This is a genomic window from Acidovorax sp. Root219 (genome assembly GCF_001428665.1).
Classification (GTDB): Bacteria; Pseudomonadota; Gammaproteobacteria; order Burkholderiales; family Burkholderiaceae_C; genus Acidovorax.
In genome coordinates this window covers 54,997-109,291 of record NZ_LMIJ01000002.1, presented here as the reverse complement: position 1 = coordinate 109,291, position 54,295 = coordinate 54,997, and the positions used below count along the sequence as shown (strand labels likewise).

Here is a 54,295-nt window from a genome sequence, read left to right as displayed (position 1 = left end):
CAGGCGTCACCGTGTAGTTGCCACCCACCGTGGTGAGAAAGCGCGTAACCCCCCCGCCCTGGTCCGATACCGTCAGCTTCGTGCCATTGGAGACGGTGTAGGCACCGATGCCCTCAAAGTCCGTGAACTGGCGGCCTGTGGCAGCCCCGCCGGAGGCATCCAGGTCATAGGTGTTGACCACCACGTTGCGCAGGGTCACCTCGGTGCCGGTGGGGTTGGTCGTAGCGTTGTACGAGCCGCCCAGGATAAAGGTCACCTTGAAAGTGGCATAGCCACCGACGGCCGCGATGTTCAGGTTGGGCTGGAACGAACCGGCGCCATTCACCGTCGTGGCGTTGCCCGTGGTGCCGCCGTAGGGGTTGGCGGTGGAGTCGAACAGCGTAACCGTGGCATTGGTCATGCCGGTCAGCTCGATGATCGCGTCGATCTGCTGGCCGCTGACCGTCACCACGTTGCTGTACAGGTACTTGGTGCCCGTGGTGTTGCCCGCCGCACTGTCGGCACCGCCGGTCAGGCGCGTCGCCGTGTTGAACGTCAGCAGGAACTCCGAGCCGTCCACCGTGGAAAACGAGCTGGTGGCCGCTTCCGCATCGAAGATGCCGTCGCCGATCTTCAGCTTCAGGTGGTCGTTGTCGGAGCCGTAGTCCTCGCCCACTTTGACCCCGTACACGCGGCCCATGAAACGCTGACCCTCGTCACCCGGTGTGTCGGCGGCGCCATGGAGGTGCGCGTCCATGGAGTGGCCGATTTCCTCCACCAGCACGCTGGCCACCGCAGCCGAGCTGGGCTGGGTGGCCAGCCATTGGGCATTGAGCAGTATGACGGGCTTGCCCCCTGGCCCTTCGGCGACGAAGGCGGCGAACCGACCCTCAAGGCCGGGGTTGTCGCTGACCTGTACCTGTACCCCAAAGCGGCCAGAGAGGATGTCCTGGCGCAGGGCTTCGGCTGCGAGCAGCCCTTCGGCGCCGGGGTTGGCCTTGCCGCCATTGAACAAGGCCAGCAGATCGGCCGCCGACGTGTTGGCCACGTAGCTGCGCACGCTGTCGAGCGCCTGGGCCACGGCCTCAGGCGGCACGCCAGGGGTGCTGGGCTGGGCCGGGGCTGCTGCTTCCGGCCGGGGCATCTCTTGCGCCCTTGGCGCGTCGCTGTCGGCGGCTACCGCTGCCTTGGGGGTGGTCGGTGTCTTGTGGAAGTCATCCGAAACGTGGTCGGCTACCGCCAGGGCGCCTGCGCCGTCGAACAGCAGACGTGGTTCCAGCGCAAGGGCTCGGCTGCGGGGACGAAATGGAGATGCGGATTGGGTCATGTCATTAGGCGTAGCTATTGCCCCAGCGAAGGGCGATAGCCTAATCCTAACCATACTTACCAATTTTTACCGCAGAGCTGCAATAAAAAGCTTGCAGTTTTACAATCGTTGAAGATTGACTTGACAGCGTTCAAGCTACGTGGAAACGCCCCCAGGGAAGCACAGCGCCAGGGCTTTGAGAGAGGCGCCCCCCCCGCTCCGCCTTGTCGGGGCGTGGAGCCAGTTTGAACAGGCCCTGGGGCGTATCAGCGCTTGAGGCCGAAGGCCCCCAGCATCTGCTCTGTCTGCTTTTGCATCTGCTCCTGCATCTGCGTGAGCATGGACTGGGACTGCTCGACGTAGTTGCCCATCATGCCCTTGAGCATGGGCGACTGCAGGTTCATGAACTGGGCCCACATCTCGGGCGTGACGCTTTGCGACTGCTCGGCCAGCTTGGCTTGCACGTCGGTGAAGGCCTGCACGTTCTTTTCGAGGTAGGCGCCCATGAAGCCCTGCATGGCATGGCCGTAGAAGCGGATGATGTTGGCCAGCACCGCCTCGGTGAACATGGGGGCGCCGCCGGCCTCTTCTTCCAGGATGATCTGCAGCAGAATGCTGCGCGTGAGGTCCTCGCCCGTCTTGGCGTCGCGCACCACCACGGTGTGGTGGGCCATCACCAACTCGCGCACTTCGGACAGCGTGATGTAGGTGGAGGTGTCGGTGTCGTACAGGCGGCGATTGGGGTACTTCTTGATCACGCGCGGTGCAGACTTGCTGGTGGCAGATGCGGCTGCGGTGGCTCCAGCGGGGGCGCTGCTCTTCTTGTCGGGCACTACGGACTCCTCGGGCGCACAGGCCCATCATGGGTGGTATCTGTCAATCTATTGCAGTGCAACAGATTCTAGGCAGTGCCGGCCCCTGGCCCGGCAAAGGAATACCCTGATTCGCAAGAGTCGCGCAGTTGACAGCACGGTCCCGTCAAAGAATGGCGCTCCGAACCCCAAAAATGAAAAAGGGGCGCGCACTGTGTGCCGCCCCTTGCGTACCGCGCTTGGAGGCGCGGATCAGTGGTAAACGTAGGTTGCGCTGTAAGGCACGGCCAGGCCCGACACACGCAGCGTCATCTTGATGGAGCCCGTGCCCGAGATGACATCGAAAGTGCAGACATTGAGCGTCCAGTTGTTGGCCAGCGCGTTTTGCTGGCTCTGGGTGATGGGCAGGCGCAGCGACGCATCGCTGCAGAACTCCTGCTGGCTCAACGGCCGGGTCACATTGACCAGCGTGATGGGGTTCTGCGCCGTGCTCACGGCCGTCACGCGCACGTCCAGCAGGTGGCCTGTGGAGCCAGTGCCGGTGAAAGGCGGGTTCGTCACCACGCCGCCATAGCTGACCAGGCTGAACGAAGGATTGCCCAGGCTCACCTGGGTGAACAGGTCCTTGCCGATGGTCAACTGGGGCAGGTGCAGCAAATTGCCGGTGCTCAGGAACTGGATGTCTTCTCCCACCACGGCAGGGTCATTGGCCTTGAGCAGGCCCACATCCAACAGCTTGATCACCACACTGAAGTACCTGGCGTTGTCGATCTGCAGCGTGGGCAGGCTCAGCGTGCCGGTGGCGCCATCGAACACCGCCGGGTCTGCTGCCTGGGCCCCTGCCATGGCGCTCACGAGAAACGCCGCAACCGCGAGGTTTTTTGGGTTCGGTTTCACGTCTGATCTCTCCTGGGCCCTTGCCGGACCTGTAACCGTTAACGTACATCGTAACCAACTGAGTCAGGCAACAATCTGTGGTGCCCGACGGGAGGCGTAGCGCATGCACCACACCTCAATGGGTGTATTGTCCGCCGGAGTGGGGCTGCTTGCTGGTGATCAAGGACACATCCCCGTGCAGAACGCGCCTCATTTTTCAGCACCAATGGCCACCATTCACCTCACAGAGGATGACAATAGGCGCCATCCCGACGCATAAGGCGCTTCACCATTGCCAATAACACCGCAACGGGGCGCCCAGCCCGCCGCAGGTATAGGCATTGGCTGGCATACGCGGCCCGGGGACAGAAGTACGGTGGTTGCCAGACCACCACTATCCAAGGAGCTCGCCATGCCCGCACCCGCACCCCAGCCCATGCCTCCCATCGACACACCACCGCTGGAGCAGCCACCCCAGCCGGCCTGGACGCCCGCGCCGCCCCAGGGCGATCCGCCACCCGGCCCTGCCGAGTCGCCCGTGCAGGACCCGCCACCGCATTTTTGAGCGGTGGTACAGAGGCGAAGGGGCCGTTGCTGCACGCAGGTGGCAGCCGCCGAAGGCGGTTGCGCGGGCCGCTGGGCGTCTCACAGCCGGGCGCGCCTGCCCAAGGCCCGCCCCGCCCGGCGTACCGCAGGCTCGCGCTGAATCAGAGGTAGTTACCGGTTGGGCTGCGGCACCGCTGCGTAGTTGGACGCAATGGCCTGTACCACGGCACCGATCAGCACGGCATCCCCCGCTTGGGTGGGCAGCACGTCCTTGACAATCTGCACGGCGTACTGAAGCTGCTCCTTGGCCAGCGCCGCAGCCATGGCATTGCCACGTTTTTCATTGGGCGCAGCATCGCGGATTGGCAGGGACATGGGGAGCTTTCTCAAGAGAGGAAAGCACAGAGTATGGACCTCGCCCGATAGCCCTTGCCCCCGCTCGCCGGGCCATGCACAGCGCGCCTGGCGCAGGAGCAGCGCCTGCAACCGCCCCTTGGTGCTGGAATCGCGTGCGTTTTGCGCCGCAGGCTGTTGGGGCGTGTCATCATTCATTTCGCCCCCGCGCCACCGGTGCTGCCCAGACAGCCAGTGCGCGCGGCTCCACTTTTGCGACAGGGATGGATGAAAGGCAAGGCCCGGCAGGTGTTTTCCCCGCGAACCGGCGCTCCACGGTCTGCCAAAGACCGCTCATCGCTGCGGCTCGAGCCGTGGCGGGTGTTCCTGTTCGTGTTTGCATTGGCCGGGGTGGCCATCGTCCTGCAGCTGCTGAACGCGCGCCACACGATCCGCGAGGCGGAGGAGGCGCGGCTGCAGGACCTGAGCCGCTATGTGTCGGAGAACCTCACGCGCCAGCTCAAGGGCCTGAACGAGGCGCTGACCCGCATCAGCGGCGACTACCGTGCCACGGCGCTCACCGCGTCCAGCGCCGATGCATCCCGGCAGCTGCACCTGCTCACCGACGTGATCCAGGCCGTGCGTGGGCTGGCGGTGCATGACGCCAATGGCACGGCCGTCGCGTCGGACCGCGCGGCCGACGTGGGCCGGGATTTTTTCGCGGCAGAGTTCTTCCGCGGCGTGCACGGCCGGCCCGACCCGCGCGTGCTCTACCTCTCGCGCCCCTCGGCATCGGACGACGAGGGCGTGGCGCTGTACCTGTCGCGGGCCATCTTCGATGCCGAGGGCCATTTCTCGGGCGTGGTCAGCGCCACGCTGGACGATGAGTTCTTCGCCTTCATCATCCGCTCCGCGCTGTTCGCGCCGGACATGCGGGCCACGCTGGCGCATGCCGATGGCGAGGTCTTCGTCACCGTGCCCAGCATGGGCACCGAGCGCATGGCCAACCTGGCAAGGCCGGGCTCCGCGTTTGAAGCCCATGTCAAAAGCCAGCGACAGACGACCGTGTTCGAAGGCCTGGTGCCCGCCACGGGCCGCGAGCGGCTGGTGGTGCTGGCCAGCGTGAAGCCGGTGGGCCTGGGGCTGGACAACACCGTGGTGCTGGCCGTGAGCCGCGAGCGCTCGGAGGTCTACGCCCCCTGGTACGCCCAGGTGCGCATGTACGCCATGCTGTACGCCGCCCTGCTGGCAGCGGCCACCGGCCTGCGCCTGATCGAGCGCCGGCGCCTGCGCCGGCTGCTGGCGCACGAAGAAGCCTCGCAGGCCGCGCTGCAGCTGACGGCGGCCCGCCTGGAGCGCGCGCTCGACGGCGCCCAGCTGGGCCTGTGGGAGCTGCAGGTGGACTCGCGCCAGTTGCGCATCGATGCACGGGGCGCGCGCATGCTGGGCTATGGCGACGCCGAGGTGGTGCGCCCCATCGAGGAGTGGACGGCCACCTTGCACCCGGCCGACCAGGCCGCCAACGCCGCCGCCTTCTCCGAGCACCTCAGGGGCGCCAGCCCGGCCTACGAGAATGAGTTCCGCGTGCGGCTGCAAGACCGGTTCGTGTGGCTCTTCAGCCGCGGCAAGGTGACCGAGCGCGCCGAGAGCGGCGCGCCCCTGCGCATCATCGGCACGTTCATGGACATCACACCGCGCAAGACCAGCGAGGCCGCGCTGGCAGGCGCCGTGCTGCTGCAGAAGAAGTCCGGCGAAATCGCCCGCATCGGTGGCTGGACGCGGGACCTGACCACCGGCCAGTCGCAATGGACCGACGAGGTCTACCGCATCCACGACCTGGATCCGGGCGGCGCGCCGGACCTGCCGCGCACCCTCGACTTCTACACCGAGGCGTCGCGCCCCCTGATTGCCTCTGCGGTAGAAAAATGCGTGCAGGACGGCACGCCCTGGGACCTGGAGCTGCAGATCGTCTCGGCCAAGGGCCGCATGCTGTGGGTACGCACGCAGGGCGAGGCCATCTGGCAGGACGGCGCCATCGTGCGGATCACCGGCGCCTTCCAGGACATCACGGCCCGCAAGCAGGCCGCGCTGGAGCTGGAGCGGCTGAACGCCACGCTGTCCGAGCTGTCCTACCAGGACGCGCTCACCGGCCTGGGCAACCGCCGCCTGTTCGACGACACCCTGCAGGCCGAGTGGGCGCGCCACGCACGCCAGGGCGCGGCGCTGTCGCTGCTGATGGTGGACGTGGACTACTTCAAGCGCTTCAACGACCGGCACGGCCACCAGGTGGGCGACGAGTGCCTCAAGCGCGTGGCGGGCGTGCTGCGCGAGGCCCTGTGGCGATCACACGAGCGCGCCATGCGCTATGGCGGCGAGGAGTTCGCCATCCTGCTGCCCGAAACCACGCGCGAAGGCGCCCGCCTGGTGGCCCAGCGGGTGCTGGACGCGGTGGCCGCCGCGCGCATCGCGCACGGCGCCTCTCCCCTGGGGGCCTGGGTCACGCTGAGCATCGGCGTGGCGTGCATTGCGCCATCGATGGAGGCCAAGCCCGCCTCCCTCACCCGGCGGGCGGACATGGCGCTCTACCAGGCCAAGGCACAGGGGCGTGCGGGGCTGGTCGTGGAAGACATGCCCCCTTGAAGGAGCGCAGGCCCTTACCTGCCGGCGCCGCCATCGAGCAAGGCGCGCACCCTGCGCGCCATGTCATCCACCTCGAAGGGCTTGGTGAGGATCTCCCTGCCGGGCGAGGCAAAGGGCTGCGAGGCTGACACCTTCTCGGCATAGCCCGTCATGAACAGGATTTTCAGGTCCGGCCGCTCGGCGCTGGCCGCCTCGGCCACCTGGCGGCCGTTGAGCCCCGGTAGGCCGACGTCGGTGATGAGCAGGTCGATGCGGCGCTGCGGCACCCGCAGTTGGTGCAGCCCCGAGGGGCCGTCGTGCGCCTCCAGCACCTGGTAGCCCAGGTCGCGCAGCACCTCGGCCACCAGCTCGCGCACCAGGGTTTCGTCCTCCACCACCAGGATCACCTCGCCCTTGCCCGCCGCGGTGGCGCTGGGTGCGGGCAGTGCGTGCGCGGGGCCGTCCTCGGCGTTGAAGTGGGCCGGCAGGTAGATCCTGACGGTGGTGCCCTGCCCATACTCGCTGAAGATGCGGGCGTGGCCTTCGGACTGGCGGGTGAAACCATAGATCATCGACAACCCCAGGCCCGAGCCCTCGCCCACCGCCTTGGTGGTGAAGAACGGCTCGAAGGCATGGGCCAGGGTCTCTGCTGTCATGCCCGTGCCCGTGTCGGTCACGGCAATGCACACATACGGGCCGGGCTGCACGCCGTGCAGGGCTGCGGCGTAGGCCGCATCGAGCTCGGCGTTGTGCGTTTCAATGGTCAGCCGGCCGCCACCCGGCATGGCGTCGCGGGCGTTGATGGCCAGGTTGAGGATGGCGCTTTCCAACTGGTTCTCGTCGCACAGCGTGGTCCACAGGTCGGGCGCCAGCTGCAGCGACAGCTCCACCTTCTCGCCGATGGTCTGGCGCAGCAGGTCCTGCATGGACAGCACCAGCGGATTGGTGCGCACGGCCTTGGGGCTGAGCGGTTGGCGCCGCGAGAAGGCCAGCAGCCGGTGCGTAAGCCCCGCCGCGCGCGAGGTGGACGCCAAGGCCCGGGTGACGTAGGTATCGAGGTCGGCCGCCGTGCTGTGCACCCCTTGCCCCAGCCGCTTGCGCAGCACCTGCAGGTTGCCCATGATGCCCTGCAGCAGGTTGTTGAAGTCGTGCGCGATGCCGCCCGTGAGCTGGCCCACCGCCTCCATCTTCTGCGCCTGGCGCAGCGCCTCTTCGTGCAGGCGCAGCTGCTGGCTGCGCTCGGCCACCTGGGATTCGAGCGTGGCGTTCAGCGTCTGCAGCGCCACCTCGGCCTTGCGGCGCTCTTCGATCTCGCGCTGGGCGGCCTCGAACAGGCGGGCGTTGTCGATGGCAATGGCCGCCTCGGCCGCCAGCAGGGCCACCGAGCGCTCCGAGCGCTCGGTGAACACGCCCGGCTGCGCGTGGCCGAAGAACAGGCCGCCGATCACATGGCGGGCCCGGTCGATCACCGGCACCGCCAGGTAGCTGGTCACCGCCAGGTGGCCCTGGGGCATGCCGTGCCAGGGCGCGCTCTGGCCGTAGCGCGGGTCCTGGGTGATGTCGTCCGAGCGCACGATGCCCTCGCCCGCAAACGTGGGGCCGAAAAGGGCCGTGTTGCGCGGCATGGGAAAGCCCTCGAACGCGGCGCGCGGCGCGCCCGACAGGGTGTACAGCGTGTAGCTCTCGCCCGCAGCGTCCACCAGGTTGTAGAAGAACGCGCCGAACTGCGCGCCGGTCACTTCCACGCCCGCGTCGGTGACGGCCTGCACCACCAGGGCCAGGTCGTTCTCGCGCGCCAGCGTGGCGGCGGCGCGGTTGAGGATTTCCAGCGTGCGCTTTTCCTCACGCAGCGCGTCTTCGGACACCTTCCACTGCGTGCGGTCGCGCAGCACCTTCACAAAGGCCACGGGCGCTGCGGCGGGGTCGGTCACCGGGGTGAGCTCGCCCACCGCCCAGAAACGCGAGCCATCGGCGCGCATGCGCCATCCCTCGTGGCCGCCACGGCCTTTGGACTGGGCGTCGGCCATTTCCTCGGTCACGCGCGCCTGGGGGTTCGTCTCTTCGGGAAAGATGCGCAGCAGGGTCTGGCCCAGCATCTCTTGCTCGGACCAGCCCAGCAGCCGCACGGCGCCAGGGTTCCAGCTGAGCACGGCGCCCCGGCTGTCCAGCGCGATGATGGCCGTGTCGGTGGCGCTGTTGATGACGGTCGACAACGCGGCTGCGCTCAGTGGCATGGGGTGCGGTTTCTTATATTGGCATATTCGCCCGCGACCTCACGCCCAGCAAATATCGGGTGCGCTCGCGGGACAGGAATCGCCACTTTACATTCTTGGCCGGGTTTGAACCACCCGGGTGTTCATGGATGTCTACACGGAACGGGGCCGGCCTTGCGGGCGCACACGGTCAGGCTTGGGGGTCGGGCAAGCCCATGCAGTGGTCGAAGAACGCATCCAGTTCCGTAGATTTGTCGAACACGGCATCGGCCCCCTGGGCCAGGCAGCGGCGGCGCATGTCGGGCGTGGCGTAGTTGGACAGCACAAACACATGCTGGCCGGGATTGCGCTGGCGCACGGCCTGCAGCACCTCCAGGCCCGAGCCGGCGGCCAGAAACAGGTCCACCACCATCAGGTGCCATTGCCCGCGCCAGCGCTCCACCGCCTGCCGGGCACCCGAGGCAGTGGTGGCAATGGCAACAACGCGGGCATTGGCCAACTCCTCCAATGCCGGAACCAGGGTCTCACTGATGGTTTTGTTGTCTTCGACGAGAATGGTGATGAAAGGCATCGTGGAACGTGCCGGTTACACCGGTTATTGGGAAGCTGCCTACAATCTAAGCGCGTACATGGCCACAGCCTGTAGGCCGTTACCCCGCATGCACACGATTGTGTGATTTTTCCCCCATTGAGCCGAGCCCCCACCATGCCCAGCGAGTCGAAACCGTCCCAGGCATCCGAGATCGCAGATGTCCTGAACCAGAACATCGAAGCGGCCGAGCAGATCAAGGCCACGGCCAGCGAGCTCAACGTGGTGCACGCCGTGCTGTCCACGCAAATCCCCACCGAAGCGCTGGAGGGCGACCTGCAGGCCGCTGTGGAGCGCACCGACGAGCTGGAGCAGCAGCTCAGCGAGACGGCCGAAGCGCTCGAAAAATCCAACGATCTGCTGCGCGAGATCGACGCCAAGCAAAGCGCCGCGGCCACGAAAAAATAGCAGCCCGCCTGCCTCCCTCTGTCCGAAGGGGGCCGGTGCGGCGGCATCGTCCTACAGCGGCCAGGCCACTGCGTCAGCACACTGGGCTTTTTGCAGCGGAGGCCCCATGGCCACACCACCCCCATCGCCCGACGGCAAGCCCCGCAAGGACCCCGACCGCCCCACCCCGGCCTTTACCGAGACCGATGCCCAAGCCGGCAAACGCAAGCCTGCAGACACGGCGCCCGAGCGCGGGGACATCACGCCATCGGCTCCTGCACACCATCCGCCCGAGTCGGACGTGGACCCGGAGACTCCGGCAAGCATCAATTCCCCATGACGGAGATGGGTCGGCACAACTCGGTGCAGGCCAGCGCAACCTACAGTCAGAGGGGGCTCACAGCGGCGTCAACGCCTCTGGCAGGCACGACTCCTCATGCCCCACCAGGCGGATCCACATGCCGCTTTTGCGGATGATGACGTAATCGACGGTGACGACGCGGCCTTTGTAGAGAAATCGGGAACCGGGCTTGTACAGAACCATGGGAGCAAAAAGAAGGCGGGTGGCAGGCAGCAAGCGCCTGCAAGAAACAGGCCTTCGATGGTGCCTGCGCATGCGCCATGGGGTTGTGAAAACCGCGAAAGACCTGCCGCTCTACTGGGCTGCTACTTGACTGACGCGCGGGGGTACGCGCCATCCCGTCGCGCTGCCGCGCGACAACCCAGACCAGTGCCTCTCAGTGCTCGCCCACCACGGCGTGTTGGATAGACGCGTCCACGCTCGGTGCGGACTGCACGGAAACGAACTGCGTGGCAGCCGGCAACTGGCTGGCGAGAGCTGCCTTGATCTCTGGCGCGGCCATCTTGAAAGCCACCACGCACGACACCACCAGCACCGCAATGACCGCAGAGATGCCAAACACCCGCGAATCACCCGCACTGTCGGCGCCCTGCAGCATGCCGTAATTGCCCGATGTGTTGCTGATGGTTTTCATGTGGTTGCTCCTGGCTGTGTGTTGCAGTGAAGTTAACGGCCAGCGGGCGCCTGGGCTGTCGGACAAATACCATTCCTGGGTGTCGAAAACCCGCAGTCCCCGTCGTGCCCCGCGAGCCCCCTTGGCGCCATGAAAAAAGCCGCCTGGCAAGGCGGCTTCTGGGGCCCATGCAGTGCTGGCCTACATCCGGTTCCACGGCCACTCGCCGCACTTGGCCTGCGACACCGTCACATTCGCCAGGCGACGCATGGCGGTGTCGTCGTAGATGTAGCTCAAGCGCACACCGGCCTGCAGGTCGGGCGACACATGCGGGTCGCGGCACAGCGTGCCCAGCAGCTCGCGCTCCACCACGGCCTCGAAATCCGGCCGCACCCCGGCCGGGCTGACCAGGAACTTCACCGTCACATGCCGCCCCGCGTGCGTGGCCGAGGTGGTCAGGATGCGCTCGTCGCGCCGCTCGCGTGCGTCCGCGTTGTACTCCTCGGCAAGGCGCTTGGCCCGCGCCTCGGCGGTCAGGCGTGCGCCCTTTTCGGACGGCGCCTTGCCCATGAGGTAGTTTTCATCGCACACCCGCAGCGCGATGTGGATGCCCGTGGGCGTGGGCTTTTCGGTGGCGTTCTCCACGCAGCGGTCGTACTGCGCGCGCGCCTTGGGCCCCAGGTCCTCGCGCGAGCGCTGGGGGTAGTCCTGCGCCATGGCGGCAGATGCACAAAGCAGCATGGCGCCGAGCGCCGCGCCGCGTGCCAGTGGTGGCATGGTCTTCATGGTCGATTTCCCCCGGTTTCTTGTAGGTTCAAGCATGGGTGCGGTCCCTGCAGCGAGCCTGCAGTGTGCTCGCCAACCGCAACTGCGGCAAGCTGCGTTGCGCTCGGTAACCAGTGCAACGTCGGGGCCCCGCCCCCTAGCGCTGCAGAGGCTGCAGGGGCTGCAGGGGCTGCGTCAGCCTGCGGCAAACGCGACCACCGCCACCAGCAGCATCACTGCAGCGGCTGCCAGCCACATCACGCGCGGGCTGTACTGGCCAAACTCCAGTTCCGCATCGTCTGCCAGGCCGGCATCGGCAAAGGACATCTGGCGCTGGAATGGTTTGCTGGTGCTCATGGTGATCTCCCGGTGGTACATGTGTGCAAAGGTAGCTGGCAAGCCCAGCCGTCCGTGTCAGACAAGTTCCCATCCTCGCAGCAGATGGGGCCGGTGGCGTTTTTGAAAATGGCTGCGGTGTGCAAAACTGCACGGAGAGCAGGCCCAAAACCGGGGGGAACGCTGCCCGGCCCTGTGGCGGCCCGCTGGAGCGAGGAAAAGGGGTCCTTGTCCCACGTCCCCACATCGGCATGCCTTGCAGGCGCATTGCCACCACTGCGCCACCATGGTGGATGACCTACTCCACCTCTGTTGACCGGAAGCAGGCCCTGGCCACCTGGGCCATGGCCCTGGAAGCATTCCACCAGGAAATGCACCGCGTGCTGCGCGGCGGCCAGCGCGATCGCGTCCGGTCCGTGGCACTCAAGCGGGCGCTTGATGCGGCCCGCGCCGAGGTGGATGGGTTGGCCCCTTGAACGAGACGGGGCGGTAAGCACGGCGGTGCTTTCACCCGCGGACACCCTCCACTAAGAGCGGATAACAAAACTCAGCGAAGCGGTTCTGGCTAGGCGCTGCGCCGCAGGCAGTACGTTAGTACGACAAGGCGCAGCAACGACGCCAGAAGAGTTTTGTTAGCCGCTCTAAGGCCGCGTCAGCTTCCATTCGCGGTGCATTTCCTGCATCAGCAGCTGCGCCAGAAAGTCCGCGTTGTCCTGCACCTTGGCGCTTTTCGGCGCAATGCCCATGGTCAGGCAGGTGACGGTGAGGGTGCCGTCCTTCACCTGCCATGTGCCCGTGTGCCCTTCGATTTCGAGTTGCCCGCTGTCTCCGGGCGCCGCATCAGCGTTGGGGGCCATGGGGCTTTAGCGCCGCGCCTTGCACAACGACTCCCACAGCGACGCCGCCGCCGTCGGCTGCGCGCCGCACTCGAAGGCCAGCTTCAAAAATTCTTCAGCAGACACTGAAATCTCCTGCGGCAGCGCCCGCACCACCTGCATGGCGCCGGGCTTGAGCCGCTCGATCTCCCAGCTGGAGAGTCGGCCATCCGACAGGGCCGCCTGCCTGAACGCCGCAACGATGTCGGCCGGCAGGTTCGGCCCGAAGACGTAGTATTCGAGCCGGGGCAGAAAGCTGGCCTCCAGGTGCGCCCCATTGGCAGGGGCGCCATTGGCCTCGTACCAAGCCTCGCGCGAGCGCCCCTGCCCCCCAGGGTAGCGGTCCGGCACCGTGTAGTAGCGCATGCGCTCCACAGGAATGCCACCGCGCGCCAGCAGCGACTGGTACAGCGCTGCCATGGGCTCCAGCGACCGTACCGTGGCGTCGTCATGCCTGCGGCTGAAGTCGATCTGGCCCAGCCATGCGTGTTCCTGATCGGTAAGGTCAATGTCCGGGGTGCGTGTCATGTACCCCATTCTGCCCTCAGGCACGGCCCAGGCACCAAGATAAAAGTTTGGCTTGTCGGAATCCCGATACTCGAAAACCATGGCGAATCTGTTACGCCCTGCCCGGTATGCTGGCGCGCCGGGTCCCCAGCACCACCAGCGGCACGGCCATGGCGTACACCGCCACCACCAGCAGCCATATGGCGCCTGGCCAGTCCGACCGCACGGCATAGTAGAACGCCGAGAAGCCCAGCGGCGCGATGATGGACGCCAGGCTGACGGCCGAAGCCAGCATGCCCTGGAACTGCCCCTGCAGGTCGGCACCCACCTGGCGGCTGGCCAGCGCCTGCAGCGCCGGCGTGCCGATGCTGCCCAACGCAAAGACCGGCATGGCTACGAACACCATCCAGCCCTGGCGTATGAAAGCCATCGCCACCAGGGCCAAGCAGGCGCAGGCAATGCCCGCCAGTACAGCGCCCCTCTCACCCAGCCAGCGGCTGGCCGGCCCGGGAGCCAACGCCTGCACCAGGGTCTGGCACACGCCGAAGGCGCCCAGCGACAGTCCGATCCACAGGCCATTCCACTGGAACGCGTCGGCACCCCACAGCGCCCAGCAGATGCCATAGGCCTCGCCGGTCGCGCTGAGGATGAAGAAGGTCAGCACGATAGGCCGCAGGCGCTTTTCAGAAAGCACCCATGCCAGGGGCCGCAGCGGGTTCAGCGCCGCCAGGCCGATGCCCTCGCCGCTGCCCTTGCGCGATTCGGGCAACGATGTGCATGCGAGCACGAAGTTGGCCCCCGTGAGTACCGCCGCTGCGATGAAGGGCAAGCGCACGCAGTGGTCGCCGAGCACGCCGCCCAGCACCGGCCCGATGATGAAGCCCGCGCCGAACATGGCGTTGAAGAGCCCGAAGCGCCGCGCGCGCTGCGCCTCGGGCGTGACATCGGTGATGTAGGCGGTCGCCACCGACATGTTGGCGCTTGTCAGCCCCGCGATGGCGCGCCCCAGCAGCAACAGCCACAGGCTGGGCGCGCACGCCAGCAGCAGGTAGTTGACGCTGGCGCCGGCCAGGGACAGCAGCAGTACGGGCCGCCGGCCCAGCCGGTCGCTCAGTGCGCCCAGCACCGGCGCGAACACCAGTTGCATGGTTGCATACAGTGCGGCCATGATCCCGATGAACGGCGCGACATTGCCGGCGCCAGTGACTTCGCCGACCAGCGCCGGAAGGATGGGAAACACGAGGCCGATGCCCATGGCATCGAGCGCAACGCAAAGGTAGATGACGAAAAGGGATCGGTTCATGCAGGGGCGCTCCAGTCCGTGCAGGCATGGCGCGCCAGGGGCGCAGCTGCTCGCAGCAGGGTCCGACGGGTGTCGGGGGAAACGCTGGCCGGGGTCACCCCGTGCGGGGGTGGCGGCGTGTGCGCGGCCAATTGCGGTTTCGGTGTCCAGATGGACGGGCGAATGCAACAAACGGCCGTTTCTCGCGGTGTTCGAGTGCGCAGTATCGCACGCCCGCGCTGCTACCTCCACGCCCCGCCCCCCTATCTCACCGTGAGCACGATCTTTCCGCGAATGTGCCCGCGCGCCGCCCGCTCGTGTGCGCTGCGCGCATCGGCCAGCGCAAAGGTGCTGTCGATGGCCACGCGCACCGTGCCCGCGCCGAGCAAGCCCGCCAGTTGCACGAGCTGGGCGCCGCTGGACCTCACCTGCGTTGCCGACACCGTGAAGCCCCGCTGCGCGGCCTCGTCGGCGCCGGTGTAGCCCAGGGGGAACACGGGGTACAGAACGCCACCCGGCTTGAGCGCCTGCAGAAACCGGCCGGTGGTGGGGCCGCCCAGGGTGTCGAGCACCAGGTCCACCCCGCGAGCCACCGCTTCGGGCGCGCCCTGGGTGTAGTCGATGAATTCGTCGGCGCCCAGGCCCTGCAAAAAGGCCTCGTGCGCTCCCGACGCCACGGCGATCACGTGCGCGCCCTTGACCTTCGCCAGTTGCACCGCAAAGTGCCCCACCCCGCCCGCCGCGCCGTTGACCAGCACCGTCTTGCCCGCAATGGGCACCGGGCGGTGCATCTGCGGCTGCAAGGGGTTCGGGTGGTCGTGGCCCAGCTCGATGAGGAACTGCCACGCCGTGAGCAAGGCCATGGGTGCAGCAGCTGCCTGCACGTGGCTGATGCCGGCTGGCTTGTGTGCCAGGTCCGATGCGGGTGCGGTCACGTATTCGGCATAGGCCGCGCTGTCGCCATAGCTGGGAAAGCGCACCATGCCGAACACCTCGTCGCCCACGGCCAGGCCTTGCACGCCCGGCGCCACGGCCTCGACCACGCCCGAGACGTCCGATCCCGGGATGGCGGGCATCGCGATCGGCGGTTGCCACGCGGGCGGCAGCATGCGGTAGCCCTCGCGCAGGTACCAGTCGGGCGGGTTGATGCCCACTGCGTGCACGCGCACCAGCACCTCGCCGGGCTTGAGCGCAGGCACCGGCGCATCCTCGTAGCGCAGCACCTCGGGGCCGCCGAAGGCGTGCAGGCGGATGGCTTTCATCATCGTCGTCGTGGTTGTCGTAGCGGTCGTCATCGTGATCTCCTGGGATTCGTCAAAACCGCAGTGTCGATCTTCACCGTCTGTTTGATAATCCCTCCACAACTCACTTGTTTCATGCCATGACGGAATCAATCAGCCTGGAGCGCCTGACCGGCATCGTCGCGTTTGCCCGCGCGGCGTCGCACGGCAGCTTCACCGCGGCGGCGCGCTCGCTGTCGGTGTCGCCATCGGCCGTGAGCAAGACCATCCAGCGGCTGGAGCAGCAGTTGGGCCTGCGCCTGTTCACGCGCACCACCCGATCCCTGGTGCTCACGCCAGAGGGCCGCGAGCTGCACGAGCGCGCCCTGCACCTGCTGCGCGCGGCCGAGGATGTGGTGCAGTCGGCCGCCGCCGTGCGGGCCGAGCCGTCCGGCACCATCAAGGTGGCGGCGCCGCTGCCCATCGGCACGCGCCTGCTCGCGCCCGCCCTGCCCGAGTTTCGCCGCCGCTACCCCCAGGTGCAGGTGGACCTGCGGCTGGGCGACCGCTTCGTGAACCTGGTGGAGGAAGGCATCGACGTAGCCATCCGCATCGGCGATCTGCCCGACTCCAACCTGCTATCGCGCGGCCTCACCTCGGCCAAAGTCAGCGCCTTCGCCTCACCCACCTACCTGGCAGCGCGGGGCACGCCCCAACGGCCCGAGGACCTCCAACACCACGATTGCGTGAACTTTCGCTACCAGGCATCGGGCCAGCTGATGCGCTGGGTGTTCAAGGCCGGCAGCCGCACGGTGGAGTTCACGCCCGATGCAGCCATCGTGGTGGACGTGAGCGACGCGGTGGTGGAGGTCATCGCCGCCGGTGGCGGCATCGGCATGTCGGCATCGTTCATCGCCGCGCCGTATGTCGAGCGCGGCCTGCTGGTGCCGGTGCTGACCGAGTTTGCGGCCCACATGCCGACCATCACCGCCGTCTGGCCCGAAAGCCGGCGCGCGAGTCCGAGCGTCAAGGCGTTCATAGCGTTTCTGGAGGAGCTGTTTCCGTCGCCCGCGCCATGGGATGCGGTGATTGCGAATGCAGCCTTGAGGCCAAAGCACATCCCGCCGACCACAGGTACGAAAAAATGACCGTTTGGCCGGTCTCGTACGGCATCGCATACTGCGGCTTCAACTGCAGTCACCCAAATGGGCTAGATCACCCCCGGGCCTACTCTGACACTATGGACCATGGTCCCCTCCCCCTCCCTGCCGCGAAACACCGCCCTTGCCACCTGGGCCAAGGCTCTGGAGGAATGGCAGACAGAGGCCACCCGGCTGGCCCAGGGTGGTGCGCCCGATAGCCACCGGGCTGCTGCACTGAAAATGTCGCTGGCCACCGCACGCTACCGCTTGAATCTGGTGTCCGCATAGCAGCCCGGGGAGCCAGCCCCGCGCCTCTCCTTCACTCCCTTTCAGACAGGCTCTGCCCCAGCGCCTCCGACAAGAACTCTGCCGTCGCCCGCACCCGCGCCGTGCGCTGCAGGTCGGGGTGCATCACCAGCCAGACTTCATGGTCGTTGGCGCGCCGCCGCTCGGGCCAGATACGTACCAGGCCTTCACGCTCGCCCAGATGGACCGGCATCTCGCCCAGGCCGATGCCGGCGGCCACCGCCTTGCGCACCAACAGGCCGGAGTTGACCGCCATGGCGATGCGGGCCTGGCGGGCCGGCACCTCGGCCGCCGTGGGAAAAAGCCGTTGCTCCAGGGTGGGGCCGTAGGCCACCAGGTGGTGGCCGCGCAGTTCGTCGTCAGGCACGGGCATGCCAAAGCGCTCCAGATACGCCGCGCTGGCAAACAGCCCCACCGGCCACGAGGCCACGCGGCGCACCACCAGGTCGGGTGAATCGGGGCGCACGTTGCGAAAAGCAATGTCGGCCTGCCGGCGGCTCAGGCTGAGCACCTGGGTGGACACCTCCAAATCCACGCGGATGCCCGGCCAGCGCTGCTGCAGTCGCTCGACGGCGGGCAGCAAAAATTCGATGGCGATGGTGTCGGAACTCGTCACCCGCACCAGCCCGGCGTGGCTCTCGTCCTGCCCCTCGATGCGGGTGCGCAGGTCCGTCGCCGCCGCCTCCATGCGCCGGGCCGCGCCCAGCGCCGCCTCGCCCGCAGCGGTGAGCAGATAGCCGCCCTTGGCACGCAGGAACAGGGTGGCACCCAGCTCGGCCTCCAGCGCCTGCAGGCGCCGGCCCACCGTGGCCTGGTCCACGCCCAGGCTGCGCGCGGCAGCACGCAGCGAGGGTGCGCGGGTCAGGGCCAGAAAGATGCGTGTGTCGTCCCAGTTCATGTGATGCAATTTTGCATCAGTTGGCAGCAAAAACGCTGCATTTCACAAGCACCTTTTCGACCTAAGCTGTGCACCATCACTGGATCAGACCAAAGGAAACCCACCATGCAAGCCATCGTCTTCGACGAGTTCGGCGGCCCCGAAGTCCTCGTGGCCCGCGAAGTTGCCCGCCCCGAAGTGCGCCCGCACGACCTGCTGGTACGCAACGCCGCCATCGGCGTGAACCGCGCCGACCTGTCGCACCGCAAGGGCGCCTACGGCCGCGCGTACTTCGGCGACTCGGACCTGATGGGCCTGGAGGTCGCTGGCACCGTGGCCGAGGTGGGCCCCGAGGTGCAGGGCTTTGCCGTGGGCGACCGGGTGATGGGCATCGTGGGCGGCGGCGCGTACGCGGAGTATTCGCGCATCGACCACCGCATGGCCATGCACGTGCCGAAGAACCTGTCGCTGCAACAGGCCGGCGCCGTGGCCGAAGTCTTCGTCACCGCGCACGAAGCCATGTTCCACCTGGCGCGGCTGCAGGCCGGCGAGTCGGTGCTCATCCACGCAGCCGCAGGCGGCGTGGGCTCGGCAGCCGTGCAGCTGGCCCATGCCGCCGGGGCGCGCGTGTTCGCCACCGCCAGCGCCGACAAGCGCGATGCCGTTCGGGGCTTTGGTGCCGATGTGTTCATCGACTACCGCAGCGAGGACTTCCAGGCCGTGGTGGCCGACAAGACCGAAGGCAAGGGCGTGGACGTCGTGATCGACTTCATCGGCGGCCCCTACCTGGAACGCAACGTGCGCTCGCTGGCCGTGGGTGGGCGCATGACGGTGGTGGGCCTGCTGGGCGGCGCAACCGAAGGCGCGCAACTGCCCATCGACGTGCTGCTCTACCGCCACCTGCAGATCTACGGCACCGTGATGAAGTCGCGCCCGCCCGAGGTCAAGCAGGCCATGACGCAGCGCTTCGCGCAGCGCTGGATGGGCGCGCTGGCGGATGGCACGCTGCGCCCGGTGATCGACAGCACCTACCCGTTGGCCGATGCGGCGGCAGCGCACCGGCGCATGGAGACGGGGGCGAGCGTGGGCAAGATCCTGCTGCTGCCAGAGAGCGCCGCCGCGCAGTGAGCGGGTGGCACCACCCCGCGCCTCTGGCGCGGGACCTTAGACTGTGCGGATGGTAAGAATCCAGACCTGCCTCACCCTCGCCCTCCTGGCCGGCGCAGCCCAGGCCATCGCCTGCACGCCCCCCACGAGCTTTACGCCCTGGCCCGAGCAGGTGGCCCAGGCCTACGCCCAGTCGCAGGCGGTCTACATCGCCCAGGCGGTGCGCAGGCAGGCCGGCCCCCAGAAGGACGGCTACGAGACCGTGCGCGTGTTCCTCAAGCCGATTCGGTTCTTCAAGGGCGGCCGCGCCAATGCCCTGGCCTACATCGAGAAAGCAGGCCACACCTGCGACCAGCGGCCGGTTCCCACGGAGCGCGGCAAGGTGCTCGTGTTCGCCTCGGCCCGGGGGGACCTTCTGCGCGTCATACCGGAGCAGGACAAGGACAGCCTGGAGAACATGCCACCGCCCTACGCATCGGCGCTGCACCAGGTGCAGAGGCTGAGCCGGGCAGGAGCCAACTGAGGCAGTCAGCGCATCACCAACCCACCATCGACAAACAGCACCTGCCCGGTCATGAACCCGCTCCAGTCCGAGGCCAGGAAGAGCACGGGCCCGGCGATATCTTCGGGCCGGGCGATGCGCCGCAGCGGCGTGGCCGCCATCAACGATTCGCGAAACGACTCCTTCGTCGATTCACTGGCCTGCGTGGGGTAGACGAGCCCGGGCGCCACGCAGTTCACGCGGATGCCCAGGGGCCCCAGCTCGGTGGCCAGGTTGCGGCTGAAGGCCACCAGCGAGGCCTTGGCCGTGGTGTAGTCGTGGTAGGCCACGACAGGGTGCTCCACCAGGTTGCTCACGATATTCACGATGGCGCCCTGCGCCCGCTGGCGCATCTGCGGCAGCACTGCCCGGCACACGTTGAAGGCACCGCCCACCGCACCGTCGAACTGTGTCTGGTAGTCGCTCCACTCCAGGTCGTCGAACAGCGTGCGGCGCTGCGGGTCGAAGGCGTAGGGCCGAAAGGCGTTGTTCACCACGATGTCGATGGGGCCGAGCTCGCGCACCACCGCGTCGACCATGGCCTGCACCGCTGGCGCTGACCCCACATCGGCCTTGGCGGCCCAGGCATCGCCACCGGCGGCCCGGCAGGCCGCGACAACCTCAGCGGCCGCTGCGTCGTTGCTCAGGTGGTTGATGGCCACCGTCGCGCCCTCCCGCGCAAACGCTGTCGCAATCGCCGCACCGATGCCGCGGCTGGCCCCGGTGACCAGCACCACCTTGCCCTGGAACTTCATGGCCTGTTCTCCCTTGAAGTCTTCACGCCACCGGCAGCAGGCTGGTGTCCACCACGTCCGCCACCTTGATCTGGCGCTGCACCAGGCCCAGCGCGCGGTAGGCGTCGGCGCCCTTCTGCAGGGAGTCGAGGTTGAAGGCGCCCAGCCTGGCGCCGGCTGCGGACGGCAGCGACGAGGCATTGCGCAGGCGGATCACCTCCAGGTTGATGTCGCGCTGCGTGCCGTCGATGGCGTACTTGACGGCCAGGGTCGCGGCCTCTTCGGGGTTGGCGATCATCCACGCCGCGCTGTCGCGGTAGCCCTTGAGGAAGGCGCGCAGCAGCTCCTTCTTTTGCGGCAAGGTCTCGTCGCGCACCACGAAGAGGTCGCTCGATACGTTCAGGTAATCGCGCACCTGCATCACGTTGACCTCGCCGATGCCCTTGCGCTGCCCCACCACCAGGCCGGTGTCGGTGGCGGCCGTGGCATCCACCTGGCCCTGCAGCAGCGGCGCGAAGTTGAGCAGGCCGGTGACGACGATGGTCACGTCCGACTCCCTGAGCCCCGCCTGGTGCAGCATCACCAAGAGGTTCTGGCGCGTGCCGCTGGCCAGGCTGTACACGCCGATCTTCTTGCCCTTGAGGTCCGCCGGCTTGTGGATGTTGGCGGACTTGAGCGAGACCACGTTGAACACGTTCTGCGGGTAGATGTCGTAGATGGCCGTGAGCTTTTCACCCTTGTCCAGCGCCGTGAAGAAAGAGCCGGGGTCGGTGAAAGCCACGTCGGCCTGGCCGCTAAGCATGTTGCGGATGGCATCGCCCCCGCCCGCCCCGGGCGCGTAGCCCAGCTCGACGCCCTGGGCCTTGAAGAAGCCCTTGTCGGGCTCGGCGAGCAGGTTGGTGATTTCGCTGATGGGCTTGCTCCAGCCCCCGACGGTGATCTTGCCCTTGGACTGCGCGGTGGCCAAGCCCGCGAACGGCAAGGCGGCCAGGCCCGCAGAGGCGCCGAGCACGGTGCGGCGGGAGATGGGCAGGGAGTAGGTGGTGGTGTTCATGGCAATCAAGGGTTGTCGAGGTAGGGGGTCAAAAGCCGGCGCTCCAGCAGCAGCGTGGCCTGGTAGAGCACCAGCCCGATGAGGGCGATGAGAAAGAGTGCGGCGAACATCAGGGCGGTGTCCATCATTCCCTGCGAGGCAATGACCACGGCGCCCAGGCCCTGGCTGGCACCGATGAACTCGCCAACGACGGCGCCGACCAGCGCCAGCACCACGGCCATGCGCAGGCCCGCCAGAATGGAGGGCAGCCCCACGGGCAGCTTGAGGCGCAGCAGCGTCTGCCAGCGTGTGGCGCCCAGCATGCGAAAGAGCTGCAGCCGCTGCGGGTCTACGTGCTTCAGGCCCGTCAGCGTGTTCTCCATCAGCGGAAAAAAGCAGATCAGCCCCGTGATCAGCGCCGTGGGGGCGATGCCAAAGCCGAACCACAGCACGAACAGCGGCGCCAGCGCCAGCTTGGGCACCACCTGGCTCACCACCACGTAGGGCCTGAATACGCGCTCCAGCAGGGCCGATTCGGCCAGGGCCATGCCCATCAGCAGGCCTGCCACACCGCCACCCACCAGCCCCAGCACAAGCGCCGACACCGTGGCCCGGATGTGGGGCCAGAAATAGCCGGTAGCCACACCGTTCCACAGCGCGGCGGCCACGGACGAAGGCGCGGGCAGCACCAGCGCCGACAGCCCGGAGCGGCGCACGGCCAACTCCCACGCCGCCAGCAGCACCAGCAGCAGCGCAGCGGAGAGGAGCCGGGCTTGCAACACTGTCAGCTTCATGCGGCCACCCCATCCATGCTCTTGCGCACCTGCGCGCAGTAGCGGTTGAACGGCGCCTCGTCGCGCATGGCCTGCACGTGCGGGCCGGGCAGGTCGATGCGGATGTCGTCCACGATGCGGCCGGCATGCATCACGGCGATGCGGTCGCCCAGGTACACCGCCTCGTTGATGTCGTGCGTGACGAACAGCACCGTGGTGCCGCGCTGGCGGCAGGTGTGCAGCAGGTCGTCCTGCAGCTCGGCGCGGGTGATGGCGTCGAGCGCGGCAAACGGCTCGTCGAGCAGCAGCAGCGCGGGCTCGAGCACCAGCGCGCGCGCCAGTGCCACGCGGCTTTGCTGCCCGCCAGACAAATGCCGCGGGTAGTGCTGCGCATGCGCGGCCAGGCCCAGCTGGTCCAGCAGCGCCCGCGCCCGCTCCACATCGCCCGCCCCCGGGCGGCGCTGCAGCGACACGGGCAGCAGCACGTTGTCGATGACACGCTGCCAGTCGAGCAGGGTCGGCGCCTGGAACATGAAGCCCAGTTGCGGCCCGGGCGCCAGCAGCTCCTGGCCGCGCAGCAGCACGCGGCCCGACTGCGGCCGCAGCAGGCCGGCAGCCAGCTGCAGCAGCGTGGTCTTGCCACAGCCGCTGCGGCCCACCAGGCAGTGGATCTCACCGGCCGGCATGCGCCAATCGATGCCATCCACCACGGGCGGGCGGCCCGGGTAGGTGAAGACCACCTGCTCAATGGCAAGAAAACTCATGGGGTGCACTCAATCCGCATAGGGTGCCAGCGGTTCGGCCGCCAACTCGGCGGACTGCTCGATCTCGGTCATGCGCACCAGGTCGAGCAGGTTGAAACGGCCATCGTGGTGCCAGCCGGCCTCGGGCGCGCTCATCGAGCCAATGGCACTGATGCGCGTGACCCCCACCGCGCCCAGCAGCCCGGCCAGGCGGAACAGCTCGGCCGGCGCAGCGGCGATGCCGGCGGTCTGCAGAAAGCGGCTGTGCGGCGCCACCAGGGGCACCACATCGTCCAGCGCATCCACGCCCACCACCTGGATGGTGCGCTGCATCGCGGTGGGGGCCAGAGGCTGCAGCGTGTCGCTGTAGGCCACGCTCCAGGCGGCAGAAGAGGCACAGATCAGTTGGTCTGCGGGCCCTTCGGCCCCGGCAGACAGTGCTTTCCACTCCACGCCCTGCTGCCATTTGGCCACCGCAGCGGAATCCTCGACCGCCAGCGGCCGGCGCGGAAAGCGCCGGTGCAGGTTGGCCAGCTCGCCGGCCAGGTAGCCGGCAAAGGCGCGCGGCGAAACCGCCCCGCCCCGCTGTACATAGAAGACATGCGGCGAATAGCAGCCCTGCTGGTCGTAGCGCATCACATCCCATGCGGCCAGCCGCGCCAGGGCGGGAGCCTTCAGCGTATCGAGCGCCGTGGCGCTGACCACGCCAAAGCCCAGCTTGTGCCCATGGGGCAGGAAGCGCGTGGTCACCGGCAGGCGCCGCCGGATCGCGTCCAGCGCCTCATTGCCGCCATAGGCCAGCACCGTGTCGGCCTGGGCATAGAGGGCCGATGCCCCTTCATCGCCCGCGCCGCGCCACCAGACGACGGCAAAGCAATCGGCGATGGGCGGGTGCACCTCGGCCAGCAGGCGCGCGAACCAGCCGGCGAACAGGGGTTCGGCACTGGGCAGCTTGCCGATGTTGCCGGCCTTGACCAGCAGGCCGCAGACCATGCTCCACAGCGCCAGCGCGGGCACGTTGCCGGCCCAGTTGTGCACCAGCAGGTCGGGGCCGAAGGCGCGCACCGCGCCGCCCTTGGGCGTGGGCTGAAAACCGTCGAGCACCTTGGGGTTGGCAAAGTCTTCTGCCACAAAGCGGTGCAGCTGCGCTGCGCGAAAGGTCTTGAAAAAGCCCGTGAGCCCCAGGCGCACCATGTCGCTGTCGTAGCCGCTGACCACGGGCAGATACGCCTCGGCCTGCTGGCGGTACGGGTCGCTGCGGTCCAGCAGGCGGGCGATGGCCTGGTCCACCACAGCGATGATGTCCGACACCGCCATGGTTTTCAGGTGCCGGGCGCTGGCCTGCCGCACACGCGCCGCCAGCGCATCCATCTGCGCGGCCGACAGCACCGGCACCGCGACCTCCAGAACCTGGTCGCCCTGCGCAAAGGGCAGCACCTGCCAGTCGACCTCGGCCGCGTGCAGCCCCGGCAGGTAGCCTGCCTGGATGCGGTGGGGCACCTTGGTCATGCGGCCGTGGCCCGCACAAACTCCTCGACCGCCAGCGAGCAGCCCTTGGCCTCCACGCCCTCGGCACGGCCCAGCAGCAGAAAGCCGCCCTCGGCATTCAGGCCCACGTCTTCCGTGAGGATGGTGGTGACCGAATTGAAGTTGGCCAAGTCGCAGTGCACCAGGATGCCGCGCTCGCCTGCAGGCACCGTGCGCCCCGTGACCGGGTCAACCAGGCGCGAGCGTATCCAGTGCGGCCCCGACTTGACCGACGGCACCGATGCATTGCCATCGTCATAGAACTGGGTGCTCAGCTCCGTCATGCCATACATGTTGATGCACTGCGTGCGCGGCACGCCGAGCGCCTGCGACAGCTCGCTGTAGAAGGCTTCGAGCGGCAGCTCGCGCGACTGCCCCTTGTAGCCGCCGGTGTCCAGGATGCGGCTGCCGGGCGGCAGCTTGAAGGTGCGGCCCTGCTGGCGCAGCGCATCGATCACATGCACGAAGCTGAAGCTCGCGCCCAGCAGCGCATAGGGCTCCCCGCTGCGCTCGGCAGCGGCCAGTGCCGCCCAGAGCCCATCGAGGTCCATGCCCTGCGGCGTGACGAAGGTATGGCTGGCACCATTGCTGCCGAAAGCCGACTTGGCCAGGTCCAGGTAGTGCGCCAGCGACGAGTTGGGCATCGCCACCTCGTCCGGGAACAAGATGCCCATCGGCATGCGCTCCGTGCCGCGCATAAAGCGCTGCGCGAAGTTGCGGGTCATCGACAGGTCGTACACATCGAGCAGCGGGTGAAAGTGCTGCCCGCGCGTGCTGCCGCCGCGCGTGGTGCCGCTGGTCATGAAGATGCGGTCGGTATCGGCCGGTGCCTCGCAGCGCAGCGGCATGGCCTTGAAGGCATCGATGGGCACGGCAGGAATGTCCGCCCACGACTTCACGCTGCGGGCGTTGACGCCGCGCAGCCGGCAAAAACTCTGGAACGGCTGGTTGGCGGCAAACTGGTGCGCGAACAGTCGCAGCGCCATCTGGTCGAACTGCTCGTCCGTGCAGCCATCCATCGGGATGAAGTCGAGCAGGTCTGCCACCAGTGGAGTGACCTTGTGCATGAGCGAGCGTCCTTGTGTTGTCTTTGACAGGATGCTCCGAGGTCACCCTGCACATCGACGGCACAGCGCAGCAAAGTGCGCCCGCATCGGGAGGGGTGAAAGCTCTTCTTCCGCCGGAATTACCCGGTTCAAGTTCTCGGGTGTGGATCTCAGCACTTGCGTGCACCCCGGAGCGATGGAGCGGATTTTAACCCGCGGCCGCAAAGCACCGGTGTCGACCACCTTCTTCAGGACATCGCCTTAACTCAGAGCTTCATGCAGTCATCGACATACGACATGAACCCCATCTCGGTGCTGGGCCTGAGCTCCACCCTGGGCTTTGCACCGGGATCGCCGGTCGGGCTGGCGGGATGCCCGGCGTTGGCTGCGGCGACGGAAGACCCTCTCCCTGGCTTTTCCCGCCATATGCGACCTTGGAGTGCTCCGCGGCTGCCGGGTGGGCGACCTCTGCAGCGCCCCGAGTGCTGGAGGATTGTTGTGCCAAGCATGAAAAATAAAGCATGCTTTATAAACTATGTCCGTCAATCTTGACAAGCATTCTTGTAAGCTTGCTTGATGACCTACGCCGAACGCTTCCAACTCGCCCTTGATCAATCCAAGCTCTCGCGCCCCCAGTTGGCACGCGAATTGGGGGTTTCTGCCCAGGCCATCGGCGAAGTCTTGAAGGGCGCTACACGGTCGCTCAGCGCCGAGAACAATTCGAAGGCCGCGCGCATTCTTGGTGTCAGTTCAGACTGGCTGGCCACCGGTCAGGGCCAGATGAACATGTCCAACGTGGCCGCCGCCCCGTCCCTGGGGACATCCCGCCTCATCCCCGTCGTGGGGCACGTCAAGGGCGGCACGGATGGCTTTTTGGAGGAAATGCAATACCCCGTGGGGCATGGAGAGGGCTTTGTCCAGTACTGGACCAAAGACCCGAAGGCCTACGCATTGCGGGTCAAGGGCGAATCAATGCACCCACGCTACCGGGCGCGCGAGTTCATCGTGGTCACGCCCTCCATCGAGGCGCAGCCAGGCAACGACGTGGTGGTAAAGCTCAAGGACGGCCGCAAGCTGCTCAAGCAGCTCAACCGCATCCACGACGACGAAATTCAACTGGTCAGCATCAACGATGGGTACGAGCCCGCAACCATCCAGCGCGACGAGATCGAGGACATCCATCGGGTCGGTGGCGGTGTGCCGCCAGATGCCCTCATCGAAAGCTGACCGATTCATCAAGAATACTTGACTACAAAAGCAAGCATGCTTTAATTCACTCCAATGCCAACACGGTAGTGGAGTGAAAAAATGCCAACATCGATTTCCTGTACCGAGACCGCTCGCCCGACCCGCCCCGCCCTGGCGGCGGACGTCGAGGTGGCGAAATTCACAGTTGGATCCACCAACTGTTCGGGCAGCAGGTCCATCCACACCTGTTGGACCGAAGTCCCTAACGCCGAACAGGCGGACGCCATAGCCCGGCACCCCATCAGCGTCCATTTCGACAACGCGCATGCGGTGCCAAGCAGCGCCTGCGCGCGGCGCGGCCACGAGATGGTCCGCGTCGGCGCCAACGGCTTCGTGGTCTTCCACCGCACCCCTACCCTGTTCCTGCTGGCCAAGGCCAGCGCCCCGGTCGCCCATGCATGCGGCCTGGCCCCAGGGCTCGGCGGCACGCATCCGTTCGGCCACCGCGCCGACCTGGGCAAACACAGCATCCGCGTGCAGCAGCCCCATGGTTGACTTCGTGAAGCGGTGCCCCATGGTCGGCCGCACCACCCCTGGCGGTGGTCACCGCGTGCGCCAGGCGCCTGAAAACACCAGCCAGGCGGGCGCGCAGAGCGAAGGCATCGCGCGCCAGAAGCCCTGGGTTCTGTTGTTCGCCGTGCAGCGGCGGACCTGACCCACCACCACACCAACCGCCGCAAGCAGCGGCGCAGGAACCATCTTGAACGATGGGGATGTGGCTCGCGCGTCTCATGCAGAACGCGAAGGCCATGTGCGTGCAATGCATCCCGGGAGGCCCCGCGCGCCCTCCCAATCAACCGAAGGAAACTCCATGCCCATCATCGCTAACAAGCTCGCCTTCTACACCGACTCGATTGGACACTACCCTCCCATCCCTGCCGTCAACCTTGCAGCCAACGTCTGCGCCAAGCTGCCCGCCGTTACCTACGACGCCCAGCAGCTAGGTAGCCAGAGCATGGGCTACGCCTACAACGGCCAGTTCAACGACGGCGCTCCCAACTGGCTGGGCGGGCTCACCATGTCCCAGCACACGGACATGATCCAGGCAGACACCATCGTGCTTCATCTGGGCGGTGGCGACGTGGACCCGTTCATCCAGGGTACCAACCCCGATATCTCACAATCCCCCGTGGCGTACCTGATGACCGTGTACGGCTGGCACGCTGCGGCCGCGGGCCGAAAGATCGCCGTGGTGCAGGCCCCTCTCGTCGTCGTGACTGACTATCCCAAATGGAATGATAGCCCTGATGAGCAGGCGGCAGCCCTCGCCTACCGAGACTCGGTCGGCCGCCTGCAACAGGTCCGGGAATCCGTCGTGGCGCAGATCAATGCCCACTACCCCGGTGCAGCCCAACTCATCTACTACCACGGGCCAAACGCCATTGACCCGGTCACGATGGTCCCTGGCGACACGCTCGACGGCCTGCACCCCACAGAAACCAAGCACTTTTTGATTGCGCGCAGCATCGCCAGGGCGCTGGGCGCATGGCGCGGTTGGTCCGTCCTGCCGTAAGGTGTAGCCAGGGCCAGCCTGCGCACGGTGCACGCCCACCAACTGGCCCGGGCTACCTCCGATAGCGCTCACGCGGCGTACTTGCGAGCCCGGAGCAGCACAGACCGTGGCCGACCTCTCGGGGTCGGTCACGGGCCAGCGGCCTGGATTGCATCGGGCCGCGCAACTTCAGCGGCATGCTGGTCGCGTACCGCATGCCGGCCATCTGCCACACCTTGAAGCGCCCCCCGCGTGGAGTTGGTTCCGATGGATTTCTTCCTGGGGTGAGATGCCTGTCCCTGCCGGGTGCAACCCGGGTTCGCGACAGATCAGATCTTGTCGCAGGACTCACTGTAGCTGGCGAGCCAATTTCGACTGAAACCGAGGAGCATGCGAGCTGAGGATCCAGGGGCATCAGGGCCACCCGCGGGTACGAACACTGCGGCTGCGTAAAAATCGCCTTCTTGGTAATCGTATCGCGAGGCTCCAGCAGGAGTGTCTGGGCGATCAGCGCGACCGGGAGGGAGCGTGAAGAGAGGTGTCTTGGGCCCCGCAATCCACCATCTGGCCCCAAAGCTCAAACCAGACCGATCTTTCGCCCCGCTCACATCAATCGCGGCCCCAGTCGGCATGACGTCGATCTTGGCACTCCAGTCCGGGCCCTTTATGTCTTGACCATAAGACAAATAGGTGTTGGCGTAGGTAGCTCGGCAGTTGTAAATGCCGCTGTAGGCCAATGACAAAGGGTCGGTCGATGGGGCGGCTACGGTGAGGACTTCGCGGATCTGCCCGCTGTCCACCATTTCTGCAAACGAGCGTCCCCAGCCTAGATAGACCTTGGCCCCGATCAGGCCACGCGCGTCCAGGTTGCGCACCGCGACAAGCTGCGGATCGGCCACCACGGCTTGGTAGGCCGGCGCGTCGCAAAACCCTGGGCATTGAAAAAGGACAAAGCCCGCCTCGCCATGAAAGTACAACTGGCTGTTGTGCAAAACGGCGAGCCACAGCTTGTAGCCCTCTGCACCGGTCGGCACGCCGCGCACGTTCACCGCCACGCGGCTGCTTTGCAGGTCGCCCTCCATGGCGGCAACCGCCGTCACCTGGGCCATGGCAGTGCAGGTGCCGAAGGTCGTCAGCGCTGCCAACGCGATATGGGAAAGCCGATAGGTCATTGTCCAGATCCTTTTCAGAAAATACCGTGCCTGCACCATTACCAGCATCAATCATCTGCACAGGATGAAAAAAAATAGTAATGCCACAAAACGCGAAGGGCGTAACGGGTTGCGTGTCTAGCAGTGATTGTTCTAAATTGTGCAGGGTGGCGCTGTGCGCAGCGTCACACATGCGGCGCATTGCCCAGCGCCTTTGTTTCGAAGTGTGAGGTGGTGAACATCAGACTCGCCCATATGGGTGATTGCACACACGCGTTACGACGCCAGTCGCCATATTATTCAAGCCGATGCGGAATAATCCCCGCGAGGGCGCGGCAAAATCTGCGTCAGTAATCAAACCGTGGAGACCGGCAACCCACGACGCCATCTGTGCTGGACACAACATCCATGACCTCGCCTTTTCCACTCCCCCCGGATGTCACCGCATGGCTCGAACGCTGGGCCCTGCTGCCCGATGGCAAACTGTTGACGACCCGGTCCAGCTGGGTGCTGCCCGTACGGCACGGCCATCTGCCCGCCATGCTGAAAGTCGCCCGCATCCCTGACGAACAGGCTGGCTACCGCCTGCTTGCGTGGTGGGAGGGCCAAGGTGCCGCCCAGGTCTTCGCATCCGCCGAAGCGGGCGGCAGGGAGCCAAAATCTCGCGCAGATGGCGTGGTCTGGCAAAGACGACGACGCCTGCCGCATTCTTTGCGCAACGGCTGCCCGGCTGCATGCTCCGCGAAGCAAACCCCTACCCGAACTGCATCCGCTGGGCATCTGGTTCCAGCCACTCATTGGGCCATCACACACGCATGCGGCACTGGTCGCTGCCTCGGACATCGCGCGCCAACTGCTGGCTGACCCGCGCGAGGCGGTGCCGCTGCACGGCGATCTGCACCACGAGAACGTGCTTGACTTTGGCACACGCGGGTGGCTGGCCATCGACCCGCACGGCCTTGTGGGAGAACGCGCGTTCGACTATGCCAACATCTTCACCAACCCCGATCTGAGCGACCCTGCCCGGCCTCTGGCCACGCTGCCGGGCCGTCTGGAGAGCCGGCTGGACACCGTTCTTTCCGCCACGGGCCTGGAGCCCGAGCGCCTTGTTCGCTGGATCGTCGCCTGGACGGGACTGTCCGCAGCTTGGTTCATGGGCGATGGCGACGACCAGGGGGCGGCCATCGATCTCGCCATCAACGCCAAGGCCCTTGGTTTGCTCTGAAACCGTGGTGTGGCACACGCAATAGCGACGACCTTATTCAGGAGATTGTTTTCGGATCTTGTCGATTTCCGGTGATCTGCTTCGTCGTGAAGAATGGAGCAATCAACCCCCCAAAGGATTCCGCCATGAAATACCTCGGCCTTGCCTACTTCACCCCCGAGAAATTCGCCGCCATGGCGCCCGCCGACGTGCAGGCCCTGGTGAGCCAGTGCCCCGCCCTGGACGAGAAGATGCGTGCCACGGGCAAGGTGCTGGTGTCCGCGTCGCTGGGCGACACCGAACACTGGGTCAGCCTGCGCCCGCGCGGCGGCAAGGCGCAGATCAGCGACGGGCCCTTTACCGAGTCCAAGGAGATGGTGGGCGGGCTCTTCATCATCGAGGCGGACAGCCGCGAAGAGGCAGTGCGTCTGGCGGCGATGCATCCGGCGGCCACCTTGGGCGAGGCCGGCGGCTGGGGCGTCGAGCTGATTCCCATGGATTTCTTCCTGGCCGCCACCTGAGCCTGCCCCCCGGGGTGGGCCGGCGCATGCCGGGCACCCCACCTCAGCGCCCGCATGCCGGGTACCGCCCCACGGCCCCCGCCTGGGTGCGAGGGGCTGCGAGATAACACCCCATCCGCCGCGTCTTTGCCTATGATGTCTGGACAACCGCTCCAGAAGGCGCCATGAACATCGACACAACGTCTTTGATTCAGGACATGGGAATCAATGCCGGGCTGCTGTCGTTTCTGGCGGCGCTGTACAGCATCGTCATCAGCGGCCAGCGCCACCCCGACCCGGCCGTGGTGCACAAGCGGCGCAGATGGCTGCCCTGGGTCACGGGGCTCATGTTCGGCGTCACCGGCATCCTGACCATGCTGGTGCCCCTTCGGCTGGCAGAGGGCGTGATCGTCGACACCCGGCTGGTGATGACCGGCCTTGCCGGGGCCTACCTGTCGCCCTTGAGCGCCTTGCTGTGCGCGGCGGTGCTGGGCGCCTACCGGCTCAGCCTGGGCGGCATCGGCAGTGGCCCCGCCATGGTCGGCATTGCGCTGACCACCGCCATCGGCTGGCTCTGGCAACGCCACAGGCCGTTCTTTTCCACCCTGCGCCTTGGCAGCACCTTGTCCGATGGGCTGTGGCTGGTGGGGCTTGGCTTCAGCCTGGCGGCAGGCGGCATGCTGGCCATACAGACCTTGCCGCCAGACATCGCACGGGCGGTCACCGCACGGTCGTGGCTGGCCGTGCTGGTGACCTACCCCATCGGCACCGTCCTGCTGGGTTTTCTGCTGGACAACACGCAGAAGCTGAGCCAGCGCGAAGATGCCCTGGCCCAGACGGCCGAGACCTTGAAGACCCTGCTCGCCGAAGCGCGCCAGGCCGCCAGCGTGTTCGTCAACAGCAAGGACACCATCGCCATCGTGCAGCCAGACGGCACCGTGCTGGATGTCAACCCGGCGTACAGCCATGTGCTTGGCTATTCGCGCGAAGAGCTGATCGGCAAATCATCGGCCGTTCTGCGCATCGACGAGGACGGGCAGGCCGCATTTTTGCGCCGGGTGGCGCACGCCATTGAGCGCGGGGGCAGATGGCACGGCGAGCTGATCCGGCGCCGCAAAAATGGCGAAGACTTTGTCTCCGAAGTCACCATCGAAGGCATCCGGGACCCCGATGGTGTGGTGCGCAAGTGGGTCTCGGTCGGCAAGGACGTGACCGAACAACGGCATCTGGAGCAGGTGCTGCAGCAGTTTGGCAACTACGACGCCCTGACCGGCCTTTCAAGCCGGCGCCTTTTCACCAAAGAGCTCAATGCCAGCCTGCAGCACGGCCCGCAGACCCACAGCGTGCTGGCCCTGTGCCTGCTGGACATCGACCAGTTCAAGGACCTCAACGACCAGTGGGGCCAGCCCGTGGCGGACCGGTTTCTTCGGGTCTTTGCCCAACGCCTGCGAAAAGAGGCGGGTGCCGACAACCTCATCGGGCGCACTGGGGGCGACGAATTCGCCGTTGTGCTGAAAAATTGCCCGCACGCCGATGCCGCACTGCAGCAACTGGAAAACTTGCGCCTGGCACTTGCGCAGACCGCAACGCTCGATGGCATCGCCCTGCGCCTGACCTGCAGCGCAGGGGTCACCTTCTACCCCGACGACATGGCCGACGCCGACGGCCTGCTGCGCCACGCGGACCTGGCCCTGTACGCCGCCAAGGAACAGGGCAAAGACCGCATCGTGGTGTTCGACGTGCAGCAAGGCCAAAGGGTGCAGGCGCGCAGGCACACCGCCAAGCTGGTCGAAGACGCATTGCTGCAAGGCGAAATGGAGCTGTTCTTTCAGCCCAAGGTCCGCATCTCCGACGGCCAGGTCATCGGTGCAGAGTGCCTGATCCGGTGGCACCACCCTGAACGGGGGCTGTTGGCGCCGGGCGCTTTCCTGGAAGACATCGTGGGCACCCCGGTGGCCAACAGGCTGGACTACTGGGTGCTGGACGCCGCCTTCCAGGCCGGGCACACCCTGGCATCCCAGGGCAACCCGCTGCCGCTGAGCATCAACATCACCGTATCCACCCTCATCGACAGCCGCTTTCAGCTGCAAGCCGCCCAACTGCTCAGGCAATACCCCGCCCTGCCCTCGCAGTTTCTGGAGGTCGAACTGCTGGAAACCGAAACCTTCAACGACCTGTCTGCCGTGGCCTATGTCATGCAAGGCCTGAGCGAGCTGGGCATCCGGTGCTCCATCGATGATTTCGGCACCGGCTATTCCTCGCTCACCTACCTGCAGCGCCTGCCCGCACACACCGTGAAGATCGACCAGTCCTTCGTGCGGGACATGCTGGACAACGAGCGCGACCGCACCCTGGTGCGCGGCATCGTCAGCCTGGCCCACGCCTTCAACCGAAGCGTCATCGCCGAAGGCGTGGAAACCCTGGCGCACGCCCAGGCCCTGCGCGACCTGGGGTGCGATGGCCTGCAGGGCTATGGCATTGCCAGGCCCATGCCGCTGCAGGACCTGATGGGCTGGATCCGGGCGTGGGACCCGCCGCCTGAGGTGGGTGGGCTCGGCCGCCAATCGCGTTGATGGGCATTCCGAATGAAGCAGGTTTTGTCTTGCTCTGCCTGCAACAGCCACCCTGCGATGCATGAACTGGCGCGGCCAAGGCCAGTGCCCCCGTGCAAGGGCCGCCAAGCCGCGCAGGCGGCGCTGCGCTTGCGTGCACTGGGGGCGTCCCCCTCCCGCATTGCGCAGCAATGCGAGAGAGGGGTGAAGGCGCGAAGCGACTCAGGGGGTGCTTCGCTTCACGCCAGCACCAGCCTGATCAGGGTGATTTCAGACGGTGCCCCCAGCCGCATCGGCGGCCCCCAGTAGCCCGTGCCGCGGCTCACATAAACCCACATCGTCTGCAGCCGGTGCAGCCCTGCCACGAAGGGGTTCTGCAGCGGCACGAACAGATTCCACGGCCAGAACTGCCCGCCGTGCGTGTGGCCCGACAGCTGCAGCAGGAACCCCGCCTGCGCAGCGGCCGGCGCACTGCGCGGCTGGTGCGCCAGCAGCACGCGGGTCAGGGCCTCGGGTGGGGCGCCCAGCAGCGCACGCTGCGGATCGCTGGCGTGGCTGGCATCGAAGTGCTCGGCAGTGAAATCGGTCACGCCGCCCAGCACCAGTGCATCGCCATCGCCCTGCCCCGCTGCCTGCCGCAGCACCGCATGCTCGTTGAGCAGCACGCGCAGGCCCAACCGGCGCAGTTCGGCAATCCACGGCCCCGCACCGGCGTAGTACTCGTGGTTGCCCGTCACCACAAAGCTGCCGTGGCGCGCCTGCAGGTCGGCCAGCGGCGCAATGTGCTCGCGCAGCTCCGCCACACTGCCGTCCACCAGGTCGCCCGTGATGGCAATGGCATCGGCCTTGAGCGCATTCACGCGGCTCACGATGCGCGCGATGTAGCCGCGCCGGATGGTGGGCCCCACATGCAGGTCGCTGAGTTGCACGATGGTGAACCCATGCAACGCCGCAGGCAGCCCGGCCAACGGCACATCCACGCGCCGCACACCAGCCGTGCGGCGCGCGTTCCAGAACCCGAGCAGGGATGCCAGCGTGGCCACGACCACCACCGCTGCCGCACTGTCGGCCCGTGCCGATCCGCCCTCCGGCAACCAGCCGCCTGCCCACGCCCCGGCCAGCACCAGGTCGCGCAACAGCGTCAGCAAGAAGAGCGACGAGAACCAGCCCATGGCCAGCAAGCCCAGCCAGGTCCACACGGGGTGCGCGGCAACACGGCGGCCGGAGCGGTGCTGGAACGGCATCGGCAAGGCAATGGCGGAGACCAGCAGAGCAACCGCCAGCGCAGGCCCGGCACCCGACCATGCAGACAGCGCCCCCACCAGGCGCAGGCCGATGTACAGGTGCAGAAGGGTTGTCAGGATGGTCAGCGGGCGCAGCGGCATGGCGGGCACGGGTGGCGCGGCGGGGCCGCAGAAGTCGGTAGATGCGGGCATACCACCGGATATCCAGCCCTGTGGCGATGGAGGTGCGTTTGCTGCGGTCAACATTCGACAAGTGCAAGTGCACCAGGCAATGACCGCCCTGGTTCCTTCCGAGGGCAAGCCGCAAACGTGGAGCGCATTGCCCTGGCTGCCGAGGCCGACTCAGGCCAAGCGCTAGTCTCAGAGGATCGCAAGCGAGAGCGAGTAACTTTCAGCGCTTGAAATGCCCGGGCAGCGCCACGATTCGCTGGCGGGACAGAAGCCACCAAGCGGTATTGATGGCCGGAATTGCCCCCGCCATGGCGGCAAATCCTGCAGCCGATTGCCAAGGCGCAGCCTTTGCCACTTCCCACGCTGCCAAGCCCAACGCACCGACCAGCGCAAGTCCGTTGGCCGCACCGGCCAGAGCGAGTGGCCGGCCGGGAACGCCGCCAAGCGCCGCAGCGCACAGTGCCAGCACAAAAGCCACCGCAGCCAACTGGTTCACCAGCATGGCTGGGCTATGCCAAGGGTTTCGTAGCAGTGCGACAACCCCTGCGCACAGGCTGAGGCCTAAAAGATTGATGAGCACGAACACAACGCGAGTGGCTGGGCTCGGCTTGGCAATGTGCAGCGATGACAGCATGGCGCAATTGTGCAGGAGCGAAGAAACAGCCCGCACTCCGCGGGCCAAAGCGAAAGGGTGCTGATAGCGCGCCAGCGTCCGACTCAGGGCGCAGTGTCTGGCGCGCTCGGGTCCAACGGCTCGTTGGGACGAGCAGGCTGCTCGGTGCTGGGCGGCAGGTCGCCCGGCGGCCGGGGCAGGTTGTCTGGCACTTGATGCAGCAGGTGGTCTTGGGGTCTGTGGCCATGGTGCGCTCCTTGGGCAAAGGAACCATTGGGCGGCCTGGGGAGCGCACGGGGCGTAGGAGGTGGTCGTGAAAAAGTCCGCACTGGACGGGCTTCGTCTGGGAAGGCCTTTCGGTCAGGCGGCCAATGCACCCGGGTCATTCGAGCGCTGGAGGCGGTGGTCGTTTGAGCGCATGCGGAAGGCGTGGATCAGCATCCTGGCAGGATGCTGTGGTTGCATCCAGAACACTGTAATTGGGTCTCCGTTGCGCCACTCCGCTCACTCACTCCGGGGTGCTCGGATCGCCATCATCGCCTGGAGCCTCCACCGCCTGCCGCTCAAGTTCCTCGTCCGAAAGCTCTGGCTCACCCTGTCCGGCGATCCACTCTTCAAGAACCTCCTCAGTCGGTTCCTGGCCTTCGACAAGAATCTGTTCGATCGTCTGGCGGGGCGCATCTGCTGGCGCGCTCGCATTCACACCAACACTCCCTGCAGCGTCGGGTACCTCGGCCGAACGGCTCATCTTTCCCTCGAGGTAAGAGGCGAAATCTCCATCCTTTGGCATATCTGGGCTCGTCATAGTGGTTCTCCCTGAAATAATTCTGGCTGCTTGTTGCGCCCCTGGCATGGTGGCGATTCGCCGGGGCCGATGGCCACTCCTGGGGCTGTGCATGCACTGGGCCTGAAGTATCGCCAAACCAATTTTCGCTGACCAACCCGTCGTACCTCATGAACACCTCGGCGCGGTGATGGATGTTTTTGCAAGGGTCAACAGCGCCATCAGGCGATCTGCGGCCTGCGGGGGGCCGCTTCCAAGTCCTTGTCCAGCAGGCAGTCGATAAAAGCGCTGAGAAGGGCGGGTCGATGTTGCCTGTTCGGGTAGTACAGGAACAGCCCCGGGCGCGAGATCGACCAGTCCGCCAGCACCTGGACCAGGCGGCCCTGCGCCAGGAACTCGCCCACGCCGTCTCGCTCGAAGTGGTAGGCAATGCCGAGCCCATTGAGCGCAGCAGCAACGCCAATGTCGGCGTGGTTGGTGACGACGGGGCCGTCCACCGCTACATCAAGCCGTTGCCCCTTTTTCTCGAACTCCCAGTGGTAGTGCCTGCCGTCCATCTGGAGCCGCCAGTTGATGCAGGCGTGGCTGTGCAGATCGGCAGGTGTCCTGGGTGTGCCCCGGGCCGCAAGGTAGCCGGGGGACGCCACGGCAACCATGTCCAGGTCTGGCGTGAGGCGCACGGCAATCATGTCCTTCTCAAGCCGCCCACCCACGCGGATGCCCGCGTCGAAGCGGCCCACGACGATATCGGCCAACGCGTCGTCGACCACGATGTCGAGCACCACGTCAGGGTACGCCTGATGAAAGCGTGAGAGCCTGGGCGCAATGATGGTTCTCGCGGCAATCCCCAGCGTGTTGATGCGCAGCGTGCCCGTGGTCTGTCCTGCGGCTTCACTGGCTTCGGCCACTGCAGCATCCATTTCCCGGAACAGCGGGGCGATGCGCCCATAGAGCTGCTCGCCACTGGCCGACGGCGCAACGCTTCGTGTGGTGCGATTGAGAAGGCGCGTGCCGATGCGGGCTTCGAGCTGCCGAATGGTCTGGCTGAGCGCAGAAGGCGACAGGCCCAGATGCTCTGCCGCGCGGGCAAAGCTCTTGCGTTCGACCACGGCAGCGAAGGCTTTCAGCTCAGCGAATTCGAACCCGCGCATTATGTATTCCTTTCTACACAACTCATTCGGATTCTAGGATATTCCCTAAATTGACTCCGGCGCGCATCCTCAGGTCTTCATCAACCCCATGGAGCCATCGACATGAACGCCTTGACCCTTCCCGAACCCATCGCCGCGTACTTTGCGGCCGAACACAACCCCGAGGCCCTGGCGCGTTGCTTCACGGCGCAGGCCGTCATGAAGGACGATGGCCACACGTACACGGGCGTCGATGCCATCAAGGCTTTCATGGCCGAGGCATCTGCCAGGTACAGCGCTACCACCGTGCCGTTCGCATTGGAGCGTGAGGACGGTTTTCATATGGCTAAGGCCAAGGTGACGGGCAACTTTCCAGGCAGCCCTATCGACCTGTCGTACCGCTTTCGCCTTGAACGCGGGCTGATCGCAGCGCTGGAGATCAAGGCATGAGCTTCGACCTCCAACTTCAAGGCAAGCGTGCCGTGGTCACGGGCGGCACCAAGGGTTTGGGCGCGGCCATCGTCCAGAGCCTGCAGGATGCCGGCGTGCAGGTGATGACCACTGCGCGCTCTGCTCCCGAGAAGCCGCTGGAGGGTGTGGCGTATGTCCAGACCGACTTGACCACCGCAGAAGGCGTTACACAGCTTGCGCGCGCAGTCACAGAACGCTGGGGCGGCGTGGACATCGTGATCAACTCCCTCGGCGGCTCCAACGCGCCAGCGGGTGGTTTCGCAGCCCTCGATGACGCAATGTGGTTCAGTGAGCTGAACCTGAACCTCATGTCTGCGGTTCGTCTTGACCGGGCACTGCTGCCCGCCATGCTGGCACAGGGCGCAGGCGTCATCCTGCACGTGACCTCGATCCAGCACGTGCTTCCACTACCGGAGTCGACCACCGCCTACGCCGCGGCCAAGGGGGCCCTTTCGACCTACAGCAAATCCCTGTCGAAGGAGGTCACGCCCAAGGGGGTTCGGGTTCTGCGCGTCTCGCCAGGCTGGATCGAAACCGAGGCTTCGGTGGTATTCGCCGAGCGAATGGCAGCCCAGGCGGGCACTGACTACGAGGGCGGCAAGAAGATGGTGATGGACTGGCTCGGCGGAATCCCCGTCGGCCGGCCCGCCAGGCCGCAGGAGGTTGCGGACCTGATCACCTTCCTGGTGTCGCCGCGCGCTGCGTCGGTGGCGGGTTCAGAGCATGTGATCGATGGCGGGACGGTTCCTACGGTTTAGTTTGGAACCCTCGACTTGGTCGGCCGGCAAGTCGTTCGAAAGGGGGGCCCCAGTCGAGGCTGATTGGGGCTTTCTTGACCAACAACAGCGGAGGTCGACGCAGATCGGGTCGGAAGTACGCTAGTCCTCTGAAACCGAGAAATCGGCTGTGCGTGAAGGCCTGGCACGGACGCTGCCTAGCCATGCAATGATAGCGGCGCGAGCGTCCAGTCAAGGCGCAGTGTCTGGCGCGCTCGGGCCCAACGGCTCGTTGGGGCGGGCTGGCTGCTCCGTGCTGGGCGGCAGGTCGCCCGGCGGCCGGGGCAGGTTGTCAGGCACTTGGTGCAGGGGGTGGTCTTTGGGGTCGGTGACCATGGTGAGCTCCTGTTGCGCAAGATGCCTTCTTGTAGTGAAAGCATCGCAGTACATTTGGTCGATGCGAACACTTGCCTACCTCCTCCTACTACCATTCGCTCTGTACGGCTGCGGCGGCGGTGACGCCACCGAAGACCATACCATCGGCCCCTTTGTGGGCCGGTGGGAGCTGGTAGGCGGACTGTATCCACCTTGCACCATCGAGATCAGCCCAGCTTCCGATCTGCCAAACACCGGCGTGTTCATCGGCTTTTGCCGGTACAACGATACGCGGAACAACCCGGTCGAGGTCTCGGGTCAGATCGACAGTTCCGGCAAGCTGACCCCCTCAAAAAACCCGGGTAGCCGCTCCCTACAAGGCAGGCTCAAGGACGGAAGCGGATCCGGTTTTTGGGACGAGGGATTCATTGTTTTTCCATGGACCGCCACGAAGCTGTAGTTCCCGGGAAGATCCCGTCGACCAACGAGGGCGCATGGGCGGCCTAACGGATGGCGGCGCTCATGCTGATGGTGTCGAGGGTGCCCCGCTCTTCCCATCCGTTCATGACGTGGGCCCGATAGTGCCCAGGTTCTACCTTCACAATGTGCAGAGATAGAAGCATGGCTAGGGAAAGTCAGGCGCCGCGCTACCGACTTGCCAAGCACGCACCGCCAACCAGTAGCGATGTCGCGTCTTCCCGTGCTTGTGGATCTTGAGGTGGTACTCAATCCGCACTGGCCCGCAGCGCTGGCTGTCCACTTCCACGACCATGACGGGGTCGACCGCACCCCCAGGACTGGGCAGGCTGATATTGCCCGCTGCTACCTCATCGCCGAGCACCAGGGCAAGGCAGCCCTTATCAGGTTCGGTCCACATCAGAACGGTACGTCCGAGGGCGCGATTTCCACGGGCCCAATCCCGTCATAGATCAGCGCGCCCGAAGCAATGATCCGCACCTTGGATCGGCCGCCCAAGTGCTCCGCCTGATAGGCCTCGGCCGAGAACACCAGCGGCGATTCGTCAGGCGGGCCACCATACCAGGTGGGCGTGCGCAGGACGGCAGGCGGTTGAAAAAGATTGGACATGAGGCATCTCAAAACGGGGCGGTTGACTGGACGAGATGCACCGGGCCCGGCCCCAAATACACAGTGCATCTCGTGGAGATTTCTCGAACACGCCAGATGAATTCCCCGGCCTCGATTTCGTAGCTGTCCACTGGCAGCGGCAGCGCTTGCTCAAGCGGCCACCAGATCCGCCCGTGCGGCTTGGCGCGGGGCAAGGGCGGCATGCGCAGCAGAGCCGGCAAGGGCTCACAGATAGAGGGGGGCATAGGGGTCGTCGTCGAGGTGGTCTGCTTCGGGGCTGAAACCTGTGGCGCTAGAGAGGCTCACCTTGTCGAGGAAGGGCAGCGCATCCGCCGGATCTTGCGCAGCCAGCCATGACTGCTTCCAGAGGCTGGGCCTTGCCTTCGTATTGGTGCGGCCGCCCTCCTCTGTACCCACGATATGAAGAACGCCATCCACCCGCGCAAATCGCGCCCGGAACAATGGCAGCATCAGCGCTTTGCCGTTTGGCCTGTCGAGCAGATGCGCCTCCCAGCGCGGGCCGTAGTCATCGGCAGGCGTGCGCTTGTAAAGCAGCCATCCGTGCACGGCTTGGCGTAGCACCGGGTCGGAGCCTGCAATGCGGTGACCGCCGGATCTCATCCTGAAAACATACAAAAACACTGTACGAATTTACAGTGTTTTGCCAGGTTAGGAGTAGTATTCGCACCTTAGGTTGTCTCCTACTGGCGCGCCGCGAGCAGGGGCCTACGATGGGCGCTCCCCTTTCAGGAGTGCGGAATTCCCCGCAGTTCCTGTCAACCATCTGGAGCCGAGATGTGCAACAGGTATGTGTCTGCAGAGGAACTCGATATCGAGCGCGAGTGGAATATTGGCGCCCGCAACCAGCCCAAGCTGTTCGACAAGGTGCTGTTCCCGCGCGGCCAGGGAGCATTCATCCGCCGAGCGCGCGACGATGCCGGGTATTCGCGCGAGCTGGTGGTTGGCCAGTGGGGCCTGATCCCCTGGTTCGCCAAGGAGCCCAAGCTGAAGTACCCGACCAACAACGCACGCAGCGAGGAACTGGCGGACAAGGCCAGCTACAAGCTGCCATGGGCACGCGGGCAGCGCTGCATCATCCCCGCCGCCAACTTCGATGAACCCAACTGGGAGAGCGGCAAGAACGTGTGGTGGCGCTTCGCTCGCTCAGACGGCCACCCCTGGGGCATGGCCGGCCTGTGGAACACCTGGACCGACAAGGGCACGGGCGAGGTGCACGAGAGCTACACCATGCTCACCCTGAACGCCGACGCGCACCCGCTGATGTCCCGCATGCACAAACCCGACCCCAAGGTGGGCCCGACCGAGCAGGACAAGCGCAGCGTGATCCCCATCGAGGCCGGCGACGTGGATGCGTGGCTGGCCGGAACGATGGAGCAGGCACAGGGCCTGCTGCGGTTGGCGCCCGTGGAAGTATTCGCCGCAGGTCCGGCATTGTGAGGCTCTACCTCTTCATCCATGCCCCCGCCCTGACACTGCCCCAGGACGTACAGGACCGCGCGATCAATGCGGCCCTGCTGGTGCTCACCCATGCCGGCGTGCGGCTTGAAGACTGCCTGGAAGCCCTGGCCGAGATGGAAGACGAACAGGACACGCCGGAAACCTTCGACGTCGACGGCAAGATGATGGCTGCCTGGTGGGACGCGCAGGACGCCGCGCGGGCGGTATGCGGTATGGACCAGCAGCACGGGTTCAGCCTTGATGTACTGGACGCCGATATCCCGCGTCAGTAAAAGAGCCCGCGCGAGGCGGGCGTAAAGGAGGTGCCAGCTTGGAGACTGGCGCTGCAATGATAGCGCTTGACCAAAGAAAAAGCCCGCACTTGGCGGGCTCTTCAAGGCGTGCGAGTGGCCGCTGCCCTGCTAAAGGTCAGTATCGACCAAACGGTGCACTTGCGTGACTTCGCCTGAAGCAGGATCTCTATAGGACTTTGCCTTCGTCGCTAGCGAAACCTGTTGTCCAAGGCGAAGCCTAGCCACCCAATCACCTTGCGTCTTTGGCCGGAATTTCACGTTGATTCTCTCGCCGCTCGATTGCACGATCTGAATACGACCGGACGAAGCGAGAAGTCCAATCAGGCCATCGACTCGACAATCAACAGGCTCAGGGTCCACTGAGTCCTCCAGCAACGCGCGCATGCGCACCACTTCATCAAAGCGGAGTTCCCGCGATTTAACTTCGTCGGCAGCATGCCACTTGACTTCGACCGAGCACTCCTCTTGTTCAATCGCCTTCAGGACATCGTGTAATTCTTCCGACGCCCTTTCTCCTAGGTCTGCCAAAGACTCGTAAAACCCTACTGGATTCCCGCCCATCTGCAAGGTGTCAAACAGGTGGTCAATGCCCTCCGCCAGAGGAGCAGATCCAGTCGCATCTGGAGAAGTATTCCCCACAATGAAAAGCCTAGCCGACCCTTCGGCCAAGCCCGCCAACTTAAGGTTCATTTCTCTTATGAACGGGTCGCCAACTCCCCTATTCGGATTTTCGTTCGTCCGCGCAAAAAAAGCCGCCTTGAGCAGCAATTTGTTCAGAGGGTCAGCCAATTTGGCTAGCAACCCCATCGGCACCCTACCGTTCCTCGTGCGCTCACCGATGAGACGCCACTCAAGCGCGTTGGCCGTTTGCATGCCCTGAAGTTGAAGGAAGTTCAACTCCGCCTCCTGAGCCGCGTCCCGTTGATTTTTAGCTACCAGCTGAAGCATGAAATTGCCTGGTTCAGCACTTGCCCTGGCCGCAGTTTCAACGGCAAAAGCACGCAGTGTCTCTGCATGATCTTTGGTGCGTTGAAGATTCATATAACGACCTCTGCTATGCCCTTTGCTGTTCTGCCGTCATGCCCGAAACCGAACAATCCCTTCCAGTATGCTTCTCGATGCATCACCATATGGGGAGGCGGTGATTCGCAATAGACGTCCAAATCAAAAAGTGCTCTGCAAGCCGCTTTGTCGAGCAGCGATGCGAGGAGTCGCTCTTGATTCGAATTGAGCGGGCTTATAAAACTTGGGGACCAAAAAATTAAGTCGATATCGTCGGGCCCTATCTTGCTCGTCAGGAAAGATCCGTCGATCCACGCAATGCCGCCAACACCCAAAGATCGCAGGGCCTCCCTCCAAGCGAGAAATTTTCCAAGCAACTCACCCCTGCGTGTGTCAGCCGGGAACGCGTCTACGGCCAACTCTTTCAATGCGAAGCTTGTCAAGTGATGGATTCCGGCCGGTAGCAACGGCGGCGCATCGACCTTCATCGCAGTTTCCAAAGATTACAACCGTGCATAGCCCTCTCCTTGCGGCAGATGTTACACGGTAGTGTTTCATTTTGTTAGCGCCCCAACGGGTGATAGACCGACTGCCAGCGCCCCCCCGCAACTGCACCTCGTAGCCTTCGCGCCGGTCGATCTCGGCCAGGGCCGCGCGCAGCAGCACGCAGGGGTGAACCCCAGGCAGCAGCAACTCGGTAGGCATGGCGGGCCGGTCGGGCAACGGCTCGCGACACTCCAAGGGCACGAGGACAAGGGTACGCCCGGCGGGCGCGGTGCTCGCGCAGCCTACCAGCGCCAGCAGGCCCAGCAGCAGGACGGCGGCCCTCATGGTCACGCCCTCCCCGCAGCCACTTGTCGCCCATGGCTTGCGTGCTCGCGCACAAGTCGGCGGGCTTGCTCGGCTTCAGGCCCAAGGTGGGGTCGGCTCGCTGTTGGTGCGTGCGTGCTTGCGCGCGGCAGTGGCTGCGGCGCACTTGGCAGCCAGTACGCGTAGCGCTTCGGTTGCGCAGTTGCGCTGCTCGGCCTTGGTCCGGTCGTCACTCCGACCAGCCCAGAGCGGCGTTGGCCGACAAGTTAAGCATTACCCCGCGAGCGCGCCAAACTTGACGCAACAACCAGAAACGAAAAAGCCACCCGAAGGTGGCTGTTTGCTTTTTCCAAGACTGCTTGCTTGCAGTCTTCTTCAAGATTCCGTTAATTTCTGAAGCTGGTCTCTTCAGAAGGAACCTTGGTAGGCGCGATTGGACTCGAACCAACGACCCCCACCATGTCAAGGTGGTGCTCTAACCAGCTGAGCTACGCGCCTGTGTTGTTCTGTTCAAGACCACGATTATAGCCACAAAAAAAGGGCGTCCTGGAAAGTCTCAGCAAAATTTTGCTAAACATCCTCCAGGCGCCCATCACGACCGCCTTACCGGCGCCGGGCCGACCGCACCCCCTGCACCCCCGCCACGATCCCCAGCACCTTGTTCAGCCGCCCTGAATCGGCCACCTCCACGGTGAAGGTCATCCACGCCGTGCCCTTGACCGACTGGGTCTGCACGCCGATGACGTTGGTCTTCTCGCGCGCAAACACTTCGGAGATGTCGCGCAGCAGGCCCTGGCGGTCGGCGGCTTCCACGGCCACGTCCACGGGGTAGACGGCAGGCTTGTCTGTGGCCCTGGCCTTGGGCAGGCCCCAGTCCACGTCGATCACGCGCTCGCCGTTCTTGGCGGCCATTTCGCGGAAGTTGCTGCAATCGGCGCGGTGCACGCTCACGCCCTTGCCGCGCGTGACAAAGCCGCGTATGTCGTCGGGCGGCGCGGGCTTGCAGCACTTGGCCAGCTGGGTCATGAGCGAGTCGATGCCCACCACCAGCACGCCGCCCTTGGGGCTGGATGATTCGTTGCCGCGCGGCTTTTTGAGCAGCAGGTAGTCGTCGTCGTTCTGCGGGGGCTCGGCCGGGCGCAGCACGGTCTCGATGTTGCGCAGCGAGAACTCGTCCTTGCCCACCACTTCGAACAGTGCGTCGGCCGACTTGAAGCCCAGCTGCACGGCCAGGTCGTCGAGCTTCACGGCCGTCTTGCCCTCGCGCTGCAGCAGGCGCTCCACGGCCTCCCGGCCGCGGGCCACGGTTTCGTGCGTGGCCTGGGCGTTGAACCAGGCGCGCACCTTGGCCTTGGCGCGGTTGCTGGTGAGGTAGCCCAGCTCGGCGTTGAGCCAGTCGCGCGAGGGCCGGCCCTCTTTCACGGTGACGATCTCCACCGTCTGGCCGTTCTGCAGCGCGGTGTTCAGCGGCACCATCACGCCGTCGACCTTGGCGCCGCGGCAGCGGTGGCCCAGGCTGGTGTGCACGGTGTAGGCAAAGTCCACCGGGGTGGCGCCCTGGGGCAGGTCGACCACGGCGGCCTCGGGGGTCAGCACGTAGATGCGGTCCTCGAACAGGCCATTGCTCTTTTGCGCATGGCCGGCCAGGTCGCGCTCCCACGCCAGCAGTTGGCGCAGCACGGCGATCTTGGCGTCGTATTCGCCCGTGGCGGCCACGCCCGCATAGCCCTTGGTGCCCGCCTCCTTGTAGGCCCAGTGCGCGGCCACGCCGTGCTCGGCATGCTCGTGCATGGCCTGGGTGCGGATCTGGATCTCGATGGGCTTGCCGTTGAGGTCGTCGCGCACGATGGTGTGCAGCGACTGATAGCCGTTGGCCTTGGGCTTGGCGATGTAGTCGTCGAACTCTTCGACGATGGGCGCAAAGCGCTGGTGCACCCAGCTCAGGGCGGCGTAGCAATCCTTCACCGTGGGCACCACCACGCGCAGCGCGCGGATGTCGTACACCTGGTCGAAGTTGAGCGACTTGCCGCGCATCTTCTTGACGATGCTGTAGATGTGCTTGGGCCGGCCCTGCACGCTGGCGCTGATGCTGCGCGCACGCAGGTCCGATTCGAGCCGGGCGCGCAACTGCTCCATGTACACCTCGCGCTCGCCGCGCTTCTCATCGAGCAGGCGCGCCACCTCCTTGTAGGTGTCGGGCTCCAGAAAGCGGAAGGACAAATCCTCCAGCTCCCACTTCACCTGCCAGATGCCCAGGCGGTTGGCCAACTGGGCAAACACCTGCAGCGACTCGCGCGCCAGGCTGGGCGACATGGGCAGCTTGGTGGCCGCGTGAAAGCGCAGCGTCTGCAGCCGCGAGGCCAGGCGCAGCATGACCACGCGCAGGTCGCGCGAGAAGGCCAGCAGCATCTTGCGCACGTTCTCGGTCTGCAGGGCCGGGTCGTCCAGCGCCTGGGCGCCGCGCGCCTGCTGCTGCACGCGCACGAGCTTGGTGGTCTCTACCGCCAGCGCGGCAAAGTTGGCGCCAAAGGCCTTGGTGATCACTTCCTCGGGCTTGTTCAGGTGCACGCACGAGTACACGAGGTAGCTGGCGGCCTGCATGGCTTCAGACCCGCCGATGGTCTTCAAGATGGCGGCCACGGCATCGGCGTGGGCCAGCGTGTTCTCGCCAGAATCGAGCGCTTCGCTGGCGATCAACGGCTCGGCAAAGGCGCGTGCGCGCACCAGTGCATTGAGCTGTTCGGGCAGCGTGTGGGCGGTGGCCGCGATCAGCTGGGGCACGGCCTCGGCCGTGTTCAGCGGCGGGCCGGGGGGCGGGGCAAGCGTCTTCATGCGGTGGCGGCACCCTCTCCCGCCAACAGGAAGCCCGCCACGGCGGCCACCTGGTCGGCCGCGACCAGGGTGGGCGCATGGCCCACGCCCGCAAACTCCACCAGCTGTGCGCGCGGGCCGCGCTCGGCCATGGCCTGCGCGGTCTCATGCGACAGCAGGTCCGAATCCGCGCCGCGCAGCAGCAGCGTGCGCGCCGTGATCTGGTCGTACAGCTGCCACAAGAATGCCTCGCCCGCAGCGGCGGCCTCTTGCGTCATGGCCCGAAACGGCACGGCGATGGCGGGGTCGTAGTGCAAGGTGAGCCCGCCCTCGGGCAGGCTGCGCACCATGGCGCGCGACAGCTCCAGCCACTGGGCCGGCGTGTGCGGGCCAAAGCTGGTGGAGACGGCCCAGGTGGCGTCGGCCGCCTGCTGCAGGGATTCGAACCGGGCGGCAAACCCGAGGTACTGGCCGATGCGCTGGATCGCCAGCCACTGGATCACCGGGCCCACGTCGTTGAGCACCAGGCGGCGCACCGGCACGGGCAGCGGCAGCCCCGGCTGGCCGATGACGCCCATGCCGATCAGCCCGCCCATGCTGGTGCCCACCCAGTCAAGCGTGGTGATGGGCGCCTGCTGGTGCAACTGCGCCAGCAGGGCCAGCATGTCGGCGCCGTACTGGGGGATCTGGTAGCCCATGGGGTCGGCCAGCCAGTCGCTCTGGCCGCGGCCCACCACGTCGGGGCAGATGACGCGGGCGTGCTGGCTCAACTCGCGCGCCAGCACGTCGAAATCGCGCCCCTGGCGCGACAGGCCGTGCACGCAGACGATGACGTGCGGGTGGGCGGGGTTGCCCGTGGCATTCCACTCCCAATACGCCATGCGGTGCTGCGGGCCGGTAACGGGCCGCGCGGCAGCAGGGTCTTGGCCGGCGGGCACCGCTGTGGCCCCGGGGCCGGGGCACAGTACGTAGTTCAGCGTAGGTTCTATCATGGGTGCGAAATCCAGTAGCGGCACTTGATAATGCCTGCGTTCAATCGGCGCCCGCCAGGAGCCCTGGCAAGGCGTTGCCTTCATCGTAATTCATATTCATCTTCACCTTTCATTCGGAGTGACTCACATGCTCAAAGGCAAAACGGCCCTCGTCACTGGCTCCACCAGCGGCATCGGCCTCGGTATTGCAAAAGCCCTCGCCAGCCAGGGCGCCAATATCGTCCTGAACGGTTTCGGTGATGTGGACACCCCCCGCGCCGAAGTGCTGGCTGCCGGCAAGGCAGCCGGCGCCCAGGTGGCCTACCACGGCGCCGACATGGGCCGCGTGGCCGACATCGAAGACATGATGAAGTACGCCGCCAGCCAGTTCGGCCGGGTGGACATCCTGGTCAACAACGCCGGCATCCAGCACGTGGCCAATGTGGAAGACTTCCCCGTCGAGAAGTGGGACGCCATCATCGCCATCAACCTCAGCAGCGCCTTCCACGCATCGCGCCTGGCCCTGCCCGCCATGAAGGCCGCCAACTGGGGCCGCATCATCAACCTGGCATCGGTCCACGGCCTGGTCGGCTCGGCGCAAAAATCCGCCTACGTGGCCGCCAAGCACGGCATCGTCGGCCTCACCAAGGTGACCGCGCTGGAGAACGCCACCACCGGCGTCACCTGCAACGCGATCTGCCCCGGCTGGGTGCTGACCCCCCTGGTGCAAAAACAGGTGGACGCCAAGGCGGCCGAACACGGCCTGTCGAACGAAGACGCGAAGAAGCTGCTGCTGGGCGAAAAAGAGCCCTCGATGCAGTTCACCACGCCTGAAGAGCTGGGCGAACTGGCCGTGTTCTTCTGTTCTGCCGCCGCCAACAATGTGCGTGGCGTGGCGTGGAACATGGATGGGGGTTGGGCGGCGCAGTAAGGGGGTCTGCCCTACCCTCGGCACCGCCCCGCCCCCGGCACATAGAGCTGTGTACACCGCCAGGGCGCGGCAAAGCATGCAGGAGACCGTCTCGTTCGACTGCTTGCCGAGAGCTCAGACGAGCAGCAGTGTGAAGTGCGGTGGCTGCTGTTGCTCCCACTCCAGTGTGCCGCCCAGGTACTTCTATCGCGGCTGCCGGGTTAGCGTTGAACGATGCACTCCGTTACTTGGCGTCATGTCTTGGACGGTGCCGCAGCCACAAGGCCACTGCGCGGACTGGACACACTGTCCACCGACGCTCCACGCGCCCTGTCTATCATCGTCCATGGACCGCCCCACCCCTTCCATGGACCGATGACCGTGACGACTGCCAAAGAAGACAGCCCCTCCCCCTGCGCCTGGATGCGCAGCGCACGCAAGACCTGCTCCGTGCGTTGCAAGAGCTATCGGACGCCCATGGGCTGGGCATCGACACTGCCGCCCTGGCTGCAGCCCGGCAGCCGCTGGCGCCGCAAGACGACCAGTACCCTGAGGCCTGCCTGCACCTACAGGCCTTGTTCCCCCGGGGCGCCGCGGCCCACACGCAAGAATGGCCCGGCTACGAACGCGGCTGCGCATCAGGCACAGCAACTCGGAAGTGAAGATGCGGCTGCCCCTGCCCGCGCCATTCGACGCCTGGTGGGCACAGGCCAAACAGAACGCTGCCGCCCGGTAACCTGGAATCGCGCTGGTTACGGAGGCGGGCGCGGGCACATGCCTTGCCCGCCCTGGTTGCCATCCACCCACCCTCCAGCTTTTTTGCACCCCACCAGGCCCGTACGCCCATGATGGAACTCCCGCTCCAATTCGACTGCCTCTTTGATGACCCGACACAGGCCAGCGCCTTTGCCGCCCTGCTGAACGACAGGCCCCAGGAGCTGGTGGAGCACCTGCACCGCCACTGCCCCGAGGCCGAAGACGACGAGTGGACCTATGTGGAAAGTGGCCCGGCCGACGCGCAGGGCCTGCGGGTCATGGGCGACCTGGTCCTGCACGCCTATGAACACAGGGTGTGGCGCACGATGGGCGCAGGCCTGGCCGCGCTGGGCGCCCGCCGGGCCAAGCTTATGCGCAAGACACTGGAATCCGCGCACCCCACAGGCATCGTGCACCTGGTGGATGGCACAGCCGTGACGCCCTGCATGCACGCGCTGGCCGGGCGGCGTGGCGAGCCCCTGGTGGCAGCACTGTGGGACGACGACGTGGCGCGATTGCAGGCCCTGCTGTCCTCAAGTGCGGCCACACCTGGCGAGGCACTTTGCCTGGCCGCGTTGCGGGGTGCACCCCACGCGCTGGCCGCATTGCTGGCCCTGCACGGCCCCCTGGTGAACCAGCCGGACGCCGGCGGCAACACCCCGCTGGTGAACGCGCTGCTGGGCGGGCAAGTGGACGCGATGCGGCAGTTGCTGGCGGCCGGCGCGGACGTGAATGCCACCGTGCACCTGACACCCGCGCTGCAGGAACTTGCGGCGATGGAAGATGCGATCCAAGAGCCCGGGGACCTCTGGTCCCAACGGGCGCTCTACCGCTACGTGGTGGAGCACGCCCTGGTGGCCGAGGGCTACTCGGCCACTGAATGGGCGCTGGCGCAGGGCCAACCCGAGGCTGCCCACCTGCTGCTGGACCATGCCCCGGCGCTGTGCTGGGCCGAGGGAGAGGACGAGGCATCCACCCTGGGCACCTGCATCGATGGCGGCACACCGGAGTTGCTGCAGAGGCTGCTGCTACGGGCGGTGGCAGAGGGCCGCACCGAGCCGGCCCACGAGAATTGGCTGGACCACGCGGTATACCTGCGGCGCTTCGCGATGATCGACCTGCTGCTGGCCCATGGCTGTGACATCGACCGCCCCAATGAGGCCGGCGAAACGCCGCTGCACACGGCCGCCATGACGCACTTCGCCCTGCAGTCGAACCAGGGCATCGAGTTCCTGCTCTCGCGCGGAGCGCAGGTGGACAGCGTGGATTCCGAAGGCAAGACGCCGCTCATGTGCGCCATGCGTTACATCTACGAGTGGAACAGCGCACGCATGCAAGGCCTGCACTGGCTGCTGCTCGCTGGCGCCAGCACCAAGGCCCGGGACCACGAAGGGCATTCGGTGGCCTGGCACGCACAGGAGGAGGGCATACCGCTCAAGGAAGTGCTGGCCCTGTCCAAGCAGATGCGGGCGCAGGAGCGTGCCGCGCAGCGAGGGGAAGGCTGACCGAGAAGCCGTTGCGCAGGGCCCGCAATGACCGCCGAGCCTCGCGCATCCCGCCTGCACTACGCGATCAAACCACCACTTCGGGCAACTGCGTGCAGTGCTCGAAGAAGGCCTGCAGCTCGGTCACCTTGTCGAACACCGCATCCGCCCCCAGGGCAAGGCAGCGTTCGCGCATCTCGGGTGTGGCGTAGTTGGAAAGCACCAGCACATGCTGGTCCGAAGAGCGCGGCCCCACGGCCTGCAGCACGTCGAGGCCCGAGCCCTGGCCCAGGTGCAGGTCGACCACCAGCAGGTGCCACTTGCCGCGCCAGCGCGCCAGCGCCTGCCCGGCGCCCGTCGACGTTTTTGCAATGGCGACCACCTGCGCGTTGGCAGTTTCTTCCAGCGCCGGGACCAGGGTGTCGCAAATGGGTTTGTTGTCTTCTACAAGAATGGTGACGAGAGGCATCTTCAATGGGGGATGCAGCGCCTGGCAGAGGCGCTGAACATACATCAGGTTGGGGTAGCAGGTGCCGCCATCGCCCTGTGGCGGATGCGGCAGGGCCGAGTCAGGAGCGCAAGCGCTACCGGGCCATGGGGCTTACCAAGAGCGGCTAACAAAACTCAGCGAAGCGGTTCNCGCTGCGTCGCAGGCAGTACGGTAGTACGACAAGACGCAGCAACGACGCCAGAAGAGTTTTGTTAGCCGCTCTAAGCGGAGGTCAGGCCCGCAGAGGAAAGGTCAGCGGGGCCTCCATCGCAATCTCTTCGACGCGCACGTCCATCAGCGTGATTTCGAGCGGGCCGTAGTACGACAGGAACGCGACATCTGCCGCATCCCTGCCGTAGGCTACCACGATGCGCCCGCCCCTTGCATGGGCCTGGGTTCCGTCGAACGCATACCAGCGGTCACCCACGAAGGCCTCGAACCAGGCGTGCATGTCCATGGGGTCGAGCGCGTGCAGGTAGCCCACCACATACCGCGCCGGGATGTCCAGGGCCCGGCACAGGCCGATGGCGACGTGCGAGAAATCGCGGCACACGCCGGCGCCATCGTTCAAAGTGTCCAGCGCATCGGTGGTGCCGCTGCTGACGTTGTAGCGGTACTCCAGGTTGTGGTGCACCCAGCTGCGGATGGCCTCGACCTGGCCATAGCCCGGCGAGGCATCGCCCACGATCTCGCGCGCCTTGTCCTGCATCTTGTCGGACGGGCAGTAGCGGCTTTGCAGCAGGTACTTGAGCGCCTCGAAGGGCAACGCCTCCACCGGCACGGCGGCGGCGCTGGCGTCCACCGCGATGTCGGTGTCGGTGATCATGATCATGTCGACCTCGATGCGCATCTGCCCCTGCGGAATCTTGAGCCGCTGGCACAGGTTGCCATGGTCGTCCACGTACTCCGTCATCGGCACGACGGGCGTCAGCTCGTAGCGCTCCTGCACCATCCACTGCGCATCGCCGCTTCTTGGGCGAAGCACCGCCACCACGGCGCAGTCCGCGTCGGCGGACAGTGTCATGTGGCAGGTGGCGTGCAGCTTGACGAAGGTTTTGTTCATCCAGGGAGTCTAGGGGCTGTCACCGGGTGCGACGGCCGACAATGCCCCTAAAAAGCGCTCGATCCGGCACCGCGTCGCATGGCGGATCCCTTACGCCGCAAGCGCCACCGGAGCGGGCCGCCGTGCCGCGCGCACAAACTCCGGCAAAAAGGTGCGCCGCGCCCCGTTCGGAAACTCCACCGTCACCGAATGCGCGTTGGCCTCGACCACCTGGCCGGCGCCATAGCGCCGGGCGCGCACGGCGTCGCCGCCGGTGAAGGCAGGCCGGGCGCTCGCCGGCTGCGGGCGCACCTCGATCGGCTGCTCGGGCGTGGCCACGGCCGGCACCAGGCGCGACAGCTCTGCAATGCGCAGGCAGTTGTCGCAGCGGCCACAGCCATCGGCAGCAGCACAGTGGTCACCCAGCGCCGACAGCACCCCCTGCCAGCGGCAGCGGCCGCTCTGCGAGTAGTCGACCATCGCCTCCAGCGTGGCGCTGTCCTGCTCGCGGCGGCTGCGGTAGCTGGCCAGCAGCGGTTCGAGCGCCGCGTCGTCCAGCTCGCGGGCCAGGGTGAAGCGGCCGACCCGGTCGCGCCGCACCACCTTGTGGCTGCGCAGCAGGCTCAGCGCCACCCTGACCTTGGCAGTTGGGCGCGACACGGCGTCGACGATGGCGTCGGCCGTCCAGCCGCCTGCGGGCGCCGTGTGCAGCAGCGCGGCATGCACGGCCTGCACATCGTCCAGCGTGGGGTAGCGGCCCGAGGCGAAGAACTGCTGCAGCGCCCGGTCCTGCCGCACGTAGAGCAGCGTGCACTGCGAGTCGTTGCCGTCGCGCCCTGCACGGCCCGCCTCCTGGTAGTAGGCGTCCACGCTGGCGGGCATCTGGTAGTGCAGCACGAAGCGGATGTCCGGCTTGTCGATGCCCAGGCCGAAGGCGTTGGTGGCCACCATCACGCGCACCCGCCCGTCCATGAAGTCGTCCTGCGCCTGCGCGCGCTGCGCAGCCGGCAGGCGCCCGTGGTACAGGCCCACGCTTTCGCCGGCGGCGGCCAGCTTGGCATGCAGCTCCTGCGCATTCTTGACCGTGGCGGTGTAGACGATGGCCGGCCCCTGGCTCGCCGCCACCAGCTGCAACGCACGCGGCAACCGGTCGGCAGCGCGGCCCAGTTGCTCCACCGCCAGCTGCAGGTTGGGCCGGTAGGCGCCGGTCTGCACCACGTTGGCGGCGGCAATGCCGAACTGGGACACGATCTCCTTCATCACCGCCGGCTTGGCCGTGGCCGTGAGCGCCAGCACCGTGGGCCGCCCCAGCGCGCGCACGGCCGGCGCGATCTCCAGAAAGGCGGGCCGAAAGTCGTGGCCCCACTGGGCGATGCAGTGCGCCTCGTCCACCACCAGCAGGCTCACCGTGTGCCGTGCCAGCGCCGCGGTCAGCGCCGGGTCGGCCATCTGCTCGGGCGTGGTCAGCACGATGCGCGCACTGCCACTCTCGATGGCCTGGCGGGCCGCAGCCAGCTCGTCGCTGCCGATGGCGCTGTTGACCTGCACCACCGCCACGCCGAGTTCGCGCAGGGCATCGCACTGGTCCTTCATCAGCGCGACCAGGGGCGACACCACCACGGTGGTGCCCGGCAGCAGCAGGGCCGGCAACTGGTAGCACAGCGACTTGCCCGCGCCGGTGGGCATCACGGCCAGGGTGCTGGCGCCCTGCAGCACGCGCTGCACCACGTCCAGCTGGCCGGGCCGCAGGCGCTTAAGACCGAAGACCTTGCGCAGGGTTTTCTGGATGGCTTCGGGGCTGGCTATGGTGGTGGACGCAGGGGCCGAGGGGGTGCGTGCGGTCTTGCGGCTGGTGGTGGTGGCGGTGTTCATTTCGGGCCCGTGCCAGGTGGCGGCGGTGCTGTGTTTGATGAGGCTGATTGTGGGAATGCACGAACTGCGCCCCGCGCGGGAATGCTGCGCACGAGCGTGTAAGACAGGAGGTGCTGTTCCGGTGCTGCGGATGCGGTGCGGTTGGTGGGTGGTGGTTGCTGCGTGCTTGTGTCGAGGGCGGAGGCCGGGA

General features: G+C 66.2%; 58 protein-coding genes, 1 tRNA gene, 1 pseudogene and 1 riboswitch (1 of these 61 cut by a window edge). Of the genes and pseudogenes, 23 read left to right on the top strand and 37 right to left on the bottom strand.

Going from position 1 to position 54,295, the window contains the following annotated elements; all coding sequences use genetic code 11:
• The 3 genes from ASE28_RS02850 to ASE28_RS02840 form a co-directional block, all read right to left on the bottom strand.
• Positions 1-1,306, bottom strand: the 5' end (the start) of a protein-coding gene (locus tag ASE28_RS02850; protein WP_157421842.1) for a hypothetical protein. The gene continues 3,821 nt to the left of window position 1, outside the view; only the first 1,306 of its 5,127 coding nucleotides appear in the window; it begins with the start codon at positions 1,304-1,306; its stop codon lies beyond the left edge, outside the window.
• Between the two features lie 245 nt (positions 1,307-1,551).
• A complete protein-coding gene (phaR, locus tag ASE28_RS02845) occupies positions 1,552-2,118 on the bottom strand; it encodes a polyhydroxyalkanoate synthesis repressor PhaR (protein WP_057264517.1) in 567 nt (188 codons plus the stop codon).
• A gap of 231 nt (positions 2,119-2,349) precedes the next feature.
• Positions 2,350-2,994: a hypothetical protein gene (locus ASE28_RS02840; RefSeq protein ID WP_157421841.1), complete on the bottom strand. Its 645-nt coding sequence runs from the start codon at positions 2,992-2,994 to the stop codon at positions 2,350-2,352.
• A 391-nt stretch (positions 2,995-3,385) separates the two neighbouring features.
• On the opposite strand from ASE28_RS02840, the gene ASE28_RS31820 reads away from it, so the two are divergent.
• Positions 3,386-3,538, top strand: a complete 153-nt coding sequence (locus ASE28_RS31820; protein WP_157421840.1) for a hypothetical protein — start codon at positions 3,386-3,388, stop codon at positions 3,536-3,538.
• A gap of 152 nt (positions 3,539-3,690) precedes the next feature.
• Here ASE28_RS31820 and ASE28_RS02835 read toward each other — a convergent pair whose 3' ends face one another.
• Positions 3,691-3,894 (bottom strand): hypothetical protein, encoded by a 204-nt coding sequence (locus ASE28_RS02835; RefSeq protein WP_057264513.1) that lies wholly within the window; start codon positions 3,892-3,894, stop codon positions 3,691-3,693.
• A gap of 339 nt (positions 3,895-4,233) precedes the next feature.
• On the opposite strand from ASE28_RS02835, the gene ASE28_RS02830 reads away from it, so the two are divergent.
• Positions 4,234-6,492, top strand: a complete 2,259-nt coding sequence (locus ASE28_RS02830; RefSeq protein ID WP_162262232.1) for a diguanylate cyclase domain-containing protein — start codon at positions 4,234-4,236, stop codon at positions 6,490-6,492.
• A 14-nt stretch (positions 6,493-6,506) separates the two neighbouring features.
• On the opposite strand, the gene ASE28_RS02825 is transcribed toward ASE28_RS02830, so the two are convergent.
• Entirely contained in the window at positions 6,507-8,705 is a 2,199-nt protein-coding gene (locus ASE28_RS02825; RefSeq protein ID WP_057264509.1) for a response regulator, read from the bottom strand.
• 169 nt (positions 8,706-8,874) lie between these two features.
• A complete protein-coding gene (locus ASE28_RS02820; protein ID WP_057264507.1) occupies positions 8,875-9,255 on the bottom strand; it encodes a response regulator in 381 nt (126 codons plus the stop codon).
• A 135-nt stretch (positions 9,256-9,390) separates the two neighbouring features.
• Here ASE28_RS02820 and ASE28_RS02815 point away from each other — a divergent pair, with 135 nt between their 5' ends.
• Together ASE28_RS02815 and ASE28_RS02810 are read left to right on the top strand one after the other, a co-directional pair.
• Positions 9,391-9,681: a hypothetical protein gene (locus ASE28_RS02815; RefSeq protein WP_057204198.1), complete on the top strand. Its 291-nt coding sequence runs from the start codon at positions 9,391-9,393 to the stop codon at positions 9,679-9,681.
• A 106-nt stretch (positions 9,682-9,787) separates the two neighbouring features.
• Positions 9,788-10,000 (top strand): hypothetical protein, encoded by a 213-nt coding sequence (locus tag ASE28_RS02810; protein ID WP_057264505.1) that lies wholly within the window; start codon positions 9,788-9,790, stop codon positions 9,998-10,000.
• A gap of 57 nt (positions 10,001-10,057) precedes the next feature.
• On the opposite strand, the gene ASE28_RS32565 is transcribed toward ASE28_RS02810, so the two are convergent.
• The 4 genes from ASE28_RS32565 to ASE28_RS02795 all read right to left on the bottom strand — a co-directional run bounded on the left by ASE28_RS32565 (position 10,058) and on the right by ASE28_RS02795 (position 11,756).
• A complete protein-coding gene (locus ASE28_RS32565; protein ID WP_164470692.1) occupies positions 10,058-10,204 on the bottom strand; it encodes a hypothetical protein in 147 nt (48 codons plus the stop codon).
• 193 nt (positions 10,205-10,397) lie between these two features.
• Entirely contained in the window at positions 10,398-10,655 is a 258-nt protein-coding gene (locus ASE28_RS02805; RefSeq protein WP_057264503.1) for a hypothetical protein, read from the bottom strand.
• Between the two features lie 180 nt (positions 10,656-10,835).
• Complete coding sequence (locus ASE28_RS02800; RefSeq protein ID WP_057264501.1) at positions 10,836-11,420, bottom strand: hypothetical protein; 585 nt, start codon at positions 11,418-11,420, stop codon at positions 10,836-10,838.
• Positions 11,421-11,594: 174 nt separating this feature from the next.
• Positions 11,595-11,756, bottom strand: a complete 162-nt coding sequence (locus tag ASE28_RS02795) for a hypothetical protein (RefSeq protein WP_157412621.1) — start codon at positions 11,754-11,756, stop codon at positions 11,595-11,597.
• A 272-nt stretch (positions 11,757-12,028) separates the two neighbouring features.
• Here ASE28_RS02795 and ASE28_RS02790 point away from each other — a divergent pair, with 272 nt between their 5' ends.
• Positions 12,029-12,211, top strand: a complete 183-nt coding sequence (locus ASE28_RS02790; RefSeq protein WP_057264497.1) for a hypothetical protein — start codon at positions 12,029-12,031, stop codon at positions 12,209-12,211.
• 165 nt (positions 12,212-12,376) lie between these two features.
• Here the strand turns inward: ASE28_RS02790 and ASE28_RS02785 are convergent, their stop codons facing one another.
• The 4 genes from ASE28_RS02785 to ASE28_RS02770 all read right to left on the bottom strand — a co-directional run bounded on the left by ASE28_RS02785 (position 12,377) and on the right by ASE28_RS02770 (position 15,694).
• Complete coding sequence (locus tag ASE28_RS02785) at positions 12,377-12,592, bottom strand: hypothetical protein (protein ID WP_057264495.1); 216 nt, start codon at positions 12,590-12,592, stop codon at positions 12,377-12,379.
• Positions 12,593-12,598: 6 nt separating this feature from the next.
• Complete coding sequence (locus ASE28_RS02780; protein ID WP_157412620.1) at positions 12,599-13,138, bottom strand: hypothetical protein; 540 nt, start codon at positions 13,136-13,138, stop codon at positions 12,599-12,601.
• Positions 13,139-13,229: 91 nt separating this feature from the next.
• A complete protein-coding gene (locus tag ASE28_RS02775) occupies positions 13,230-14,420 on the bottom strand; it encodes a TCR/Tet family MFS transporter (protein WP_057264491.1) in 1,191 nt (396 codons plus the stop codon).
• 242 nt (positions 14,421-14,662) lie between these two features.
• Complete coding sequence (locus ASE28_RS02770; RefSeq protein WP_057264489.1) at positions 14,663-15,694, bottom strand: NADP-dependent oxidoreductase; 1,032 nt, start codon at positions 15,692-15,694, stop codon at positions 14,663-14,665.
• Between the two features lie 86 nt (positions 15,695-15,780).
• On the opposite strand from ASE28_RS02770, the gene ASE28_RS02765 reads away from it, so the two are divergent.
• A complete protein-coding gene (locus ASE28_RS02765) occupies positions 15,781-16,767 on the top strand; it encodes a LysR family transcriptional regulator (protein WP_057264487.1) in 987 nt (328 codons plus the stop codon).
• Positions 16,768-16,866: 99 nt separating this feature from the next.
• Positions 16,867-17,049: a hypothetical protein gene (locus ASE28_RS02760; RefSeq protein WP_057204189.1), complete on the top strand. Its 183-nt coding sequence runs from the start codon at positions 16,867-16,869 to the stop codon at positions 17,047-17,049.
• A 31-nt stretch (positions 17,050-17,080) separates the two neighbouring features.
• Here ASE28_RS02760 and ASE28_RS02755 read toward each other — a convergent pair whose 3' ends face one another.
• Positions 17,081-17,965 carry a LysR family transcriptional regulator gene (locus ASE28_RS02755; RefSeq protein ID WP_057264485.1) on the bottom strand — a complete coding sequence of 295 codons (885 nt, stop codon included), beginning with the start codon at positions 17,963-17,965 and terminating at the stop codon, positions 17,081-17,083.
• Between the two features lie 105 nt (positions 17,966-18,070).
• Here ASE28_RS02755 and ASE28_RS02750 point away from each other — a divergent pair, with 105 nt between their 5' ends.
• Together ASE28_RS02750 and ASE28_RS02745 are read left to right on the top strand one after the other, a co-directional pair.
• Positions 18,071-19,072, top strand: coding sequence for an NAD(P)H-quinone oxidoreductase (locus ASE28_RS02750; RefSeq protein ID WP_057264483.1), 1,002 nt, complete (start codon positions 18,071-18,073; stop codon positions 19,070-19,072).
• Between the two features lie 49 nt (positions 19,073-19,121).
• Positions 19,122-19,574, top strand: a complete 453-nt coding sequence (locus ASE28_RS02745; RefSeq protein WP_057264481.1) for a hypothetical protein — start codon at positions 19,122-19,124, stop codon at positions 19,572-19,574.
• Positions 19,575-19,579: 5 nt separating this feature from the next.
• Here ASE28_RS02745 and ASE28_RS02740 read toward each other — a convergent pair whose 3' ends face one another.
• Genes ASE28_RS02740 through ASE28_RS02715 form a run of 6 tightly spaced genes read right to left on the bottom strand, consistent with a single transcriptional unit; the run spans position 19,580 to position 25,469 of the window.
• Entirely contained in the window at positions 19,580-20,347 is a 768-nt protein-coding gene (locus ASE28_RS02740; RefSeq protein ID WP_057264479.1) for an SDR family oxidoreductase, read from the bottom strand.
• A gap of 22 nt (positions 20,348-20,369) precedes the next feature.
• A complete protein-coding gene (locus ASE28_RS02735; RefSeq protein WP_057264550.1) occupies positions 20,370-21,380 on the bottom strand; it encodes an ABC transporter substrate-binding protein in 1,011 nt (336 codons plus the stop codon).
• 5 nt (positions 21,381-21,385) lie between these two features.
• Entirely contained in the window at positions 21,386-22,153 is a 768-nt protein-coding gene (locus ASE28_RS02730) for an ABC transporter permease (RefSeq protein ID WP_057264477.1), read from the bottom strand.
• A complete protein-coding gene (locus ASE28_RS02725) occupies positions 22,150-22,896 on the bottom strand; it encodes an ABC transporter ATP-binding protein (RefSeq protein WP_057264476.1) in 747 nt (248 codons plus the stop codon). Before ASE28_RS02725 ends, ASE28_RS02730 begins: the two co-directional genes overlap by 4 nt.
• Positions 22,897-22,905: 9 nt before the next feature.
• Positions 22,906-24,384 carry an acyl-CoA reductase gene (locus ASE28_RS02720; protein ID WP_057264475.1) on the bottom strand — a complete coding sequence of 493 codons (1,479 nt, stop codon included), beginning with the start codon at positions 24,382-24,384 and terminating at the stop codon, positions 22,906-22,908.
• On the bottom strand, positions 24,381-25,469 hold the full coding sequence (locus ASE28_RS02715; RefSeq protein ID WP_057264474.1) for a long-chain-fatty-acid--CoA ligase: 1,089 nt from the start codon (positions 25,467-25,469) through the stop codon (positions 24,381-24,383). The genes ASE28_RS02720 and ASE28_RS02715 overlap by 4 nt, the downstream gene beginning before the upstream one ends.
• Positions 25,470-25,557: 88 nt before the next feature.
• A riboswitch (TPP riboswitch) is annotated at positions 25,558-25,649 on the bottom strand.
• Between the two features lie 375 nt (positions 25,650-26,024).
• Between ASE28_RS02715 and ASE28_RS02710 the strand changes: the two genes are divergently transcribed.
• The 4 genes from ASE28_RS02710 to ASE28_RS02695 all read left to right on the top strand — a co-directional run bounded on the left by ASE28_RS02710 (position 26,025) and on the right by ASE28_RS02695 (position 28,209).
• Complete coding sequence (locus ASE28_RS02710; RefSeq protein ID WP_057264473.1) at positions 26,025-26,675, top strand: S24 family peptidase; 651 nt, start codon at positions 26,025-26,027, stop codon at positions 26,673-26,675.
• A gap of 81 nt (positions 26,676-26,756) precedes the next feature.
• Positions 26,757-27,191 (top strand): hypothetical protein, encoded by a 435-nt coding sequence (locus ASE28_RS31815; protein ID WP_157421839.1) that lies wholly within the window; start codon positions 26,757-26,759, stop codon positions 27,189-27,191.
• On the top strand, positions 27,184-27,351 hold the full coding sequence (locus tag ASE28_RS31810; RefSeq protein WP_157421838.1) for a hypothetical protein: 168 nt from the start codon (positions 27,184-27,186) through the stop codon (positions 27,349-27,351). The genes ASE28_RS31815 and ASE28_RS31810 overlap by 8 nt, the downstream gene beginning before the upstream one ends.
• Positions 27,352-27,507: 156 nt before the next feature.
• The gene (locus ASE28_RS02695; protein WP_057264470.1) at positions 27,508-28,209 is read left to right on the top strand and encodes an SGNH/GDSL hydrolase family protein; all 702 of its coding nucleotides are present in this window, start codon (positions 27,508-27,510) and stop codon (positions 28,207-28,209) included.
• Between the two features lie 308 nt (positions 28,210-28,517).
• On the opposite strand, the gene ASE28_RS02690 is transcribed toward ASE28_RS02695, so the two are convergent.
• Positions 28,518-29,360, bottom strand: a complete 843-nt coding sequence (locus ASE28_RS02690) for a hypothetical protein (protein WP_157421837.1) — start codon at positions 29,358-29,360, stop codon at positions 28,518-28,520.
• A 387-nt stretch (positions 29,361-29,747) separates the two neighbouring features.
• Here ASE28_RS02690 and ASE28_RS02685 point away from each other — a divergent pair.
• The 3 genes and pseudogenes from ASE28_RS02685 (at position 29,748) to ASE28_RS02675 (ending at position 33,616) form a co-directional block, all read left to right on the top strand.
• A pseudogene (locus tag ASE28_RS02685) lies at positions 29,748-30,564 on the top strand (APH(6)-I family aminoglycoside O-phosphotransferase).
• 125 nt (positions 30,565-30,689) lie between these two features.
• Positions 30,690-31,064, top strand: coding sequence for a YciI family protein (locus ASE28_RS02680; protein WP_057206579.1), 375 nt, complete (start codon positions 30,690-30,692; stop codon positions 31,062-31,064).
• Positions 31,065-31,228: 164 nt separating this feature from the next.
• Complete coding sequence (locus ASE28_RS02675; protein ID WP_082607862.1) at positions 31,229-33,616, top strand: EAL domain-containing protein; 2,388 nt, start codon at positions 31,229-31,231, stop codon at positions 33,614-33,616.
• A 218-nt stretch (positions 33,617-33,834) separates the two neighbouring features.
• Here ASE28_RS02675 and ASE28_RS02670 read toward each other — a convergent pair whose 3' ends face one another.
• The 4 genes from ASE28_RS02670 to ASE28_RS02655 all read right to left on the bottom strand — a co-directional run bounded on the left by ASE28_RS02670 (position 33,835) and on the right by ASE28_RS02655 (position 37,558).
• On the bottom strand, positions 33,835-35,031 hold the full coding sequence (locus tag ASE28_RS02670; protein ID WP_369818110.1) for a metallophosphoesterase: 1,197 nt from the start codon (positions 35,029-35,031) through the stop codon (positions 33,835-33,837).
• A 199-nt stretch (positions 35,032-35,230) separates the two neighbouring features.
• On the bottom strand, positions 35,231-35,644 hold the full coding sequence (locus ASE28_RS02665; RefSeq protein ID WP_157421836.1) for a hypothetical protein: 414 nt from the start codon (positions 35,642-35,644) through the stop codon (positions 35,231-35,233).
• A gap of 487 nt (positions 35,645-36,131) precedes the next feature.
• Entirely contained in the window at positions 36,132-36,428 is a 297-nt protein-coding gene (locus ASE28_RS02660; RefSeq protein WP_082607860.1) for a hypothetical protein, read from the bottom strand.
• A gap of 200 nt (positions 36,429-36,628) precedes the next feature.
• Entirely contained in the window at positions 36,629-37,558 is a 930-nt protein-coding gene (locus ASE28_RS02655; RefSeq protein WP_057264461.1) for a LysR family transcriptional regulator, read from the bottom strand.
• A 102-nt stretch (positions 37,559-37,660) separates the two neighbouring features.
• Between ASE28_RS02655 and ASE28_RS02650 the strand changes: the two genes are divergently transcribed.
• Both ASE28_RS02650 and ASE28_RS02645 read left to right on the top strand, forming a co-directional pair.
• A complete protein-coding gene (locus ASE28_RS02650; RefSeq protein ID WP_057264459.1) occupies positions 37,661-37,987 on the top strand; it encodes a nuclear transport factor 2 family protein in 327 nt (108 codons plus the stop codon).
• Positions 37,984-38,766, top strand: a complete 783-nt coding sequence (locus ASE28_RS02645; RefSeq protein ID WP_057264457.1) for an SDR family oxidoreductase — start codon at positions 37,984-37,986, stop codon at positions 38,764-38,766. The genes ASE28_RS02650 and ASE28_RS02645 overlap by 4 nt, the downstream gene beginning before the upstream one ends.
• A gap of 210 nt (positions 38,767-38,976) precedes the next feature.
• On the opposite strand, the gene ASE28_RS31805 is transcribed toward ASE28_RS02645, so the two are convergent.
• A complete protein-coding gene (locus ASE28_RS31805; RefSeq protein ID WP_157421835.1) occupies positions 38,977-39,120 on the bottom strand; it encodes a hypothetical protein in 144 nt (47 codons plus the stop codon).
• A 61-nt stretch (positions 39,121-39,181) separates the two neighbouring features.
• Here ASE28_RS31805 and ASE28_RS31800 point away from each other — a divergent pair, with 61 nt between their 5' ends.
• Positions 39,182-39,559 carry a hypothetical protein gene (locus ASE28_RS31800; protein ID WP_157421834.1) on the top strand — a complete coding sequence of 126 codons (378 nt, stop codon included), beginning with the start codon at positions 39,182-39,184 and terminating at the stop codon, positions 39,557-39,559.
• A gap of 416 nt (positions 39,560-39,975) precedes the next feature.
• Here ASE28_RS31800 and ASE28_RS02635 read toward each other — a convergent pair whose 3' ends face one another.
• Both ASE28_RS02635 and ASE28_RS02630 read right to left on the bottom strand, forming a co-directional pair.
• The gene (locus ASE28_RS02635) at positions 39,976-40,185 is read right to left on the bottom strand and encodes a hypothetical protein (protein WP_057264448.1); all 210 of its coding nucleotides are present in this window, start codon (positions 40,183-40,185) and stop codon (positions 39,976-39,978) included.
• Positions 40,186-40,410: 225 nt separating this feature from the next.
• Positions 40,411-40,767 (bottom strand): hypothetical protein, encoded by a 357-nt coding sequence (locus ASE28_RS02630; protein WP_057264446.1) that lies wholly within the window; start codon positions 40,765-40,767, stop codon positions 40,411-40,413.
• Positions 40,768-40,980: 213 nt separating this feature from the next.
• Here ASE28_RS02630 and ASE28_RS02625 point away from each other — a divergent pair, with 213 nt between their 5' ends.
• Both ASE28_RS02625 and ASE28_RS02620 read left to right on the top strand, forming a co-directional pair.
• Entirely contained in the window at positions 40,981-41,643 is a 663-nt protein-coding gene (locus ASE28_RS02625; protein ID WP_057264444.1) for an SOS response-associated peptidase, read from the top strand.
• Positions 41,640-41,936, top strand: coding sequence for a hypothetical protein (locus ASE28_RS02620; RefSeq protein WP_057264442.1), 297 nt, complete (start codon positions 41,640-41,642; stop codon positions 41,934-41,936). The genes ASE28_RS02625 and ASE28_RS02620 overlap by 4 nt, the downstream gene beginning before the upstream one ends.
• A gap of 129 nt (positions 41,937-42,065) precedes the next feature.
• Here the strand turns inward: ASE28_RS02620 and ASE28_RS02615 are convergent, their stop codons facing one another.
• The 5 genes from ASE28_RS02615 to ASE28_RS02600 all read right to left on the bottom strand — a co-directional run bounded on the left by ASE28_RS02615 (position 42,066) and on the right by ASE28_RS02600 (position 47,572).
• Positions 42,066-42,998 carry a hypothetical protein gene (locus ASE28_RS02615; RefSeq protein ID WP_157421833.1) on the bottom strand — a complete coding sequence of 311 codons (933 nt, stop codon included), beginning with the start codon at positions 42,996-42,998 and terminating at the stop codon, positions 42,066-42,068.
• Positions 42,995-43,447, bottom strand: coding sequence for a hypothetical protein (locus ASE28_RS31795; RefSeq protein WP_157421832.1), 453 nt, complete (start codon positions 43,445-43,447; stop codon positions 42,995-42,997). Before ASE28_RS31795 ends, ASE28_RS02615 begins: the two co-directional genes overlap by 4 nt.
• 743 nt (positions 43,448-44,190) lie before the next feature.
• A tRNA-Val gene (locus tag ASE28_RS02610) sits at positions 44,191-44,267 on the bottom strand.
• Between the two features lie 105 nt (positions 44,268-44,372).
• Positions 44,373-46,601, bottom strand: a complete 2,229-nt coding sequence (locus ASE28_RS02605) for a bifunctional (p)ppGpp synthetase/guanosine-3',5'-bis(diphosphate) 3'-pyrophosphohydrolase (protein ID WP_057264437.1) — start codon at positions 46,599-46,601, stop codon at positions 44,373-44,375.
• Positions 46,598-47,572, bottom strand: coding sequence for an alpha/beta fold hydrolase (locus ASE28_RS02600; RefSeq protein WP_057264545.1), 975 nt, complete (start codon positions 47,570-47,572; stop codon positions 46,598-46,600). Before ASE28_RS02600 ends, ASE28_RS02605 begins: the two co-directional genes overlap by 4 nt.
• Positions 47,573-47,699: 127 nt before the next feature.
• Between ASE28_RS02600 and ASE28_RS02595 the strand changes: the two genes are divergently transcribed.
• Entirely contained in the window at positions 47,700-48,482 is a 783-nt protein-coding gene (locus ASE28_RS02595; RefSeq protein ID WP_057206537.1) for a 3-hydroxybutyrate dehydrogenase, read from the top strand.
• A gap of 824 nt (positions 48,483-49,306) precedes the next feature.
• Entirely contained in the window at positions 49,307-50,722 is a 1,416-nt protein-coding gene (locus ASE28_RS02590) for an ankyrin repeat domain-containing protein (protein WP_057264435.1), read from the top strand.
• 67 nt (positions 50,723-50,789) lie between these two features.
• Here the strand turns inward: ASE28_RS02590 and ASE28_RS02585 are convergent, their stop codons facing one another.
• The 3 genes from ASE28_RS02585 to ASE28_RS02575 form a co-directional block, all read right to left on the bottom strand.
• Complete coding sequence (locus ASE28_RS02585) at positions 50,790-51,170, bottom strand: response regulator (protein WP_057264543.1); 381 nt, start codon at positions 51,168-51,170, stop codon at positions 50,790-50,792.
• A gap of 253 nt (positions 51,171-51,423) precedes the next feature.
• Positions 51,424-52,254: a transglutaminase family protein gene (locus ASE28_RS02580; RefSeq protein WP_057206531.1), complete on the bottom strand. Its 831-nt coding sequence runs from the start codon at positions 52,252-52,254 to the stop codon at positions 51,424-51,426.
• Between the two features lie 90 nt (positions 52,255-52,344).
• On the bottom strand, positions 52,345-54,105 hold the full coding sequence (locus ASE28_RS02575) for an ATP-dependent DNA helicase RecQ (RefSeq protein WP_057264433.1): 1,761 nt from the start codon (positions 54,103-54,105) through the stop codon (positions 52,345-52,347).
• Positions 54,106-54,295 lie beyond the last annotated feature (190 nt).

Coding starts and splice junctions, on each gene's coding strand:
- ASE28_RS31820 (WP_157421840.1), top strand. CDS start 3,386: ATGCCCGCACCCGCACCCCAGCCCATGCCTCCCATCGACACACCACCG.
- ASE28_RS02835 (WP_057264513.1), bottom strand. CDS start 3,894: ATGTCCCTGCCAATCCGCGATGCTGCGCCCAATGAAAAACGTGGCAAT.
- ASE28_RS02825 (WP_057264509.1), bottom strand. CDS start 8,705: ATGCCACTGAGCGCAGCCGCGTTGTCGACCGTCATCAACAGCGCCACC.
- ASE28_RS02820 (WP_057264507.1), bottom strand. CDS start 9,255: ATGCCTTTCATCACCATTCTCGTCGAAGACAACAAAACCATCAGTGAG.
- ASE28_RS02815 (WP_057204198.1), top strand. CDS start 9,391: ATGCCCAGCGAGTCGAAACCGTCCCAGGCATCCGAGATCGCAGATGTC.
- ASE28_RS02810 (WP_057264505.1), top strand. CDS start 9,788: ATGGCCACACCACCCCCATCGCCCGACGGCAAGCCCCGCAAGGACCCC.
- ASE28_RS32565 (WP_164470692.1), bottom strand. CDS start 10,204: ATGGTTCTGTACAAGCCCGGTTCCCGATTTCTCTACAAAGGCCGCGTC.
- ASE28_RS02805 (WP_057264503.1), bottom strand. CDS start 10,655: ATGAAAACCATCAGCAACACATCGGGCAATTACGGCATGCTGCAGGGC.
- ASE28_RS02800 (WP_057264501.1), bottom strand. CDS start 11,420: ATGAAGACCATGCCACCACTGGCACGCGGCGCGGCGCTCGGCGCCATG.
- ASE28_RS02795 (WP_157412621.1), bottom strand. CDS start 11,756: ATGAGCACCAGCAAACCATTCCAGCGCCAGATGTCCTTTGCCGATGCC.
- ASE28_RS02790 (WP_057264497.1), top strand. CDS start 12,029: ATGACCTACTCCACCTCTGTTGACCGGAAGCAGGCCCTGGCCACCTGG.
- ASE28_RS02785 (WP_057264495.1), bottom strand. CDS start 12,592: ATGGCCCCCAACGCTGATGCGGCGCCCGGAGACAGCGGGCAACTCGAA.
- ASE28_RS02780 (WP_157412620.1), bottom strand. CDS start 13,138: ATGACACGCACCCCGGACATTGACCTTACCGATCAGGAACACGCATGG.
- ASE28_RS02775 (WP_057264491.1), bottom strand. CDS start 14,420: ATGAACCGATCCCTTTTCGTCATCTACCTTTGCGTTGCGCTCGATGCC.
- ASE28_RS02770 (WP_057264489.1), bottom strand. CDS start 15,694: ATGACGACCGCTACGACAACCACGACGACGATGATGAAAGCCATCCGC.
- ASE28_RS02765 (WP_057264487.1), top strand. CDS start 15,781: ATGACGGAATCAATCAGCCTGGAGCGCCTGACCGGCATCGTCGCGTTT.
- ASE28_RS02760 (WP_057204189.1), top strand. CDS start 16,867: ATGGTCCCCTCCCCCTCCCTGCCGCGAAACACCGCCCTTGCCACCTGG.
- ASE28_RS02755 (WP_057264485.1), bottom strand. CDS start 17,965: ATGAACTGGGACGACACACGCATCTTTCTGGCCCTGACCCGCGCACCC.
- ASE28_RS02750 (WP_057264483.1), top strand. CDS start 18,071: ATGCAAGCCATCGTCTTCGACGAGTTCGGCGGCCCCGAAGTCCTCGTG.
- ASE28_RS02745 (WP_057264481.1), top strand. CDS start 19,122: ATGGTAAGAATCCAGACCTGCCTCACCCTCGCCCTCCTGGCCGGCGCA.
- ASE28_RS02740 (WP_057264479.1), bottom strand. CDS start 20,347: ATGAAGTTCCAGGGCAAGGTGGTGCTGGTCACCGGGGCCAGCCGCGGC.
- ASE28_RS02735 (WP_057264550.1), bottom strand. CDS start 21,380: ATGAACACCACCACCTACTCCCTGCCCATCTCCCGCCGCACCGTGCTC.
- ASE28_RS02730 (WP_057264477.1), bottom strand. CDS start 22,153: ATGAAGCTGACAGTGTTGCAAGCCCGGCTCCTCTCCGCTGCGCTGCTG.
- ASE28_RS02725 (WP_057264476.1), bottom strand. CDS start 22,896: ATGAGTTTTCTTGCCATTGAGCAGGTGGTCTTCACCTACCCGGGCCGC.
- ASE28_RS02720 (WP_057264475.1), bottom strand. CDS start 24,384: ATGACCAAGGTGCCCCACCGCATCCAGGCAGGCTACCTGCCGGGGCTG.
- ASE28_RS02715 (WP_057264474.1), bottom strand. CDS start 25,469: ATGCACAAGGTCACTCCACTGGTGGCAGACCTGCTCGACTTCATCCCG.
- ASE28_RS02710 (WP_057264473.1), top strand. CDS start 26,025: ATGACCTACGCCGAACGCTTCCAACTCGCCCTTGATCAATCCAAGCTC.
- ASE28_RS31815 (WP_157421839.1), top strand. CDS start 26,757: ATGCCAACATCGATTTCCTGTACCGAGACCGCTCGCCCGACCCGCCCC.
- ASE28_RS31810 (WP_157421838.1), top strand. CDS start 27,184: ATGGTTGACTTCGTGAAGCGGTGCCCCATGGTCGGCCGCACCACCCCT.
- ASE28_RS02695 (WP_057264470.1), top strand. CDS start 27,508: ATGCCCATCATCGCTAACAAGCTCGCCTTCTACACCGACTCGATTGGA.
- ASE28_RS02690 (WP_157421837.1), bottom strand. CDS start 29,360: ATGACCTATCGGCTTTCCCATATCGCGTTGGCAGCGCTGACGACCTTC.
- ASE28_RS02680 (WP_057206579.1), top strand. CDS start 30,690: ATGAAATACCTCGGCCTTGCCTACTTCACCCCCGAGAAATTCGCCGCC.
- ASE28_RS02675 (WP_082607862.1), top strand. CDS start 31,229: ATGAACATCGACACAACGTCTTTGATTCAGGACATGGGAATCAATGCC.
- ASE28_RS02670 (WP_369818110.1), bottom strand. CDS start 35,031: ATGCCCGCATCTACCGACTTCTGCGGCCCCGCCGCGCCACCCGTGCCC.
- ASE28_RS02665 (WP_157421836.1), bottom strand. CDS start 35,644: ATGCTGTCATCGCTGCACATTGCCAAGCCGAGCCCAGCCACTCGCGTT.
- ASE28_RS02660 (WP_082607860.1), bottom strand. CDS start 36,428: ATGACGAGCCCAGATATGCCAAAGGATGGAGATTTCGCCTCTTACCTC.
- ASE28_RS02655 (WP_057264461.1), bottom strand. CDS start 37,558: ATGCGCGGGTTCGAATTCGCTGAGCTGAAAGCCTTCGCTGCCGTGGTC.
- ASE28_RS02650 (WP_057264459.1), top strand. CDS start 37,661: ATGAACGCCTTGACCCTTCCCGAACCCATCGCCGCGTACTTTGCGGCC.
- ASE28_RS02645 (WP_057264457.1), top strand. CDS start 37,984: ATGAGCTTCGACCTCCAACTTCAAGGCAAGCGTGCCGTGGTCACGGGC.
- ASE28_RS31805 (WP_157421835.1), bottom strand. CDS start 39,120: ATGGTCACCGACCCCAAAGACCACCCCCTGCACCAAGTGCCTGACAAC.
- ASE28_RS31800 (WP_157421834.1), top strand. CDS start 39,182: ATGCGAACACTTGCCTACCTCCTCCTACTACCATTCGCTCTGTACGGC.
- ASE28_RS02635 (WP_057264448.1), bottom strand. CDS start 40,185: ATGTCCAATCTTTTTCAACCGCCTGCCGTCCTGCGCACGCCCACCTGG.
- ASE28_RS02625 (WP_057264444.1), top strand. CDS start 40,981: ATGTGCAACAGGTATGTGTCTGCAGAGGAACTCGATATCGAGCGCGAG.
- ASE28_RS02615 (WP_157421833.1), bottom strand. CDS start 42,998: ATGAATCTTCAACGCACCAAAGATCATGCAGAGACACTGCGTGCTTTT.
- ASE28_RS31795 (WP_157421832.1), bottom strand. CDS start 43,447: ATGAAGGTCGATGCGCCGCCGTTGCTACCGGCCGGAATCCATCACTTG.
- ASE28_RS02605 (WP_057264437.1), bottom strand. CDS start 46,601: ATGAAGACGCTTGCCCCGCCCCCCGGCCCGCCGCTGAACACGGCCGAG.
- ASE28_RS02600 (WP_057264545.1), bottom strand. CDS start 47,572: ATGATAGAACCTACGCTGAACTACGTACTGTGCCCCGGCCCCGGGGCC.
- ASE28_RS02595 (WP_057206537.1), top strand. CDS start 47,700: ATGCTCAAAGGCAAAACGGCCCTCGTCACTGGCTCCACCAGCGGCATC.
- ASE28_RS02590 (WP_057264435.1), top strand. CDS start 49,307: ATGATGGAACTCCCGCTCCAATTCGACTGCCTCTTTGATGACCCGACA.
- ASE28_RS02585 (WP_057264543.1), bottom strand. CDS start 51,170: ATGCCTCTCGTCACCATTCTTGTAGAAGACAACAAACCCATTTGCGAC.
- ASE28_RS02580 (WP_057206531.1), bottom strand. CDS start 52,254: ATGAACAAAACCTTCGTCAAGCTGCACGCCACCTGCCACATGACACTG.
- ASE28_RS02575 (WP_057264433.1), bottom strand. CDS start 54,105: ATGAACACCGCCACCACCACCAGCCGCAAGACCGCACGCACCCCCTCG.